We start from the raw sequence: 43665 nt of genomic DNA, 5'->3' as shown, positions 1-43665 counted from the left end.
TTTCCCAATCTACACCACTCCCAACTCTCAGGTATCTCAAACGGTATCTCCTCGTCGATACATTTCACAGTTCCGTCGGCGAACTTCTCGTAATATGATTTATCGGAACGGTAAATATATGATTCGTTCTTATCTCGCTTAATCTTTTTCTCCTTGATTAATCGCTCTTTTTCCGCACGGATTTTCTCGATAAGAACTGAAGCTGGCTCATCATTGGGATCTTGAGGAACTAGCTTGCCACGTATAGCTAAATCGAGGATTTTTTGACGTAATTTCTTCGTATCCATTATTCCTCAATTTTGCCGATTATTTCTTTTAGCGAAGCTACTGCCTTTGCTATGTTAGAGCTTTTCTCTTCAATTTGTGACATTAATTCAGCGAGCGACATATCAACGGTATCTTCTCCGGTTTTAATCCACGTAATATCGAGACTGGTTTTGTCCCGATTCAACAACTCGGTAGAATTATATTTTCGCCAACGACCGGACGGATTTTCTTCAGAATAAGTTTCTGTTCTATTGTGAAGATTGTCTGCATTGTAGCATTTTACAAAGTCGTTAAGGTGTTGACGGCGCATTGGGTTTGTTGCCAATGTGTGCTTTACATTGGTGCGGTAGTCATAATACCATGTTTCGTTGGTTTTACTTCCTTTCGAGAAAAACAAAACGTTCGCCTTAACTCCATTCGCATAAAAAATCCCAGTAGGTAAACGTAGGATCGTATGAAGATTAAATTCTGTGAGCAGTTTCTTACGAATAGTTTCACCCGCTCCACCTTCAAACAAAACGTTATCCGGCAAAACGACTGCGGCTCGCCCTCCATTTTTAAGCATCAACATGATATGTTGCATGAAATTCAACTGGTTATTGCTTGTAGAGACATAAAGATCTGTTCGCATGGAAGCAATATCCGTAGATCCAGCAGGACGATTTCCAAACGGAGGATTAGCAAGTACAACATCAACCAATGTATCCGGTTCTCTTTCCAATGAATCACAACATTCTATCGGACTACGTTCCGTTCCTATTCCATGCAAATATAAATTCATCGACGCCAACGTGACAACAAGAGGCGTATTATCATTTCCATGTAATGCTTTATCTCGTAAGAATGCGCGCTTATCCTTATCCTGCGATTGTTCTTTCATGTAATCGTAGGCAGCAAGAAGGAATCCTCCTGTTCCGCAAGCCGGATCGCAAACTGTTTCGCCAATTTGTGGTCGAGTAACCTCTACCATTGTATTAATCAGAGGGCGAGGCGTGAAATATTGACCCGCTCCACTTTTCTTGTCTTGCCCGTTTTTCTCAAGAATACTTTCATAGATAGCCCCTTTAACGTCACCATCCATCGAAAGCCAATTTTCTTCATCAATGAGCGTTATTACCTTTTTGAGATATACCGGTTTATCTATCTTATTTTGGGCTTTCGTATAGATTGTTCCGATCAGATTGTCTTCCTGACTTAATAGTTTGAGTGTTTTTTCGTACTGCTCAATTAAATCAAGTCCATCTAATTCCGTTAAATCATTCCATCGATAACCATCAGGTATCGCAGAGGATTCGCCAAAAATCTCAACATTTTCGTTATCCATTTTTAGAAATAACAGATAAGTTAGTTGTGTGATATAATCAGTAAAACCGACTCCCTGTGAAGAAAGTATCGTAGCTAAATTCCAGACTTTTTTGGTAAGTGATTGCTCGTTCGCAACTGTTTTTTTTGACATTATATAATTTTGTTTTAAGCAGATTTGAGAATAAATTGGGAAAGAGAAATAATAGCTGTATTAACAGCGTTAGCAGAACCAAACATTCTTACCATTTGAGCAACAAAAGGTTTGTCTTCCTCCTTTATATCGTTCATTGTGCAACTTCCGTTAGCTACAATATAATTTACAACATTGCGGATAATTTCCTTTTGAGTGTCGGTCAGCGGACGTTGATTTTGTCCGCACCAAAGCTCAAACCGGCTTGCTGCCATAGACGACAAAGAACGTAGTTCGGGGATTCGTTTGAATGCGAAACGCACCAATTGAATTATATTGGTTAGGGCATCCTTTTCATCCTTGGAGCGAAATGAAACAACATGAGCCGGATCAAGGATAGAATAAGTATTCCATAATAATATCGGATTAAACTTATTGCTGGCATGAACTAATTTTGTCCGCAAATCTTTAAGCATTCCGTATGTGATAGGCTCATTTGTATTATTGTAGATAATCCGTAGTGCTTCTATCTCATCTTTGTGAGAGTTCACATATTCTTCAAATGCTTGGGTTGTTTTTTGAGCCTCCTCTATAGAGAATCCCTTTTCAATCAAATTGTCTTCTCCCGGTTGTAGAATGGATATAAATCCGGCATTCAGTTCTAATAGATATTGCCTTGCTTTCGGGTTATGAGTAAGAGGACGAACAAGACCTTTTCGCGCAAGGTTGGACTGATTGGCATCAACGAATGGTTCCAATGCAGCACTTTCAAGAGCATCGAATATTTGAACAGCTAAATCCTTCATCTCTATTCCTGCCAATTCTGTGAATTTCTGACGCTGCTTGCTATCTGATTTTATATTGATTCGTGATAAGCGACTCGCCAACAACCTTAGGTTATCATCAGGCAAATCTCCATGTGTAATGCGTTCCAACAATATTCTTAATGACATATTGGGAGGTGGAGTATCTGTTCCGGGACGTGTTACCTGCATTTCATGCTCTGTTACCCCGACTGCATCAACTAAAAAGAAAATATCCTTGCTAATGGCATTGGGAGTTACATTCCGAAGTTGTTCATCTCCTATGGTTCTTACACCTCGCCCTTTCATCTGCGTATATAAGGCATCCGATTCAACATCTCGCATAAACATTACAACTTCCAACGGCTTAACATCCGTACCGGTTGCAACTAATGTAACCGTAACCGCAATTCGAAAATCTTTATCATTTCGAAAGCTTCTGATAAGTTGATTACTATCTCCTGCCGAATATGTGATTTTTTGGACAAAATTCTCGGATTGATTAGGGAATACTTCTTTCGCAATTCGAACTATATTTGTAGCATGTGCGTCATTAAGAGCGAAAATGAGCGTTTTAGGAATATATTCAAACTGAGAATCTCGTTCAGGATATAGCTCTGTGAAAATAGCATCATGATAAGTTTCTAAAATCAGTTTGATTTGAGCCGGATTAACAATGCTGCGATTCAGTTCGGTTGAGGTATATGTTTTCTCCTCTGAATTTTTCACATCTTCAGTCTTACCGGAGTACTTCGTTATATGTTTGATATCTTCGCCATCTTTGATTGCTCCGCCAATTTCTGTTACTTGGGTTTTGATACGATACACACGATAATCAACATTGATTCCATCAGCAATAGATTTTTCAAGCGTATAATTGACTATGCGATTATTATTGAAGAAAGCTAAAGTTTCCGGAGCGGGCGTTGCGGTAAGACCAATCATCTTTGCCGAACTAAAATACTCCAAGACTTGCCGCCAGTTGCCATAAATGGAGCGGTGGCACTCATCAATAATGATCAAATCGAAGAAATCAGGAGGCAGATTTAGATTTCCGCCCAACTGAATTTCCTCATCTTCTTCACTATATGATTCATCGTTGTCGTTGTCATTTAGCTCCAGCCCTGTAAGCAGAGCAAAAAGACGCTGAATAGTTGAAATAACAACATTTGCATCTTTGGGAATATTGGCAGACTTCAATCGCTCAGTTGTGAAAATCGTATTAAATGGCTCACCAGTTTCTGTAAGACGAAAAGTTCCAAATTCGCCTTCAGCCTGTCGCCCCAGATTGTTTCGATCAACAAGGAACAACACTCGTTTCATTGGTGTGTATGAAAGTAACCTATATGCAGCCATACAAGCTGTGAAAGTCTTTCCGGCTCCTGTTGCAAGCACCATTAATGCACGAGATTGGCCTAATCGGAAACTGGATTCTAATTCAGTAATTGCTTCATACTGGCAATCCCGCAATCCTTTTGCTTGTAAGGTCGGCAATCCGGCATAATCATCTTCTATACCAAGCATTTTTACAACCTCTTTCGGCGAGTGAATTCGAGAAACAGAAATATAATCCTCTTTGGGATTATGAATATTTTTGAACAGAATTTCTCTGCCATTTGATAGATAAACAATAGGTAGCGGTTGATACCAGTAAGAACACCAGCTCGGCAATCTGCGCACATACCTTTCTGCCTGCTCCATTACGACATTGGATAGCCCATACTCCTCCCTTTTCGCTTCAAGCACTCCTATCGCTTTCCCATTGAGAAACAGAAGATAGTCAGCTTCGAGATTTCCTCTCAATAGACCTTCCTCGATAGCCACAGCGGATATTCCGGGGGAGTAATCATCTCTTTTGACAATTTCCCATCCAGCTTCATTTAGCATCCGATTGATTATTTCCCTCGCCTTTTCTTCTGGTGTCATTTTCTAACTTCTACATAATTTATATTATCGGAAGTTGCTTGCAAAAATAATAAATATCATACGATATTCATTTATAACAACTTCAAACTGTTGCTTCCAAATTTAGCTTACAGAAACTCATAAATAGTTATCCGCCATTTCCGCCACGTATCCGCCATTTATCCGCCAAGCTATATTTCATAGTGAGCACTTTTTTTATCTCCAACTCGCTTCAAAACACCTTTGGCTACTAAATCCTCCAAATCTCTTGAAGAGGTTCTGTCAGATATTTCATTTAGCGTTTGATAATCGCTGTTAGTAATACGGCCTTTCTCTTTTACATACGATACTGCTTTTACTTGCCTTGCATTAAGACCAAGTTTCACCAATTGCTCTTCTGTAAGGTTGTTCTTAAATAAGGTTACCAAGAAACCGCCTTCGCGTTCTGTCAGTTCGGGTTCAGGAAGCCCTGCTTCTTTGCAAGACTCAATGATTCGAACAGTGCCACGGCCCCAAGAATCGATAAGTCCACCTTTGAAACAAACATCTGCGATAAGTGGATTGCGTGGGTGGGAGGAATGGATATGTTTGAGCATCTCCAAAGTAATGCCTTCGGGCAGCTTACCATCATTCCAGATAGTTATTCTATCATCATAAACCCTGATTTGAGTAAATGAACCCATGTATTGACGGTGAACCATCGCATTGAGAAGCATTTCACGCAGTGCTGGAATAGGATATTCACTGTGCTCCAGACGTAGCATGCCTTTAAACTCAATGGAGCGAGTAAGATATTTATGATCTAATCGCTCTAACACGCTTTTTAGCAAAACGATTAAATTTCCTTCCTCGACATCTTGAAAGCGCAAATCTGTATCTCCTTTGAAACGCCCAATCTTTACAAAGGCATTCGTAAAGAAATTCCTTGGGTCTTTACCGAAAAGAATTATTGCGGCACGTGTAAGTTCTCCATTTTTGGTCAGACGTAATTTGTTAAAAACATCTTCCATAGACAGCCCTTCTACATCAGGCAAACGGTCTTTCTCTTTCGCCATAACCAAAAAGGCTTTGAAAGCCTTTTCGTCAATATCATCGAAGGTGGCTCTCGACTCGGTTACTTCATCCCAAGCCAGTCCAAATCGTTTCAAAAGAAATTCATTCAGCGAAGTCCCTGTCAGCTCTTGTTTTACACTTCCGCTACGATAATAGTATCTGCCCCGCAAAGAAATGGGAACAGAATAAGGCTGAACGACAATTTCAATGTAATGCTTACCATCTTCTTGCAGAAGATTTACTTCAGCGGTTATCCCCATATTATTCTTGATTTTGTTGGGAATTTCGTCCATCAGCTTTTTATAATCTTCAACAGCAACGACATTTCCAACATCGTCTTTGCCGATATAAATCTGTCCACCCTGTGCGTTAGCAAAGCCGCATATCCATTTTAGATAGTCATCGTGCCAAGAGGACTTGTATTCTATGTTTTGTTGTTCGGGCATGATATGTTAATCTATTTATTACTAATTCACACTAAAAACATTGATCACTCTTGTCCATTTATTACTGCAATAGCCTGTAATCTTTTGATTATGGTCGTAACAGGGATTATTATGATTGTTGCACTTCCAATATGTACCAACTTTACCATTTAATTTTTCTTTTAATAATTGAAAAGAAGAAGTATGCTTATTTTCAAAATAACGCTTAAAAGATTCTAGTCTTTCTGTCTTTATAGTATCAATATAAGGACTAACGCAAACAAAATAATCTTTTTTTGATAGTGTTTTTTCTATTAAGTTGATTAAACGATTTAGTGAATAGTCGTCAATATCAAGAATATTTGAAAAAAGATGTATTGTGATATCGGATTGTGGTATATTGAAATCACTTTCGTCTAAATCATTTAATTTTTTACAGATTGTTTTTAATAAGATTTTAGAACAATATTTTTTGCAGTGTAATGCTGCTCTTTTAAGAGCAATTTCTGAAGGTTCAATAAGTGTAATTTGATTTATATTTTCATGTCCATATTTTTCAAGGAAAACCATACTTGCAAATCCTTGACCACACCCCCAGTCAATAATGTTGATTTTTGAAGATATACTAGGCAAAGCATTGAATGCGGATTGCAGCTTTGCTTTGTGCATATTTCCATAGCTTTTGAAATATCCATATAATTCAACTTCCGATTCAAGAATTTTCACACCACGACCTGTTATTTTTTGACTTCCGGCATGACGAACAGAAATAGAACGAATTGAATCAAAATTAGCTGCAACATCCTTTAGCATATTAGAGTATTCTGTATCAGTCTCTATTATTATTTTGCTAATGTCACTGACAGAATGAGTAATTATCGTCTTCTCTAAAAGAGTGTCTATTATTTTCTGTATGTCATCTACATTATTGTAATTTACACCTAATGACTGAATTATAGACTCGTGCTTAAGGAATTGATATATGTTATTATCAAGAGCCTTTTCAATTTTTAACTTTAATTCAGAAGCAAATTTAATATGTGGATATGTATCCCTAATAACACAATAATAATAATTCAAAAATGTAGTTATTGATTTTTTTTCATTATCATCTTCAAATTCAATTGCTAATTCAAGATTCTGACATATTTCATCAAATCTATTTATAAGTGTAGAATTACTATCAACATTATATAAAAATAATAATGCAGCTTGCAATCTACTTCCGACGCCCAAATTATTTCTATCAATAATTGGATATATTGAAATAATAGAAGATCGAAGGTTTAATCGTTCACAAAATTCTAATAATATTGAAATGAATGCTTTATTATATGTTTCTTCATAATTCAATCCATCTATTATGTTACATTTTAGTAAAATAAAAGTCTCTATAGATTGCTTGCAATTTACAATGTTATTGTAATCAGAATTGCAAAACTCTATTATATCCTGAATATTTTCATTGAGGAAATTATCTAATGAATCGGAAGAATCAGATATTTCAAACAGATTATCAAACAAATTGCTCATAAATTAGGGATATTAGAATCAGGAGTAGTCATTAATAATAATATAATTTCGTCTGTTTTTTTGCTTTTTACATTTATACCCTTTGCTTTTGCTTCATTTTCAAGCACCTTCTTCCCTTTTTCTTTATATGCTAAATATTTTTCTATGACTTTTTTAACATATTTTTCTGAAGTATAAAACATTTGAGGATCCTCGACTATTATTGTTTGAGCAGATAGCTCTTCTCGTTGTTTATATTCCTTCGTAGAAGTTGTTTTTTGAATTTCTAATAGCTTTTTTAGTTCTGCTTTTAGATTTTCTATTTCTTCCTGTTTTTGGATAATTTGATTTTCATAATCTTCTGCAATTTCATTTTTGGCATCTTTGTATATTATTTCTCGCATTTTTTCAAATAATCCTCTGAAAAGCGAAGCACTATCTTTTTGAAAAAATTGCAACAACAAGTTTTCCAAATATTCTGAAGAGAGAAGTCTTGCTTTTTTTTTACCTTTTACAACAACATCTAAAATCCTATAGTCGGGTGTTATTGTTTTAGACAATTTTTGTTTGGGACACCAACTTAGGTAAGGAAATTCTTCTGACTTAATCTGATTAAAAGCATATTGATATAAACTTTCGATCGTATAATAGTCGAGTTGACTGTTTAATTGAAATTTTACAATTTTATCCTTGTATTTGTTATTAAAAGCAGAATAACCTCTATTTAAGCCATAGCATAGTGCGATACCCTCACCTTTAGCAACTTCCCTGAAATTAGTTCGTATTAATTCATCTATTTTTTTCATTCCAGCTTCTTGCCCTACCTTATAAGTATATAATACTGCTGCAATATATGTCTTTGTATCTTTGTCCAATTTTGATAAGTCAATTAACCGAACACTATTTTTCAATATTGTTTGTCCATCCTCTTTAGCCAATATGTTTAAGTCTTCTTCTTCTATTCGTTTATTAATAATGGGCAATAATTTTTTAAATCCTTTTTCTCCTACAAACGCATCAAAATATTTATCAGTAATATTGATGTTGTTTTGTTGAAGCTCTTTTTGTATTACTTCATTAAAAAAAGATAATGTGGAAAAATAATTCTCGGAAAAATTCATATAATCTTCTCCTGCTAAACGCATTAAAGCAAATCCTCCCAAAAAGCTGTCAAATCGTTTAATATTGTTTCGCCAATCATTGTTGTTGTCAGGTGTGGTTATGTCTTCCAGAATTGATAAATCAATATCATCAAAATCCGACTCTTTTATTAACTCGTGAGGAATAAAAGCGGTACTCAATTCAATATTTGCGATAGTTTGTTTTCTCTGAATCTCATCTATAAAATAAATTGTTTTAACCCTCGAAATCGGTAATGGTTTTTTATACAAATAAAAACCATTATATACGTTATTCAATTCTTTTATTTCATCTTTCGATAAAACTAATTCGAGAGCGCAGTCAATTCCACTTCCTTTTATTTTTTTATCACTCAATAATAGATATGAATCAAATTTATTTTGAATATCAGTTGGTTTATTTCCAAAATATTTACTTGGCTTGATACAAGCACAACCGAAATAATCGGCCAAACTTATTGAGCTTATCGGGAAAAAATATCGTGTTTCCATTTTTATATTATTTGTTTATCTATTACTGAATTCAAAAGAGGATTATTAATCGTTATGTCATTGTTTGAGAACAAGAATAAATTGCTTTTTGCTCTTGTGACACCTACAAAGAAATCTCTCCATGATATAACTCTGAAGGATTGCAAAAAGGCATCAAAGCATGGAATGATAACAGTATCAAACTCCAAGCCTTTCGCTGACTTAAAAGGTGTGATATGAATATTTTTCATAGCGCGAAGGCCACCATTTGCATCGTGTAACGTATGATCATAAAAACTGCAATCGAAATTATGCAATAAATTGAAATAGTAACTTGCAGTCAAAGCATCACCTCCCGCCCATGGGACATTTGCTAAAGGTGTCAATATGCCTATATTATGTTCATCTACATTTAATTGCCTAACTATATCAATTATGGTTTGATTTTGTTTTTGCAAATTATTATTTGTAACATACAAAAGTGGTTTGTCTCCAATTTCTCGACATGAGTCTATTTCATTTTGAGAAATAGGTGCTTGAGGAAAAACCGTTTTTGCAAATAACAAAATACTTTGGGTATTTCTAAAATTTCTGTCCAATACAAACCTTCTATTATTAAATACTCTTTGCAATTCTCTCTCTGGTGCGCAGACATTTAGATTATAAGTACCATTCGTATTTATTGCTCCTGATTTTAGAATTTGTTTATCATCTGCCCCATATGATATTTGAGTAGAATATCTCTGCAACTGATTATTATCTTCATAAAAACTTAGGGGCATATCCTGAGCCTCGTCAACGATGATCTCAGTTCGATTTTGCGCATTGTTTAAACACCAATTTTTGGTTGAATCAACACAATTTGAGGCATTTGCATTTTGTGTGGCACTACTCGCTTTTAAATAATAAGCAAGAGAGGTTGTGAAGGTAAGTAATTGAGTATTTATATTTTGATTTTGTTTTGATATATGTCTCCACAAAGACACAAAACTTTTTCCTGTCCCTGGTCCGCCAGAGAGTGCAATTGGATTAGGTTCATTTAGTGCTGCTCGTTGAGGCAAAGTTAACGATGTTATTGGTGGAAAGTTAAAATAATAGTCTGCCATAATTATTCTCCTTTTATCATTGCATTATTTCTATCTTGTTTATGCAAATCCCAATTTTTTAAGGCAATTTGTTTAGACGCATTTGCATAGCAATATTCGCACAAATGCGGACAAGTATTATACTCTCCAACATCTTTACTTATAATACATCCACAATGCTGCCGTTGCCCTTTGTCTTTGTTGTTTCTTTTCTTTTCGATAGAACCTTCGGGATTAAACATGTCTGGCGGTATTATTTTAACACCTAAAAAGTCCATAAGAACCTTATCGTGCGAAAAAAGTTTTATTATTAAATCGTCATCAACGCACTTATTATGTTCAATGCCATATTTTTCCAACGGTATTTGTTCTGCACAAGTAGCAAGTTCAAAGTGCCAGTTTTCATTTAAATGTTGAAGACTCGCTGCAAATTCGGTCATTGTTCGCTCATTAAATTCTTGATAATAAATGGAATTACTTTTCAAATTATTTTGAACCTTCTTATAGGTTTTAATATCTGCAAAACTAAAAACCAGCTTATTTGTATGATTTTTCAGTTGATCGCCAATATTTTCAATTTTTCGCAACAATTCATCAACGCCAATTTTGTCGGTCAAAATCAAAGGGTCAAAACGCCAAATCACTTTTTCTTTTCCAATTTTTTCCGAAAGTTCAATAAATGTTTCAATTCTTGATTGAACATTGGGAACTTGAGGTTCTAATTTTTCAGCATCATAATCGTTAAGTGTAAACTGGAAATAATAATTGATATCCTTTTCATTCAAATAATCCAAATGCTTCATCATTGGTTTATGATTCTTCGACCAAAACACAATCAAGCGGGTATTTTGAAATGAGACATATAGTGGAACTCCATTAAATGGATTTTTCCATTTAACATATCCTTCTTTCAATCTTTGAAAAAACCAATCTGAATAAAACGCAGGAATATCTGTCGAGCGGCTCGCGGATACTATAACAGGAGCTTGTGCTTCTACAAATTCTCCGTTGTTTATCTGTATTTTTGTTTTATTCCAGTTCATATTACCGAATTTATGAGTTACAGTTCTTTTATGTTTCTTTTTACAATATCAATTGCCTTGTCAGCAATAACTTTTTCGTCAGCAATAGAAGCTGGAACTTGGTCAGCAAGCCATAAAGCGAGTAGATCATCCTTATCCGATTGTAATATATCAGCAATGACTATAACTTGTTCGCCTTTGGCTCTGCGTTCGCCCTTTTCAATTTTGCAATAAGTGGCAGTGTCGATTTCCAATGCTGCGGCTAATTGTCGTTGAGGCATTTGCAGTTCTTCGCGTAGTTGTTTTATGCGTTCTGTGAACTTCATATTTTTGATTTTATCGTCTTGACATTTTTGGCAAATATACTAAATGTTTGAGAAACAGACGCAATGCACTGCAGAAAAACTTATCAACAATAATTTAACCTACATATTTTTCCCCTTTTACATTTTGTAAACACCTCTTCTATGGAAATAATAAATTAGGCAACACTTTTGCGGGAAATACTACCCGAAGCAGAGCGGAGGTGTGGAGATTTCGCGTAAAACCGCTTGCGGCTTGGTGTTGACGTTTTATTCTTGAAATATACCTTTGTTTGCCAAATTAAAAAGGAGTTTATTAACCTATTCTTCTGTTTTTCTTCTTTTTCTTGAGTTTTCGCAATGGCAGTTCATCTTCCGGATTAGGCTTGTCAACATCTGCAGCGGTGGGGAGTATGGAAAATAAAGAAGAGAGAATATTTTCTCCGCTAGTGCTATCGCTTAATTGATTAATCGATTTCGCGGTTGGCTGACTGTTTGACTGGCCATACGTTTGAACGTTTGGCTGTATGTCCGTACCAACGTTGGTGCGTTCTTGCTTTTTACTATTCTCTACCTCAGGAACTAATGGTTTCTTGGCTACCTTCAATTCTTGCTCCTGCATCTGCAATTTCTCTTTTATACTGCCGTTTTCCATCGTATTGCAGTATGTAAATGTTTCTTGCAAATCTCGCTGGTAGCCAAAGAGTTTATCAAAGCCGGTTTCTGCTCGTTGAAACAAGTTCGTTCTATCAAAGCCACCTTTGATTGCTCCTTTCTTGGTATTCTTGTGGTTGGTAAGCGGCGATAGCTTCTTTTTATTTGACTGGTCTTTTCGGCTTACAATCAAATGGCAATGCATATTCAGCTTATTATCTGATCGGGAGCGATCGAAATGGATTTTTCCATAGAACTTTATATCTTCAGCGGATAATCCTTTATTGAAGTTCTTGGCGTATTCAGGGATAAAGACTTCTCGAATGTATCGTTTCATGGCTTCGGCTTGCTCCTGTTCAGTATTTCCCATCGTTTTCAGTTCTTTTTCTGAGGGACTAACGTGGATAGCATAGAACTTAGCATCCGTTTTTAGCAACTGTCCGATATTTGAATCAATATCCTCAATAATCTGGGCTTTATACAGATTGTCTTCCCTCAGGTTGAAGAATCTTTCCGTATAGATACCTTTTTCCATACGTTCTAAATCTTCATGCTCGAGGTAATTTGCCAACTGGCGGCAACCTCCGGCGTTGTTGTATGTTCCTTTGGACGGTGGCGGGAAGTCTATATTCATGGTTATTCGGGATTTGTCAGTTTGTGAATTTCGGCTTTCAGAACCTCCTTTCGCTTACTATCCATTACACCGCAAGTTGCAAGTTCTGCATATAAAGCGATTAGTTCCAAAAGCCTTTTATTATCCTCTTTTTGTATCTGAGTTAAAGAGGCTATTTGCTTTGTTTGGGTATTGACAATATTTGCATGTTTCCCAAATGTATCGCTTATTCGTTGCAGGATATCTGAATGCTTATTCCACATGAGGGTTATTTCCGATTTAATCAACTCTTCCAAAGTTTTGACTACTTCATCGAAGCGGACAGCTATCGAATGGCTTGCCCGAATCATCGGATTCAGTTCCTTTTCTTCAAAGTGGCGGATAAAACGGATTAGATCATCCTGCCGTTTGTTGATTTTCGCCAACTCCGTTTTAACGGATTCCGGTGGCTCGGACGGATTGATACAAGCCTTATCCATATACTCGAAAGCGAGCTTTACAATCTCTCCTTTTTTCAGATTGTATCGCTTGCAAAGTTTATCTATCTGGCGATTGGTGTTATGGTCAATTCCAATCGTCGTTAATGCTGTTTTATTCTTATTTTGTACCATATTATAACTTTTTTATAAGAATTCATTTTATTAATCGCTTAATCAATAGGATATTAGCGATTTTATTTATACGAGTCTTTATAAAACTCGCTTTTAATATCTTGCTGATTAACAGCAAGTAACCCCGTAGGGCAAGAGGATAGAACAGGACTTGTCCAGTTCCCTCTTGCTACATTGCTCGCGAATAGTGAGCCCATTGAAATGAAAGCTTAAACTCGACGGCTTTCACCATTCAAAGTGATAAAATTAAACATCACTTTTAGGCGATCGCCAATCATTCCACCATAGAACTCATCGGACGAAAGTGTAGCAAAAGTGAAGTTCGTGGTGCCATGTGTTACGACTCCGACATCGCTTCTCAAACTCAACAATTCGGATATGGGTCGGCTGACGTTTCCATAATCCTGAACCGTTTTGGATTCTCGCCCAAACTCATCAATGATTAACGGTCGTCGGGCAAAAACACTTGCCGACTGCTTTACAATTTGCTCCTGCAATTCCACAGACTTGATAAACGTAAACAGAGGCTGATTCAGAAAAAATCTTCGCGAAATTTGATTATGAAGCAATGAGTACGTTTCCAGCAGAATAGTTTTACCGCAACCATATTTCCCTTGCAGCATGATGCCCTTATTCAAATTTCCGGAGAATGCAGAATCGTTGATTATGTAGCAATAGAGTTGCTCTATCATAGGTTCGTTGTTTTTGTCAATAACAAAATCTTTAGCTTGATTGCGGTTGTGCAAACAAATTGTACCAAACTCGCAAAACAAACTCCGAAAGTCAGCATAAGCCAGCGGCAAAGGCAAACGTTGTCGCCGAATCTTTTCTTTTTCATGGGCGACCATCTCTTGAGCATCTTTCCGCAATGCCTGAAAGAATTGCTGATTAGTCGAAATCACTTCCCGTAAAGACTGAGCCTTTCTTTTTTCCATAAGAATTTATATTAGAGTTTTTGTCTTTAGTCTTTATATTATAAGGTGGGAGTTTAAGGTCGGACTTAGGTGCTAAAATCTGGTACTTAGTTTTAACCCTATGTCCGCCCCCAGAAGAATAATCTAACAGACCGGCTGCCTTTAGTCGGTCGCGTGAAGATTTCATAACATCCAAGGATATATTCGCATTGGCAGCTAATCGTTTGTTGGAACACTCTATCCATTCCGACCAATAGGAACGGTTAGCTAAATGAACCAAGAAGAAATACAATCGGGTATCGTTGCCGCTGAAGCTCTCCCGTTCGTCCACTCGCCAAAAATTGGCTAATAAGTCGAACAAGTTCATCTTTGTATGTTTTTACGCTTATTATATCCCGCCTCTGCTTCGGATTCTATCTCCTGCAAGGTTTTCTTCTTGCCTTTGGAAATCCACTCCAACAGTTCATCCTCGAAGAAATAGAGTTTCTTGCCGCTCTTATAGCAAGGAATCATTCGCTTGCGTACAAGAGCATACACGGTAGGTTTCGCTTTGCCGATAATCCGGCAAGCCTCTTCAATGTCAATCGGGATTCGTTTCTGAGGAACAATAGGCGTTTGCCCCTTCTCAACTAAAGATTTGATCTCAGCCAGCTCACTGACCAAATGCGCTACTGCCTTAGGCAGGTTTTCAAAAGAAATTTCATTTGCTTCCATATTTATCGTTTTTTATGAATATGGTGCAAATAAAAATAGTGTTTCTACGGTGTCTGGGCGACACTCGAGAAACACTTAGAAAACACTTAAAGTGCTGATATTATTTAGTTATTGTTATGGAAGTAAGACCGTTTGATTTCATTGGTCTTTTCCTTATTTAGAAAAATCAGGAGACCCATTTGTCTGAATTTTGTATTCGAAAGTTATTTCATCATTTTCATCTCCGCGAGTGTCATCTTTTATCCCAAGAATTTTGATTGCAGCGTAAAACCCATTTGTGTTTTGTAAAACTGCTATTTCATCTATTTTCGGTCTTCTTATTCTTGATGAGCCATCATAGACCCTTGCGTCATATATCTCGACAAGCTCTTTTACATTCTTTGCAATTGCGACTGTTCTGACACTTGCAGGATCATTTAAAAGTTGAATATTCCAATTACTTGACTTACTAAACTTCAATTCAAACATTAACTCATCTTGTCCAATGAAATATCTTCCATCATTGTTCGAATAGTCAAAAACCACATTCCCAGAAACTGCAGGAGAGGTGTATTTCTCGTTCGCTGGTAAAAATTTTTGCTGAGCAAATTCTTTTGCGACTTTAAAAGGGTTCTTCCCAATTGGAGGAATTGGAGAAACTGGTTCATCAAGCAAATCTCTCAATAACTCTTCATATTTGTTTTCATACAAGAGAGTGTCTTCGAAACTTATATATTTTCTTCCTCCTAAGAATCTGGGTAACTTGCTTTCACTTGTATTATTTACTATTAGTGGTATAACCCACTCTGTATTCTGATCTTTAATCAATTCAGCTGTCATGATTTGTTTTTCATACCCAGCACCACCTTTACCATCATTGGCTTTCCTTACATAGTTTTCGGAGCAAATGCAAATAATCCTTTGAGACTTGGAAAGACCCTTCTCCATGAATGAAGCAAGATCTTGACCTAACCTAAGATTCCAAATATCTAAAAGAACATCAACGCCATTCGACCTCAGCCTTGTAGCAAGCTGTAATACCCAATTTTTATGCTCATCATTATCATGTGAGTATGAAATGAAAACCTTTGGTTCAAACACTTCTTCCATTATTCCTTCTATTATAATTATTTAAGAGATTCTATTATCTTTATCACCCCTTTCAGTTCATCATCTTTCAAGTGTCGCTTGATACTTTTCACTTCTACCTCTTTGAAAACATCAGGGAAGACGATTTTCAGTAAGTTCGCAATATCCATCTGATTCCTCGGTTTGAAGTAGTTCCAGATATTCCATCCGAAGTGGCGAAGGTCGAGGGCTGATAGCTCTTTCACCTTAACTGGCTTCAATTTTGTTTCTTCTAACTTGTTCATATATGAACGGACATTCCGGCAAAGAACATCAAGATCTTCATCGGAAAGATAAAGGGCAAACGATTTTCGAGTATAGTCCAGAGCGACATTCAGAATCTCTTCCTGCTCCTTTGCTATATTTTGTTGCTGTTCGTTCCGAATATCTTCTAAAGAGACATCCAATTCCGGCATATCAATTTCAGTGTTACTTTCTTCTATTTCTGGCTCAACAGCAACAGGAAGAACTTGTCTTTGCTCAATTCTCTTTCGGAAGTATGGTATTTTGGACAGCCACTCACCAATCCAAGGTAACATCATATTTTGGAGTAGTACATGAATACTTAAATAGACTACTACCTGAACAGCCAACACTACAACAAAAACAATAAATGAGGTAAAGCTGTCGAAACCAACCGAAATGGTAAACATACGCGCTAGTGCAGCAATGGCCAGAGCAACACAAGCTACGATTACATATAATATAATGTACTGCAAAAGACTGTTCTGTTTCATTCTTCAGTATTATTAAGGGTGTTCAACTGAATCGCTTGTGCCGCCTTGCTTTTCTTCTCGTCCACAACCTTTGCATAAATTTGAGTGGTTTTTACATTGGTGTGTCCGAGCATCTTGCTGACAGTGTAAATATCTGTACCACTGGATAATTGAAGCGTCGCATACGTATGCCGAAAGCAATGAAATGTGATCCGTTTCGTGATACCGGCTGATTCTATCCAACGTTTCAATGGTTTGGAAATCCATGCTGGGTCGGGTAAATCTTCAAAAACGAGCTGTTCCGGTTCACGAGGTTCGCCACACAGATCAAGTGCCTGTTGCGAAATAGGCATATATTCCACACCTTTTGTTTTCTGCTGAGTGAAATGTAATTGGGCGTGGTCACCATTAACACTAATCTCTTTCCATTTCAATTTCTGAATATCACAATGTCGTAAGCCGGTAAGAGCCGAAAACAATGCTGCTCGTTTGAGAACATCTCGTTCGCATGGTGTGCCGGCGAGAGTATTAAGTTCTTCAACGGTCAGATACTCACGTCTTGATTCCTGCTCGGGTATACCTTTGATTTTTGCGGATAAATCAGTCGTCAAATATCCATCTATAAAAGCTTGTTTCAATGCAGCTTTGAAAATGGAAAAGTATGTTACTGCGGTATTGCGGGAAATAGTTCCGCTTTTATTGCCACCGCAAGGAGCGGACAAGAGATATAACTTAAAATCTTCGGCAAAGCGATTGTCGATTTTGGCAAAAGGCAATGTGTCTCCAGCGAAGAGCTTCATTAATTCGTAGGTTCGTTTCCAGTTTACGCGGATAGAATCAGAGCTTTGTGCGTGGCGTTTCTTGGCTGTGACATTAAAATACTCTATGAAATTCTGCTGCGCACGCTCCTTTTGTTCAACTTGTGCACTTTCTGTATCACTGTATAAATCGGCATTATCATATTCTCGTTGGCGGAGCTTACGAATCCCATCAGCATATAGCATAGTTTCTTGGTCTTTTTCGCTTCGGCAAACGATTATTCCATTATCATCACGTTTGGGTTTGTAGGTTTTCGTTCCGTCTGCATCGGTGCGAGCTGTGCGCTTCTTATCCCATTCAACTGTGGTGATACAACGATTCAAATATTCACGAAAACGCTGTGGAGTTTGCTTGCCGGGAACATAAACCGGGTAGCTTTCAATATAAACATACCACTCTTTACGGTCCTCCGCCTTGCGAAGCCGGACAGTTACTTTTGTATTGGAGAGTTGTTTCATGTGGTATATTGTTATTGATTATACAAATTATCTATTTCAGTTTTTGGAGCGTAAACATAGTTGCCAATCTGTCGAGTTGGAATGGAATATTTACGGATATGCTTATATACCGTACTATCCGATATGCCAAACTTTTTGGCAATCTCGCCGATTGTATAACAATCTTGTGGTTCAAGGCTATAAAGCTTTGTTGCTGGTTTCTCCTTTTTAAGAGGTGTTTGGCGAATAGGAAACATTTCCTCTATCGCTGCTCGGTCAATCCGAACAAGACGAGCCCCTAAGTTGATAGCAGGAATTCGCTTTTGCCGAATAAGACGATAGAGCGTACTCTTGGCAACACCGAAAAGCGCAATCGCTTCAGGAACGGAAATATAGAGACGGTCATCTGGTATTTTAGCTACGACCGCTTGCTTTTCTTCTTCTTTTCGCTTTTGCCGTTTCTTTTCACGATATGCTGCATTGCCGCACGTTTTAGAGCAATAAACAGAATCAACCGTCTTCGGAACGAAAGGCTGTCCACACACTGCACATTGTTTCTGAATCTTATTCATCGGTATCTTTATCGCCATTTAAGTACTCATTAGTAGTCATAAGTGCTCATAAGTTCCACTTCATCACTAATTAAGTTCCGGTACAATAATGGTACAAATGTATGATAAAAAACCATCAAAAACAATAGCTATCTACAAATTTACAAAAACAAAAATCCCCGTAAACTATTTGTTTACAGGGATTTTCTATTATTTATTGACTATTTCTAATCATCTATTACTTCACTTCTTCAAAATCCGCATCCTGAATATTATCACCTTCACTTGAAGAAGTGTCATTAGCCTGCCCTGCATTCATATCAGGTCCCGCCTGAGCACCGCCACTTTGTGCATACATTTCAGCGCTTGCAGCTTGGAATGCAGTATTCAACTCGGCCATTGCAGTATCGATTGTTGCCAAATCTTGTGCTTGGTGAGCATCTTTCAGTTTGCTCAAAGCAGCCTCGATTGGAGCTTTCTTGTCGGCAGAGAGTTTGTCGCCCAGCTCTTCCAGTTGTTTTTCTGTTTGGAAAATCATACTGTCAGCTTGGTTGAGTTTGTCAATTTTCTCACGTTCTTTCTTGTCAGCATCAGCGTTAGCTTCGGCTTCGGCTTTCATTTTTTCAATTTCCTCTTTGCTCAAACCGCTCGAAGCTTCGATACGGATAGCTTGCTCTTTGCCGGTTGCTTTATCCTTAGCAGACACCTTCAAGATACCATTGGCATCAATATCGAACGTAACTTCTACCTGAGGCACACCACGACGAGCAGGCGCAATACCTGTAAGGTTGAACTGACCAATTGATTTGTTCTGGTTTGCCATCGGACGCTCACCTTGCAACACATGGATTGTAACCTCTGTTTGGTTGTCGGCAGCTGTCGAGAATGTTTCGCTCTTCTTTACCGGAATAGTTGTGTTTGCATCAATCAATTTAGTCATAACACCACCTAGCGTTTCGATACCCATTGAAAGCGGAGTTACATCCAACAACACAACACCTTTAATTTCATCGGTCAATACAGCTCCTTGCACAGCAGCACCTACAGCTACTACTTCGTCGGGGTTTACGCCCTTAGAAGGTGCTTTTCCAAAGAAATCTTCTACCAACTTCTGCACGGCAGGAATACGTGATGAACCACCCACAAGAATTACTTCATCAATATCCGAGTTACCCAGACCGGCATCGCTCATTGCTTTTTTACAAGGTTCCAAACAAGCTTGAATCAAGCTGTGCGCCAACGATTCAAACTTAGCACGGGTCAATGTTTTCACCAAATGCTTTGGAACACCATCTACCGGCATGATATATGGCAAGTTTATCTCGGTAGTTGTAGACGATGAAAGTTCAATCTTCGCTTTTTCGGCAGCTTCTTTCAAACGTTGCAGCGCCATCGGGTCTTTAGTAAGGTCGGCACCTTCGTCTTTTTTAAACTCGTCTGCCAACCAGTTGATGATTACCTGGTCAAAGTCATCCCCACCCAAGTGCGTATCACCATTTGTAGAAAGCACTTCAAATACACCGCCGCCAAACTCAAGGATAGAGATATCGAAAGTACCACCACCTAAGTCGAACACGGCAATTTTCATATCTTTATGCGCCTTGTCGATACCATATGCCAAAGCAGCAGCAGTTGGTTCATTAACGATACGCTTCACATCAAGACCGGCAATTTGTCCGGCTTCTTTCGTTGCCTGGCGTTGCGAGTCTGAGAAATAAGCAGGCACGGTAATAACCGCTTCGGTAACTTCCTGACCCAAATAATCTTCGGCTGTTTTCTTCATTTTTTGAAGAACCATAGCCGAGATTTCTTGTGGGGTGTACAAACGTCCATCAATATCCACACGTGGCATATTGTTTTGTTCTACGACTTTATAAGGTATGCGCTGTACTTCTTTTTGTACTTGCGACCAGTTCTCTCCCATAAAACGCTTGATTGAGTAAACCGTGCGTTGTGGGTTTGTGATAGCTTGACGTTTAGCAGGGTCACCCACTTTACGTTCGCCACCATCTATAAATGCTACAATAGAAGGAGTGGTACGTTTACCTTCGCTGTTGGAAATTACAACAGGCTCATTTCCTTCGAATACAGAAACACACGAGTTCGTGGTTCCAAGGTCAATTCCAATAATTTTTCCCATGATAATGTTATATTTATTTGTTATTAATTCGTTTTAATAGACAACATCAATGAAACAAACCATGTGCCAAAAGGTTTTCGAGCAGTAAAGGGAAGAAAAAATAGCAGAAAACTGACAGTTTTTATGACAGAACGGCAGAGGGAAAAGAACAATTCTTGCAAAAACGACTTAAAAAACGACTGGATAATTCCCAAAAAGACGTACTTTTGGCATATCAATATAAACTAAAATAAAGCAATTGTTATGAAAAGTGATCCAAAAGAATGTTTGTACTGTCAGAATAATGACACACTACACAACCTGATGATTGAAGTAGCACCATTAAGCGTATCACGCGTTTTTATATTTAAGGAACAAACGTACCACGGACGTTGTTTGGTTTCTTACAACAAACACGTAAACGATATGTTTGAGCTTACTCCCGAAGAACTAAATGCGTTTATGGCTGATGTAACACGTGTTACCCGTGCCATGGACAAAGTTTTCAGTCCTGAAAAAATTAACTATGGTGCATACTCGGATAAGCTATCACACCTACACTTCCATTTAGTCCCTAAGTACATTGATGGACCCGATTATGGAGGAACTTTCCAAATGAATCCCGGAAAGGTGTATCTAACGGACGAAGAGTATCAAGAGATGGCGAAGAAAATTAAAGAGGCATTATAGAAAACCTTTTTAGTTTATGAAGACCCTGCAAAGCGGGGTCTTCATAAGTATCTTTTTACTCAGAAGTCAAATTCAAAATCATCCATCGCTTCGACATCGGTAAAATCATCTAGCTCTCTACGATCTTTCTTTGTTGGGCGCCCCATTCCTCTGGCACGATTCACAAAACCACTCACTTTGCTCATCTCCAGTAGTTCGTATTGGTCGGGAGTAGTTACATTTTCCATGACATCTACGACTAGCTTCGCTCCCACTCTATGTTCAATGGCCTGAAGCACCTTAAAAGAATAGGTAATAGGTGGTTTTTTTACTTGTATCACATCACCCGCTTTTATCATCCGCGCAGGTTTCACATTCGCCCCATTAATCATCACGCGTCCTTTTTTACAAGCCTCGGCAGCAATAGTCCGTGTCTTAAAAATACGTGCAGCCCATAGCCACTTGTCAATTCTAGCCTCCATGATTATTTCTTATTGAACTGATTCATCGTTATGTTAATACCCGCCAAGCAAAAACTCTTGACGATTTCACCGGCTGTTTCCAACCGTGCGGGCATTGTTTGCCAATCTTCTGCGTCAAACGGGCTTAACACATAATCCACTTGTCTGCCTCTCGAAAAATCACTACCAATACCAAACCGAAGCCGTGCATAGTTTTGTGTACCCAGCGTATCGGCAATGTGTTTTAATCCATTATGCCCGGCATCACTTCCTTTTGGTTTTAGTCGCAATGTTCCAAAGGGAAGGGCTAAATCATCCGCTATAATTAATACATTCTCCAAAGGGATTTTTTCTTTCTGCATGTAGTAGCGAACCGCGTTTCCACTCAGGTTCATAAAAGTAGAAGGTTTCAGCAATAGTAGCTGACGACCTTTGATAGACATTTCGCCTACAAAGCCGTAGCGTTTATCGCTAAAAACAACATTGGATGCCTTAGCCAAAGCATCCAATACCATAAAACCTACATTGTGACGGGTTTCATGGTAATCAGGACCAATATTCCCTAAGCCTACTATTAAGTATTTCATCATTCAGAGAGTTGAAATTATACTCCCAATATTAAAAAAAGGAGCAAGAATAAGAATGTATATTCTTACTTCTCACTCCTTTTCAATTATCTAGATATATCCTAAATTACTTATTTGCTGCTGCCGCTGCAAGACCTCTTGCCGCACGTGTCAATTTAACAACACAAACTACATTATTCTTCGGATCCAATAGTTCCAGATTTTCAAAAGCGAGTGCACCTACCTGAATTGTTTTACCAAGACCTAAAGAAGTAACGTCTACTGTTACTCTTTCAGGAACATTTTTGTATAGTGATCTTACTTTTAGCTTACGCATTTGCAGAGTCAATTTACCCCCTGCTTTCACACCTTCTGCCAAACCTTCTAATTTAACCGGCACTTCGATTACAATTGGTTTGTCTGCAAATACCTGAAGGAAGTCTACGTGAAGAATAGTATCTTTTACCGGATGAAATTGAATATCCTTCAAGATAGCAGTAATTGCCTTTCCATCAATATCCAAGTTCACTAAATAAATTTCGGGTGTATAAATCAAGTTACGAAGCATATCAGTTGTTACAGTGAAGTGAATATTTTCTTCTCCACCATAAAGTACGCAAGGTACACCACCTGCTTTACGCATAGATTTCAACGCTCTGGCTTGTTCCGAAGAACGTCCTGCAATTTCTCTTGCAGTTCCTTTAATTTCAATTGATTTCATTTTCTAAAAAATTTGTGTTACTCTAAATTAAGTTATGCTCAATTTACCATCACACGATGTGTTATTATCACACGATGTTCAAAAAGCGGTGCAAAAATACGCTTTCTTTTCTAATAATCAAATAGATGCCTAATCAAAGTTTATGTCTATATCGATTTTTTCAGCCGAAGCGTCTATAGGGAGCAGTTCTTTTTGATTGTCGTTAATAAAACAGATCGTTTCTTGTAATCCATTCATGAATTTTTCAAAATCCTCTTTATATAAGAATATCTTATGTTTTTCAAAGTTCACATGAGTGCTTTCTCCTTCGCCAGAAACGATTTTCTTGCTTTCAGTAATTGCCAGGAACAACTCTTCTTTACGGTTTTTCTTTACATCTAGATAGTAAATACGTTTGCCGGCTTTTACTGATTTAGAAAACACAATTTCTTTATCTGCCTCTCCACCATTCTTTTTCTTATAATCTTCCATATTGCATTTGTCTGTTTGAAAATTGAGGTCAAAATTGGAACTTTTTTTTCAACCATCAAAAGAAAACAACAAGAGAATAGCTGTTTCAATTAAAAAATGTGATTTAGGTTATGAAACTCATATAATTTTTCTACTTTTGCGGTTCAAATACAACAATTTTAACGAGGTTATGATTAACAGAGTTCTTATTCGTCTCAAGATTATACAAATAGTATATGCTTATTATCAAAACGGAAGTGGCAATTTAGACTCAGCGGAGAAAGAATTATTCTTCAGTCTTTCCAAAGCATACGACTTATACAACTATTTGTTAATGCTCATGGTGGCTGTAACAAACTACGCGCAGAAACGCATTGATTTAGCGAAATCAAAATTGGCACCGACAAAAGAAGAGTTAGCTCCCAATATGAAGTTTGTAGAAAACAAATTCGTTGCCCAACTGGAAGTAAACCACCAATTGGTAGATTTTGTAACTAACCAGAAAAAAACTTGGGATAACAATCAAGAATTTATCAAAGAATTATACGATAAAATAATCGCATCCAATATATATAAGGATTATATGGCTTTGCCAGATTCATCATACAGTGATGATAAGGAACTATGGAGAAAGCTATACAAGAACTTCATCTTAAATAACGAATCTTTAGAACAGTTATTGGAAGATCAAAGTCTCTATTGGAATGACGATAAAGAGATAGTAGATACATTTGTAATGAAAACCATCAAGAAGTTTGATGAAAAGTTGGGAGCTACTCAACCACTACTTCCTGAGTTCAAAGATGATGAAGACAAAGAATTTGCACGCAGATTATTCCGCCGTACTATCCTAAATTCGGATTATTACAGACACTTGATTGGTGAAAACACCAAAAACTGGGACTTGGACCGTATTGCTTTTATGGATGTAGTAATCATGCAATGCGCATTAGCAGAAATACTTAGTTTCCCCAACATTCCAATTAACGTATCTCTCAACGAATATGTGGAAATAGCTAAAATGTACAGTACCGTAAAAAGCGGAAGTTTCATTAATGGAACACTCGACGGAATTGTAAAACTATTAAAGGAAGAAGGAAAACTTACAAAATAAATCGTAGGTTACAAACTTATCGATTACATTTGCATACTATAAACAAACCCAAAAACGAGTTATTATGAACAATTTATTAGTAGTTTTCTTGCAAGAAGGAGCCCCAATGGCAGGTGGTGGAATGAATATGTGGATTCTGTTGATAGCCATGTTTGCTATCATGTACTTCTTCATGATTCGTCCACAAAACAAAAAGCAAAAAGAAATTGCTAACTTTCGCAAAGCACTTGAGGTAAACCAAAAGGTAGTTACAGCCGGAGGTGTTTACGGAAAGATTAAAGAGATTAACGATACATACGTTGTATTGGAGATAGCTGACAAAGTAAATATAAAAATAGATAAGAATTCTATTTTCGCCGACGCATCGGATACTACTACAAATACAAGCAAATAAATGAATAAGCCTATGCTTGACCGTAGGACATCAAAAATTGCTTTCAGTAAATTATCTAAAAAGATAAAGAACTTTCTGCTCAGTCCAAAAAGCAGAGAGTTCTTTATCTTTTTAATTTTCTTCTTCATTGCAAGCGGATTTTGGATGCTCCAAACGCTAAACAATGAATACGAGACGAATTTTTCACTTCCCGTTCGTCTGAAAAATGTACCCGACGACATCATTATGACATCCGAGATTGCACCTACCGTGCAGGTTACAGTCAAAGACAGGGGCACAGTACTTCTTAATTATATTCTTGGCAAAAGCTTCTTCCCTGTTAATATCGACTTTGCCAGCTACACAAACATGGGAAGTCACATAAAAATAGCCTCAGCAGATTTTGGTCGAAGAGTTCAAACACAGCTAAGCGCTTCTACCCGACTTATGTCTATCAAGCCCGACACATTGGAGTACATCTATACCACAGGCGATTCCAAAAAAGTGCCAGTAAAATTGCGTGGAAAAATATCGGCCGGAAGGCAATACTATGTTTCCGACACGCTCTTTATGCCCGACAGCGTCATGGCGTTTGCCCCAAAAGAAATATTAAAAACGCTCTCAGTTGCATTCACTGAAGAACAACTGGCCGAAGAAATTACAGATACGCTCAACATCGACGCAAAACTAACGACATTGAAAGGTGTAAAATTCGTACCCAATACCGTTAAACTATCTTCTCCTGTAGACAGGTATACCGAAAAGACAATAGAAGTGCCATTACATGGAATAAATTTCCCTCCAAATAGCATTTTGCGCACCTTCCCTTCTAAAGTACAAGTCACTTTTCAGGTAGGCATGAGCCGGTTCAAAGAAATAACAGAAGAGGATTTTGCTATCGAGATTTCTCATCAGGAGCTTAGAGAACTCACCTCGGAGAAATACACCGTCAAACTCAGTGTGCAGCCAAAGGGAATCAGCAACATACGTATCAACCCCTCGGAAGTAGACTTCCTGATTGAGCGCATCAGCACCAATGATTAAGATAGGAATTACAGGAGGAATTGGGAGCGGTAAAAGCGTGGTTTCGCAGCTACTGCAAACAATGGGGATACCGGTGTACATCTCTGACACAGCATCCAAGCAGCTCACAACTACTGATCCGTACATTCGCGAACAACTTACCCAATTACTTGGCGAAGAGATTTATCAAAAAGGCGAACTCAATAAGCCCTTACTCGCTTCTTACCTGTTTGAGAGTGAAGAACACATGCGAATAATCAATCAGATTATTCATCCGCGCGTAAAAGAAGACTTCCGAAAATGGACGACACAACAGTCAGCAAACAGTATCGTAGCTATGGAATCGGCTATTCTGATCGAAGCCGGTTTCAGAAATGAAGTAGATTGCATTGTGATGGTTTATTCGTCACTGGAAATACGCATTGAACGCGCCATGCAAAGGGATAACACCACACGCGAACTTATTGCACAACGCATTGAAAAACAAATGGATGATGAGCTAAAAAAGACGCACGCCGACTACATTATATACAACGACGAAACCCATCCACTTATTCCACAAGTAACATCATTTATTGAAAAGCTAAGAAACTGTTTAAGTTTTCCACAGAATGATTAATATAGGATGCTTTGGCTTCGCCGACCGCTGGTTCGTTTTTTCTTTAGCGCTCTTTTTGTCTGTTTCTTCTCTTTTTGCAGCTCAAATAGCCCGCTATTATCGCCTTAAAAAGAAAACAAACAGCCTAAAAATAGCACCAAATAAAAGAACGAGCAAAACTAAAACAGTTTCTAAGAAATAATCCATCCTTTTCGTTGCACGAATGAGCTATGAATATTACTTTTGCCATTCAAATTAATTAAAACAAATAGAATTTATGTTGAAGACCGTATTGTTTATTTCCGGTAAGCCCGGTTTATACAAACTTATATCACAAGGAAAAAACATGTTGATTGTAGAATCAATATCTGCCGATAAGAAACGTTTCCCCGCATACGCCCACGATAAAGTAACCTCTCTGGCAGATATCGCTATCTATACCGACGAGGAAGAAGTGGCACTTAAAACCGTTCTTACTTCTATCAAAGAAAAAGAAAACGGAGCCGAAGTTGCTTTAGATACCAAGAAAGCAACATCCGAGGAACTACGCGCATACCTGGCAGAAGTGTTACCAAACTTCGACCGTGACCGTGTTTACCCCAACGATATTAAAAAATTAATCAACTGGTATAACATCCTTATTGCAAACAACGTTGAGTTTGACAAGCAAGAGGAAGTTGCTGAAGAGGCAACAGAAGGTGACAAGGAATAAAAAGACAAACAAGTCGTACAAGTTTCCTGATAAAGTGAGGGACTTAAGCTATCGCATAGAGCTTAAGTCCCTTATTTTATTAAAAAATATTCGTGAAGACCCTGTGAAGGCAAAAAGAAGGGGTCTTCACACATAACTAACTTACTATCATTCGATTATAGCGTTTTGTGAAGGTGAAGACCTATTTCGTGAAATCACATTTGGAGGATATTCTGACTGTTTTCCGGTCAACATTCGACTGAGTTTCATTGTACTTCTGACTGAGTTTTGGTACTAAACTCACTGGTTTTTTAAGACACATCTTATAGTAAACAAAGCCATAAGCTCATGACTCGTGAGCCATAAGCAAACGCCCCGCAAGCCATAAGCAAATGACCCGTGAGCCATAAGCAAACAACCCGCGAGCCATAAGTAAACAACTCATGAACCATAAGTAAACAACTCATGAGCCATAAGTATTTTATAGAGTGTGGCTACGAATATAGGAAAAAGTAAAAATAAGAGTCAAGTTCATAATGGTTCACTTTGCAAGTTTACCCGAAAAATTGTTTTTCTTTATAACAAATTATCGCACTACACGCCCTGACGTTGCACAAATAAAAGATAACGTATAGCTTTGTTACAGTGATTTTAATTTATTAATCAACAAATACAAGATTTCAAATTCATGAAAAACAATCACCTCTCATTATTATTAACCGCAGTAGGAATACTACTTTCTTTCGCCGTACAAGCTCAAACATTAGCATTTCCCGGCGCAGAAGGATTCGGTCGGTACGCAACCGGTGCTCGTGCAGTAGCAACACCCAGTGTGTATCATGTTACAAATCTTAATGACTCGGGTAGCGGTTCGCTACGCGATGCCGTTAGTCAACCCGGCAGAATCGTTGTTTTCGACGTAGCAGGAGTTATCAACCTCAAAAGCCGTTTGAATTTCAAAGGCGACTCTTACATTGCGGGACAGACAGCTCCCGGTGATGGTATCGTTGTATATGGAGATGCGATTTCGTTTAGCAGCGCCGACAACCTGATTGTTCGCCACATTCGTTTCTACATGGGAAAAGATGGTACCTCGGGCAAAGATGCTGCTGGTGTTGCCAATGGTCAGAATATGATATTCGACCACCTTTCAGTATGCTGGGGATTGGACGAAAACTTCTCTATTAGCTGGGACAACAAAGGTGTTGAACCCGCTGATATTACCATCCAGAACAGTATCATCGGTCAAGGTCTGTTGAGTCACTCGTGCGGTGGTTTGATTCAAACCAACGGTGGTGTTTCGCTCATTGGTAACTTATATATTGACAATAGTACCCGTAATCCTAAAGTAAAAGGAGTAAACCAATTCATAAACAACGTGGTTTATAACTGGGGAGGCGGTGGTGCATACCTTATGGGAGGAGCCTCCGAAGGTAAGTCTTATGCTCACATCGAAGGTAACTATTTCATCAGCGGACCATCATCGGGCAGTCGCAAAGCATTCAGCGAAGGTAATGCAAATTTCAGCGTGTATCATGCCGGAAACAAGATAGACTACGACAGAGATGGAACAGCAAATGGAGCAGATGCTGCAGCAGCAGACTTCCCAAGTGCTACCATTGCTGCCAGCCTGGAAGCTCTTGGCAGCCCTAAAGCGCATCCTGCAATTTCTAGCATCCTCACAGCCGACAATGCATTGCAACAAATTATTGCAAGTGCAGGTGCTTCACTGTCTGGTCGCACAGCAGTAGATGAGTTCCTGGTAGATCAACTAATATCATACGGCACAAAAGGTGCTTTGATTGCAAACGAACGCCTTAATGGAATATATAATAATGTAGGTGTGGTAAATAGCGGTCCGCGCCCTGCCGACAGTGACAATGACGGTATCCCCGATTGGTATGTAGCCGAAAAGAATCTGGCTAGCGTAGAAGGCTTCTCTGCTACAAGCATCAATCCTGCAACCGGTTACCTATATATAGAAGATTACATTAACAGCATTAACGGTCCGGTAGCCGACTATATTCGTAGTGCTGTGAATCTTGCCGTTAGCGACCAGCAAATAGAAACGCTTACTTTCTCCTGGAAAAACAACAGAGCCGATTGCGATAACATTATTGTTCAAAAATCGACAGACGGTACTACGTTTACCGATCTTGCTACGTTGGCAGGTACAGCCACATCGTATCAAGATACTGGTTTGAGCGAAGAAACTACCTACTACTACCGCCTCATCAGCAAAAAAGCAGGTTTGGAAGACTCTACTCCTTCCGAGGTATTGACAGCAAGCACAAAAGGTACTCCTAAAGCTCCTTATGTATCAACTGACCCTGCACCGGCAATTGGTGCTACTTCTCGTTTTTACACAGAGATTCCTTTTACCTGGAAAAATGCAACAGGTCCTTGGGCAGGAGATGTTACCTATAATGTTTACTTTGGTTCATCTGCTGATGACCTGACGCAAATAGCCACAGGACTTACCGAAAAAGCATATACCCACACAAACCTTAACTTAACCATGTTGAGTACTTATTATTGGCGTGTGGATGCTGTTAACCCATTGGGCACTGCCACAGGAACCGTATGGAGCTTCGTTGCAGGAGAGCACTCGTTTGTATCTTCATTAGTAGATATAGGTATAGACTATGACGGTAGCAATAGAATAGCCGCCACTTCAGGAATAAACTTAAGTACAACAGCAACCTCTTACACCGTTGCTTCAGGAACCAATGATGAAATGACATACAAGGTTGTAGGTGGAAGCATGAACAATAGCAAGAACAATGTGTATGACACAAAAGGAAATATTGTTAATTTCTACATCAACAATGCCACCGCATATGTTGAAGGTTCTCTTACCAGCAATAGCAGCGAAAAAAACATAGCTTTCTTGAAATTGAACGGTACTACTGATAAGATTGATGAAGGAACAACAGCAGCTGTATTATTCTCCGACAAGATACCGTTTAGTACAAGCAACATTATCGGTTATGCAGATGCGACTTTTGTTCCTTGTCGTGCCGGAGATGCAGGTACTGCAATGACCACGCCGGTAGGGACCAAATCATTCCGTGTATATCGTGCTGCAACCTTAAAATCGGTAGATGACACTTACTATTCATTGGGAGGATCGGATGCAGAAGCTGGAGGTGGTGATAAATTCGTACGCTTAGCCTACGCAGGAGCTACATTGGAATTAGTATCTTACGATGGCGAGTCTGTAGGCATAGAAGAACAACAGGCAACAGCACTTACATACTTCAATGGTGTGGTGTACAATCCGGAAGAAGAAGATGTAACCATCTTCAACATGCAGGGAATAACTATGATGAAATCGAAAGAAAACAACATCAGCGTACAACAACTTCCGGGTGGTGTGTATGTAGCTCGCACCAAAAAAGAAGCAATCAAATTCATTAAATAAGTTGCAGGTATACATACAGTCGGGAGCAAATATTATAGCTCTCGACTGTATTGCTTCATGCAAATAACCAGAAAAATTGTTTTTTTACCCTACCAATTGTACAGCAACAGGGTACACGTATTGAACAAATAAAATATCCTACATAAATTTGTTGAGTTCAATACAATAAGCAAATTAAGAAACACGTGTAAACACGTTACTATAATTATTTTTATTTATAAACTAAAACATGAATTTTATGAAAAACAATTACTTTTCTTTACTGCTATTAGCAGTTTTATTAGTATGCTCGGGTTCTGTGCAAGCACAGAAAAAGAAAGTGGCTATTTACCACGACTCAAGCGTAACTAATTATGTGCCAGCTACAACAGATGCAAAAATTATATCTGCACTTGCAGACTACGATGTCACTTATGTTGATAAGCCAGGAACAACTCCTGATGATGTTGCTGTTTTTTTTGCTAACTATGACCTTATTTTAATTCATTCTTCTGTAGGTGGTACAGAAGCAACTTTGCTTAAAATGAGAGAATTAGTAGGTGTTAAGCCAATCCTGAGTCTAAAAGTTTTTTGTTATGCCAATAAAAGATGGAGTTGGTCTTCAGCTGCAGCTCAAAATGCAGGTGCTGGAGTTATCTCATCCGAAGTACCAACCGACCTTCAAAACCATAACATTTTCAAGAATGTTACATTTAGCGGGACAACATTAACATTTTATTCAGAAGCTACTACAACAAGAGAAGGCATTCAGTTTGCAGTAGATTTAGACGGAACAAATTTAGCAGAACACGCAAGCAAAAGTCACACCATTGCTACAGCTACCAACTTGGATGGAAGTTATACAGGTACACACATTCATGAAGTAAACCTGAACAATGCAGCTAAATACATTATGTTGGGTTTAAGCCTTGAAGGAACCCCAAGCTGCTACACTTTATTTAATGATAATGCAATCAATATTATTAAAAACTCTGTAGCCTATCTTTTGGACCCTAACGCTGCTTACGACTATACAACTAAGCAACCTACTGGCATCAAAGACCAAAAAGTTTCAACCATCAAACGCATTGGCGATGTTGTTTACAACCCAGAATTGAAAGAAGTGACTATCTACGACATTACAGGTGTTGCTGTAATGAAGTCAACTGATAGCCAAATTGCAGTAAACCAACTTCCTGCCGGTCTTTACATTGCTAAAGGCGACAAAGAAACTATTAAGTTTGTAAAATAATCAATCTATATTGATTCAACAATACAGAAAAGAGGATGCGTTGCGTATCCTCTTTTTTATTACTACATTTGCTTTTCACAAACCTTTAATTACTGATTATCATGAAACACAAGCTTTTTCGCACCACATTACTACTACTCCTTGCGGTAGGTTACACACTCTCCGCCTTTGCCCAACTACCCCAACGTACTCCCGAGAATGTAGAAAAATACAAGAAAATATGTCGCGAATACATCTATAAAGATATGAAAGGCATGTATCGCGAACCGGGACAGGCTCTAAAATACCCATTTCTGGCACCGGGTAGCAACCAGTATTTAGACATGCTGTGGGATTGGGATTCGTGGCTGAGTAATATAGCCCTACGGCAAATACTTTTAGAAAATGGTAGCGAAAAAGACAAGCAACAAGCCCTGAAATATGAACAAGGTTGCGTACTTAACTCTTTGAATTATGGAGGTATGGATGGTTGGATTCCTATCTGGATAGAGCGCAACGCTCCCTCACGCGAAGAGATGCTTAAAACCCGCAATCCTTGGAAAGACAACATGCACAAGCCTTGCCTCGCACAACATGCCGCCTTCATCGTAAAGAACATGAACGGTGACGCGGAGTGGCTGCGCGATAACTTCTATGTATTGCAAGCTTTCGTTAGCAAATACCTCAACTTTCACCAGCACAAGCCCACCGGCCTGATGTATTGGCAAAACGACCATGCCATTGGTGTAGACAATGACCCCAGCACCTTTTACCGCCCACACGGAAGCTCGGGTTCTATCTTCCTCAACAGTTTGATGTACAGAGAATTGCTTGCAATGGCATACCTAGCCGAATGTCTGAACCAACCCGACATCAGCAAAACATTTAACGACGAAGCAAGCAAGTTGGCAGCTTCCGTTCGCGAACATTGTTGGGACGAACGCGATGGCTTCTATTATAGTGTAGACCTCAACCTATTACCAGTAGAAAGACCTGATATAGAGGCACTACTACCCGGCGAACTCTATTTCCATGTGGGACAACCACGCACGTACGATTGTCTCATTCAGCGACTTAGCGTTTGGAGTGGTTTCATGGCAATGTGGGCAAACATCGCTACCCCCGAACAAGCCAAAACTATTGTAGAGCGTCAGTTCTATGACCCACGCTTATTCAATTGCGCATCGGGAATACGCACACTCTCCCCTCTGGAAAAAATGTATAATACCCGTGCCAGCGGAAACCCGTCTTCATGGCAAGGACCTATCTGGATCAATGTTAATTACTTGGTATTTCGTGGCATGATTAACTACGGCTTTGAGAAAGAAGCACGCGAAATTGCCGAAAAGACAGTATTGCTACTTGGCAGAGATTATGAACGATATGGCGCGCTACACGAATACTACTTGCCCGATAATGGCGAGCCTGTACTCAATAAAGGATTCCAAAACTGGAACCTGCTGGTATTAAACATGGCAGCATGGCTAGACGGTAAGGAAATGGTAACGGAGTTCTAAAATACATTGATTAAACGCTGAGTTGCGCAGAGTTACGCGGAGTAATAATAAAGTAATAATTAAAAACTCCGCGTTAATCCGCGCAACTCAGCGTTTAGATTAATTTTTAAACCACAATTTATCTTCCTCTATAGCATCCACTATAATGGGTTTGGTTCGGTCTATTTCCTGAGCCAATAGCTTTTTCGACAAATCGTTAAGTAGATAGCGCTGTATGGCACGCTTCACTGGACGAGCTCCAAACTCGGGGTCATAGCCCACTTGCGTTAAGAATTCAACAGCAGCATCGGTTAGCTGTAGCGTTACACCATTTTCGGCAAGCATGCTTTCCACTCCACGTATTTGAAGTATCACAATCTGCCTGATCTCTTCTTCGGTAAGTGGCAAGAACATGATAGTCTCGTCTATACGGTTCAAGAACTCCGGACGAATGGTTTTCTTCAACATATTCATCACTTCCTGCTTGGTTTCTTCAATGAGCTGTTCGCGATTGGCACCTTTCATCTTCTCCATCTGGCTCTGTATATAAGAGCTGCCCATATTGGATGTCATGATGATAATGGTGTTTTTGAAGTTTACCACGCGACCTTTATTGTCGGTCAGCCTACCATCGTCCAACACTTGCAATAAGATGTTGAATACATCGGGGTGTGCTTTTTCTATTTCATCAAACAGTACCACAGAGTAGGGTTTACGACGAATGGCTTCGGTGAGTTGTCCGCCTTCATCATATCCCACATATCCGGGAGGCGCTCCTACAAGGCGCGAAACAGTATGTTTCTCTTGATACTCGCTCATGTCAATACGCGTCATCATACCTTCATCATCAAAGAGAAACTCAGCGAGTGCTTTTGCCAATTCCGTTTTACCCACTCCGGTAGTTCCAAGGAAAATGAATGACCCAATGGGGCGGCGTGGATCTTGCAAACCCGCGCGACTTCTGCGCACTGCATCCGAAACAGCTTCGATTGCTTCGTCTTGCCCAATCACACGCTTGTGCAATTCCTCTTCCAAGTGTAGCAATTTATCTTTTTCAGTTTGCAACATTTTGTTCACAGGAATACCCGTCCAGCGAGATACCACATCGGCAATATCTTCCGCTTCTACTTCTTCCTTAATCATGGCATCATTCTCTTGCATTTGCGCCAACTCTTGCTGTGTGTCTTCTATCTCTTTGTTTAACGCTTGCAACTTACCATAGCGAATCTCGGCTACCTTGCCATAATTACCTTCCCGTTCAGCTTTTTCGGCTTCGAACTTCAAGCTTTCTATTTCGCTCTTATGTTGCTGAATTTTATTCACGAGCGTCTTTTCATTTTGCCATTTGGCTTTCATTGAGTTCTCTTGCTCCTTCAGCTCCGCTATCTCTTTGTTGAGCTGTTGCAACTTAGCCTCATCTTTTTCGCGTTTAATGGCCTCGCGTTCTATCTCCAGCTGCGTCACCCTACGGCTTATTTCGTCCAGTCCCTCGGGCACGGAATCTACTTCCATGCGGAGCTTGGCAGCAGCCTCGTCCATCAGGTCAATAGCTTTATCGGGCAAGAAACGGTCGGTAATGTAACGGTTACTCAGTTCTACGGCAGCAATAATGGCATCGTCCTTGATACGCACTTTATGGTGTGTTTCGTAACGCTCCTTCAAGCCACGTAGTATAGAGATGGTACTCATTGTGTCGGGTTCATTAACCAGTACAGACTGGAAACGACGCTCCAAAGCTTTATCCTTTTCAAAATATTTCTGATACTCATCGAGTGTGGTTGCACCAATAGCGCGAAGTTCGCCTCTAGCCAACGCCGGCTTCAATATATTGGCGGCATCCATAGCCCCTTCGCCCTTACCGGCACCTACCAACGTGTGAATTTCATCAATAAACAAAATGATGGATCCTTCGGAGTTTTGCACCTCGCTTATAACCGATTTAAGGCGTTCCTCAAACTCGCCCTTATATTTTGCTCCTGCTACTAACGCACCCATATCCAGGGAGTAAATTTGTTTATCCTTGAGGTTCTCAGGCACATCGCCTCGAAGAATACGGTGCGCCAGCCCCTCTACAATAGCTGTTTTACCCGTACCCGGCTCACCTATCAATATAGGGTTGTTTTTGGTACGGCGGCTCAATATCTGCAACACCCGACGAATCTCTTCATCTCTACCTATAACCGGGTCGAGCTTACCACTTCGGGCAGCTTCGTTGAGGTTGATAGCATATTTTTCGAGACTCTGATAAGTATCCTCGCTAGATTGTGAGGTTACCCGTTCGCCTTTGCGCAGTTCGGTAATCGCGGCACGTAACTCCTTTTCATTCATGCCCGCGTCTTTCAGAATAGTAGCAGCGGTACTTTTTACCGTAAGTAAAGCCAATAATAGATGCTCTAACGAAACATATTCGTCGTTCATCTCCTTGGCATAATTGTTTGCTTTGGTGAATGTTTCGTTCGCTTCGCGACTTAGATATGGATTTCCCTCACCCGACACTTTGGGCAAAGAATCTATTTGTTTGTCAACAACAGTTGCTATCTGAGCACTATTCATGCCTAGTTTTCGGAAGAGAAAGGAAACTACATCCTCTCCTACCTTCATGGTTGCTCCAAGCAGATGCACAGCTTCAATAGCTTGCTGCCCTCTACTCTGTGCAAGATTGATAGCCTCTTGCACCGCTTCTTGTGATTTAATTGTAAAATTGTTAAAGTTCATATTAGGTTCTCCTTTCTTATTCGTTTAGTAATAACAACCGATAAGGCACAAAAGATTTGCCAAAGACAATTTTGTGTCATTTTGACAGAAAATGTATCTTTGCACACTAGAACAAAACAACTCATTATGAACGAACAGCTGAAGCTTCCTCAAACGGTCATTCTCATTGATGCCACCTATCTCAACTTCGTAATCACCGATTTGAAGCGCAATTTTGAGCGTATGCTCGGACGACCATTACAACCTATGGATATGGCTGGTTTCGTTACATATTTGTCACTCGACTTCGGTCTGCCAGAAACGCAGTCCGAGATACAAACCATTTTCGTTTATGAGCAAAAAGAGACTACCCTCATACATAGCACTCCCTCCAACCTCACCACTGAGTTAAACGGCACCGCCTTTCGCAACGGAGAGACAGAATACACCTTCGCCAGCCTCTCGCCCGAAGATGTTTCTACCCGCCAGGAACTATTACTAGAGCTTGCCTCGCTCATCACAGACTCCAAAGAAACAAAAAACATCTTACTTGTTCTGAACATGAACGAGTGCGGAGAAGAACTGGCTACGATTCTTGCCGAAAGCAAACAAAAGAAAATAGCCGTATTCAGCATGGACAATTCCATAAACCGCCCTACAGGATATCGCAACGAGGTATTGGCATACCCCATGATGCAAGCACTGGGAATCAAAGCAGAAGAGTTATAGAAATAAAGAAGCTGAGGGTGTATCAAAAACGACTTCGTTATAGGGAGCGTATCAAACGTCGAAGCGCTGACAGCGCGACATACTTAGCCCAGGGTCAGGGAGCGAAGCGAGTGCAGCCCTGGGCTTTGGAATCGCCCACGTGAATTCAAGCTCTGTAAGAGCGGCACCCTATTGGCTTTTAGTGCCGTTCTTTCAGAACTTTTTGCTTGTTGTAATCACTGTCCTGGGGTTTTACCCCAGGCAAAATATGTCAGGCTTTCAGCCTTCTGCTTGCAGGTGTAATTATAAAAAAAGAAAGAGGGTGTGTCAATCTCTTCGTTTTGACACACCCTCATATATCAAAGCGTTACGATAATATCATTCAAAAAAAATCGCGAACAACCTTACCTGGCTGCTCGCGATTATATTTTTATTATATAGTAATGACTTACGCCTTATTCCCCAACGCCTCAAAGATCTGTGCTTCCAGTTCTTCTGCCAATTCGGGATTATCGGCAATTACTTGTTTCGTAGCGTCACGTCCTTGCGCCAGCTTCGTATCTTGATAGCTGTACCATGAGCCGCTCTTCTTGATAACACCCAAGTCGGCACCCAAGTCTACAATCTCGCCGGTGCGCGAAATACCTTCGCCAAACATGATGTCAAATTCTGCTCTGCGGAAAGGAGGGGCAACTTTGTTCTTCACCACCTTCACCTTGGTTTGTTTACCAATCACTTCATCGCCATCTTTTATTTGTTGTCCGCCACGAATATCCACACGCACAGAAGCGTAGAACTTCAACGCGTTACCACCGGTGGTTGTTTCGGGATTACCAAACATAACACCGATCTTTTCGCGCAACTGGTTGATAAAGATACAGGTAGTGCGTGTTTTGCTTACCGCCGAGGTCAATTTACGTAGTGCCTGCGACATCAAACGTGCCTGCAATCCTACTTTGTTTTCGCCCATATCGCCTTCAATCTCCGCTTTCGGAGTCAAAGCGGCAACAGAGTCAATCACAATGATATCAATAGCCGATGAACGAATCAGTTGCTCCGCTATTTCGAGTGCTTGCTCACCATTGTCCGGTTGAGAAATCAGCAACTCTTCGACATTCACACCCAGTTTTTCGGCATAAAAGCGGTCGAACGCATGTTCTGCATCTATAAAAGCTGCTACCCCACCCGCTTTCTGCGCTTCGGCAATGGCGTGAATAGCCAACGTAGTTTTACCCGAAGACTCAGGTCCGTATATCTCTACTATTCTACCACGCGGATAACCACCTACACCAAGCGCATAATTCAGTGAAACAGAGCCCGTTGGGATTACTTCAATTTCTTCTACAGCACTGTCGCCCATCTTCATGATAGCTCCCTTGCCGAAGTTCTTTTCTATTTTATCCATCGCTGCCTGAAGCGCTTTCAGCTTCTCGCTGCCCGATGCTTTTGAATCAATGCCCAATTCGTCTTTTTTAGCCATATTATTTCTTTATGTATTAAAATGAATACTTTTTCGTTTTTTACAGTTCCAGGTCGCCACCATGAACTTCATGCCAGGGAAGTCCCTGTTTATTGAGTTGTTCCATGAATGGGTCGGGATTAAACTCTTCTACGTTCAACACACCTGTGGTGTTCCATTCGCCTTTGAGGAACATCATAGCTCCAATCATGGCAGGCACCCCGGTAGTGTAGCTCACAGCTTGCATACCTGTTTCTTTGTAAGCAGCTTCGTGACTACAGTTGTTGTATATATAATAGGTCGTTTCTTTGCCATCTTTAATACCGCGTATTCTACAACCAATGGAAGTCTCACCGGTGTAGTTTTCGCCTAAATCCTGTGGGTTTGGCAACACAGCTTTAAGGAATTGAAGCGGTACAATTTTTTGTCCGTTGTACTCCACCTCGTCTATACGAGCCATACCTATGTTTTGAATCACACGCAAATGTGTCAGGTACTCCTGCCCAAAGGTCATCCAGAAACGTGCGCGTTTAATAGTTGGATAATTCTTTACCAACGACTCCAGCTCTTCGTGAAACAACAGGTACGAATCTTTTGGACCAATATTAGGATAGGTTATATCTTGATGAATTTCCAATGGTTTGGTTTCTATCCATTCTCCGTCTTGGTAGTAGCGTCCGTTCTGAGTTATCTCGCGAATGTTGATTTCGGGATTGAAGTTGGTAGCGAAAGCTTTGTGATGGTCGCCCGCGTTACAATCTACAATATCGAGGTAATGTATTTCGTCGAAGTAATGCTTCGCGGCATAAGCTGTAAAGATGCCACTCACACCCGGGTCGAAGCCACAACCCAAGATAGCCGTCAGTCCGGCTTCTTTGAAACGTTCATGATATGCCCACTGCCAGCTATATTCAAAATGTGCAACATCTTTAGGCTCATAGTTGGCTGTATCCAGGTAGTTTACGCCAGCCTGCAGACAAGCTTCCATAATTGTTAAGTCTTGATACGGAAGTGCCACATTGATAACGATATCTGGTTTGAACTCGTTGAACAACACGACCATTTCCTCTACATTGTCCGCATCAATTTTTGCTGTTTTGATATTCGGGTTGCCAATTGCCTTTACTATATCATCGCATTTGGACTTGGTGCGACTGGCTATCATGATGTCGGTAAATACATCCGCATTTTGTGCAACTTTATGTGCCACAACGGTTCCTACACCGCCTGCACCAATAATTAGAACTCTTCCCATTAAAGTGAATTTAAGTATTTAAGTATTGATATATAACTTAGCAAAGATATGCAAATTACTTCAGTACACAATTCTGCTACTATTTTTTTTAGCCTTAATTATTCATACTCCTTTATTTTGTTTTCATTTTATCCTTTCCTCTAAGAGAATAAAAATTGGGAATCTATCATCTACCTAACTTCCCCCACTTGGCAATGCCAAAACAGCCCCTAAAAGGTAGACAAAAGGGTGGACAATTGCATTTCCGGCATTTACTTCACTAGTATATACTGTACTTTTAAGCAGTGAATTAAAAAATAAAGAAAATAATCTATTTATTTAAAAAGAATATGACATACAAAATGAACAAAGAAAAGTATCTGTCGCCCGCAATTGAGGTGATAGAGGTAGAGAATGAAGGAGTAATAGCAGGAAGTCCCGGTGGTGGAAATGTTGACGACTTTGGAAGTGGAGGTGATTGGAACTATTCTTCTTCCTCCACCCGTAGTAGAAAAAGCATCCATCAAAGCGCAAGCGCTTCGCAGGAGTGGGAAGATTTAATTAATGACATTTTAACGTAAACAAGTAATAGCCATGAAAAGCTACAGAAAACTAATATACTTAGCAGCAATATCATTCATCTTTGCTGCCTGTAACAATGAAATAGAAACACCGGAGCAACCACAAACCGAACCCGAGGTTCGCGAAACCATAACCGTTACTGCCAAGCATGGTAATGAGCCGGAAACAAGGTTGGGACATACGTATAATACAGATGGTAATACCATCAGTGTAGTATGGACTGAGAATGATGCCTTTGCTTTTTACAAAGGAGGTACCCGTGAGGTGCTCGCACTTTTATCGGGTGCGGAGGCAACAAGCGCAACCTTTATCGGCGCAGAACCAATAGGAGAGGCTACTAACTACACCGCCGTATACCCCGCCCACCGGGCTGCGGTTAATTTAGCCGATGTAGACCTCACCTTGTTAGGACAGCGACAGGAAGGTAATAACAATATGGGTCATATAGGTGAATTTAATTATATGGTGGCTAAGGAGATTACTGATATAACACAGAACATTGCATTTGAACACATTGTATCGGTTCTCAGGATTAACTTTCCAATAGAGGCGGGCTTTATCCCCAAAACACTAACCGTTAGTAATGAAGATAACAGCGAACTTGCGGTAGGCTATAAACTTAGCAGTGATGAGCCATACACCTATGCTAAAAGCCTTACTATAACGCTTGATGAAGTTATTAGTGAACCAACCGGAATAGCTTATCTGGTAGTATTCCCCACCACAATAACCCAAACACTGAATGTGAATGTATCGGGTACTATTAGCGATGAGCCAAAAGCGTATAAAGGTACTATAGCTGTTGGTGCAAGTGGGCAGAGTATTGTAGCAAGCAAGGTGTATAATGTGGTTACAAGCAGTTTGACAGAGGTAGGTGGTACGAGTGATGCTGCGAGTGTATTTGATGATGCTGTTGCCGGTGGTACTGGCGAATCATGGGTTACAGGTACTGGCGTAGGAGATAGTGAAGAAAACCCTTTTCTGATAACAAATGCCGCACAACTAAAATACTTAGTAAAGGAAATAAATACAACCCCCGATGCCTATGAAGGCAAATACTTTAAACTTACCACCGATATACATGTAACTGCTGCTACTTGGACGCCGATAGGATTAGGAACAGGATATCAAGGCGTCCCTTTATTTAAAGGTCATTTTGATGGCGGTGGGCATACTATTAGTGGAAAATTAATAATGCCGGATTCAAAGTACTTAGGCTTTTTTGGTAGAAACAATGGTGGCAGCATTAGCAATCTTCATGTAGCTGCTGATATAAGTGTAAAGAGAGAAAGTGGTAGTGGTAATTTATTTGCTGGTGCTATCATTGGATACACTAATAATTCTGCACTGATTAGTTGCACTGCTACAGGGAAAATGGAATGCAATGCTGTAGCTAATGGAATTGCTGAGGGGTTTTATGTAGGTAAAATCGTAGGCAGCATTAGAGAAGCCACAAAAATAAATAATTGTCAAGCTACAGGTAGCTTAACTGGTGGGGTAGACAGTAATGAAAAAGAGTATATTAGATTGGTTTTGGGTGGAATTGTAGGAGATGCTTTATCTACAAGCGATGCTACTGCTGCAATTACGCAATGTACAAATAGTGGATCGGTTGTTTGTAGTACTGAAACCAGCCCCGATGTTACCAGTTATATAGGAGGAATTGTTGGTTGGAATAACTCTAATTGTAATATGAATTCCTGTTATAATATGGGCGCGGTTTCTGGAGGAAAACATACGGGCGGTATTGCAGGTCAAAATTCTAATGGGGCTACTATTCATACCAGTCACAATTTAAGTAAATCTATTAGTGGTGATGCTGATGGTGAAGTTGGATTGCTTGTAGGGAGGAATTATTACAACAGTTTCTCGGGTTATGTTTACAACTGCTGCACCAGCGTAGCGGTAGGTAAATTGAAATTAATTGGCGCCCCATCTTCTTCTGATTCAGCAACAGATGACTTAACTACTTGCAGTAGCGGTCATTAAAAATAAAGCCAGATAACACACGTCATTGCGAGGGTTTATCCCGAAGCAATCCAGTGGTATTCATAAGTAAATGTTTTTCTGGATTGCTTCGAACAAGTTCTCGCAATGACGTGTGTGTTTAATCCCTCCCCTCAATAAGCCCACGAATAAACTCATCCATATCCGTTCCTTCTTCAATATTCATTTTCAGCCGTAGGCGGTAGCGTATTTTGGTTACGCTCTTTTGGTTGATTCCCAACAGTCGGGCAATCTCGTTGGTAGTGAGGTTTAATTGCACAAAGCTGCAATACAGCTCTTCGTTACGGGTAATGCCGGGTATGCCCTGGCGCAGGCTGTAGATGCCGGTTGGGTATAGCTTACCGAAGTTGCGACGGTAATCATCCTCACTGGCTTGTGTAAGCAGGGGTTCGGTGAGTAGGGGTTGAATTACTTTTTTCAGGCTGGCAGTGTTCTTACTCTTTGGTGCCGGGGGGGCAACAACCTCGTGCCGGGCGCGGTTTATCCACGCTAAGTGCCAGGTGAGGGTTATTACATACGATATGGCGTAGAGGTTATTAACAATGCGTCCCCCAACGGGAAAGCATATAGCGGTGAGAAAGAAAGTCAGCGCAAAGCCTGCCGGGGCAAAGGTTGATAGAAGAAGGGTTTTACGTTGTGGGGTGTTCCACCTGAGGGCGCGCATACCAAGCGCCACCAACGCTATGGCATAAAACAATGTGAAGAGAAGCAACAGGAGGCGGAACCATACATTGGGTTCATTGATGTATTTCATTACATCGCCAAATCCATCAAGTGTCCGAAACGTGATGCCCGAAGCCTGAGCTATTAACAACAACGTGATTTGTATTGCCAAAGGAATCAGGAAGGATAAATAACATCGGGGGTGCAACCCGGGATAGGCTAAAAACAGTGCATAATAGAAGAGTAGCATACCCACAATAGTGCCGCCAACAATATACACAGGACTTAATGCATCACTATTATAAGAAACGAGGTCATAGCCGGAAAGCAGGAGAGCCAAAGCCGAGAGTCCGCTAACGACAAGAACGCCTATGAGCATCTGCGTAGAGCGGGTTCGCCTATCGGTTATAAATAGGATAGCACCACAAAGAACGAATATTAAAAAGGAATAATGAAGTATACTGTACAAAAGCTTGGCTATCATTTTGTTTATGTATCGTTTACGGTTACGGCTGGCAAATGTATATAAAAAAATGATTCGATGGGCTTTGTTGGTACGGTAATTACAGCAAGGTATTAAATGGTACTATTTGTGATATAATCTGTTTTAACTATTTTGATAGTTATTTGGCGAATATACCAGCCCAGAGCCCACTTCTGCAAAGTATTTCGGGGTGGATTTTGAGCTATTTACAATTGCGTAAATAACACTGCAATGTTGCCTTTTTACCAATGCAATGTTGTATCTATTGTCTTATACGGGATTTGGTTGTCACCTTTTTGCTGCATAATATTTTCTTATTTATGCATAAAACCGTACAACATCGCTACAGTGAAACTTTTAAGTT

The 43665-nt window shown here is 39.6% G+C and carries 38 protein-coding genes and 1 pseudogene; 12 read left to right on the top strand and 27 right to left on the bottom strand.

Annotated features, from left to right (window positions below):
• The 19 genes and pseudogenes from D0T50_RS13055 to dnaK all read right to left on the bottom strand — a co-directional run.
• Positions 1-287, bottom strand: a pseudogene (locus tag D0T50_RS13055) (restriction endonuclease subunit S); the annotation flags it as partial.
• A complete protein-coding gene (locus D0T50_RS13050; RefSeq protein WP_163223972.1) occupies positions 287-1723 on the bottom strand; it encodes a class I SAM-dependent DNA methyltransferase in 1437 nt (478 codons plus the stop codon). The pseudogene D0T50_RS13055 and the gene D0T50_RS13050, both read right to left, overlap by 1 nt.
• 14 nt (positions 1724-1737) lie before the next feature.
• On the bottom strand, positions 1738-4431 hold the full coding sequence (locus D0T50_RS13045; RefSeq protein ID WP_163223971.1) for a DEAD/DEAH box helicase family protein: 2694 nt from the start codon (positions 4429-4431) through the stop codon (positions 1738-1740).
• Between the two features lie 170 nt (positions 4432-4601).
• Entirely contained in the window at positions 4602-5909 is a 1308-nt protein-coding gene (locus tag D0T50_RS13040; RefSeq protein ID WP_163223970.1) for an ATP-binding protein, read from the bottom strand.
• Positions 5910-5930: 21 nt separating this feature from the next.
• The gene (locus D0T50_RS13035; protein ID WP_163223969.1) at positions 5931-7421 is read right to left on the bottom strand and encodes a class I SAM-dependent methyltransferase; all 1491 of its coding nucleotides are present in this window, start codon (positions 7419-7421) and stop codon (positions 5931-5933) included.
• Entirely contained in the window at positions 7418-9031 is a 1614-nt protein-coding gene (locus D0T50_RS13030) for a hypothetical protein (protein WP_163223968.1), read from the bottom strand. The genes D0T50_RS13035 and D0T50_RS13030 overlap by 4 nt, the downstream gene beginning before the upstream one ends.
• A gap of 2 nt (positions 9032-9033) precedes the next feature.
• Entirely contained in the window at positions 9034-10116 is a 1083-nt protein-coding gene (locus D0T50_RS13025; RefSeq protein WP_163223967.1) for a 3'-5' exonuclease, read from the bottom strand.
• Between the two features lie 2 nt (positions 10117-10118).
• On the bottom strand, positions 10119-11138 hold the full coding sequence (locus D0T50_RS13020) for a DUF1848 domain-containing protein (RefSeq protein WP_163223966.1): 1020 nt from the start codon (positions 11136-11138) through the stop codon (positions 10119-10121).
• 17 nt (positions 11139-11155) lie between these two features.
• Positions 11156-11443 (bottom strand): helix-turn-helix domain-containing protein, encoded by a 288-nt coding sequence (locus tag D0T50_RS13015; protein ID WP_163223965.1) that lies wholly within the window; start codon positions 11441-11443, stop codon positions 11156-11158.
• 292 nt (positions 11444-11735) lie between these two features.
• Positions 11736-12707 carry a DUF5712 family protein gene (locus D0T50_RS13010; protein ID WP_163223964.1) on the bottom strand — a complete coding sequence of 324 codons (972 nt, stop codon included), beginning with the start codon at positions 12705-12707 and terminating at the stop codon, positions 11736-11738.
• A gap of 2 nt (positions 12708-12709) precedes the next feature.
• Positions 12710-13297 (bottom strand): BfmA/BtgA family mobilization protein, encoded by a 588-nt coding sequence (locus tag D0T50_RS13005; RefSeq protein ID WP_163223963.1) that lies wholly within the window; start codon positions 13295-13297, stop codon positions 12710-12712.
• A gap of 209 nt (positions 13298-13506) precedes the next feature.
• Positions 13507-14232: a hypothetical protein gene (locus D0T50_RS13000; protein WP_163223962.1), complete on the bottom strand. Its 726-nt coding sequence runs from the start codon at positions 14230-14232 to the stop codon at positions 13507-13509.
• Positions 14186-14578, bottom strand: coding sequence for a hypothetical protein (locus D0T50_RS12995; protein WP_163223961.1), 393 nt, complete (start codon positions 14576-14578; stop codon positions 14186-14188). The genes D0T50_RS13000 and D0T50_RS12995 overlap by 47 nt, the downstream gene beginning before the upstream one ends.
• Complete coding sequence (locus D0T50_RS12990; protein WP_163223960.1) at positions 14575-14925, bottom strand: helix-turn-helix domain-containing protein; 351 nt, start codon at positions 14923-14925, stop codon at positions 14575-14577. The genes D0T50_RS12995 and D0T50_RS12990 overlap by 4 nt, the downstream gene beginning before the upstream one ends.
• A 153-nt stretch (positions 14926-15078) precedes the next feature.
• Entirely contained in the window at positions 15079-16014 is a 936-nt protein-coding gene (locus tag D0T50_RS12985) for a toll/interleukin-1 receptor domain-containing protein (protein WP_163223959.1), read from the bottom strand.
• A 17-nt stretch (positions 16015-16031) separates the two neighbouring features.
• On the bottom strand, positions 16032-16769 hold the full coding sequence (locus D0T50_RS12980) for a hypothetical protein (protein WP_163223958.1): 738 nt from the start codon (positions 16767-16769) through the stop codon (positions 16032-16034).
• Positions 16766-18025 carry a site-specific integrase gene (locus tag D0T50_RS12975; RefSeq protein WP_163223957.1) on the bottom strand — a complete coding sequence of 420 codons (1260 nt, stop codon included), beginning with the start codon at positions 18023-18025 and terminating at the stop codon, positions 16766-16768. Before D0T50_RS12975 ends, D0T50_RS12980 begins: the two co-directional genes overlap by 4 nt.
• 11 nt (positions 18026-18036) lie before the next feature.
• The gene (locus D0T50_RS12970) at positions 18037-18594 is read right to left on the bottom strand and encodes a helix-turn-helix domain-containing protein (RefSeq protein ID WP_203558247.1); all 558 of its coding nucleotides are present in this window, start codon (positions 18592-18594) and stop codon (positions 18037-18039) included.
• Between the two features lie 199 nt (positions 18595-18793).
• Entirely contained in the window at positions 18794-20695 is a 1902-nt protein-coding gene (dnaK, locus tag D0T50_RS12965; RefSeq protein ID WP_163223956.1) for a molecular chaperone DnaK, read from the bottom strand.
• Positions 20696-20938: 243 nt separating this feature from the next.
• On the opposite strand from dnaK, the gene D0T50_RS12960 reads away from it, so the two are divergent.
• A complete protein-coding gene (locus tag D0T50_RS12960) occupies positions 20939-21364 on the top strand; it encodes an HIT family protein (RefSeq protein WP_163223955.1) in 426 nt (141 codons plus the stop codon).
• A 59-nt stretch (positions 21365-21423) separates the two neighbouring features.
• Here the strand turns inward: D0T50_RS12960 and D0T50_RS12955 are convergent, their stop codons facing one another.
• From D0T50_RS12955 to D0T50_RS12940, 4 genes are all read right to left on the bottom strand, one after another.
• Positions 21424-21828, bottom strand: coding sequence for an RNA-binding S4 domain-containing protein (locus tag D0T50_RS12955; RefSeq protein ID WP_163223975.1), 405 nt, complete (start codon positions 21826-21828; stop codon positions 21424-21426).
• On the bottom strand, positions 21828-22391 hold the full coding sequence (gene pth, locus D0T50_RS12950) for an aminoacyl-tRNA hydrolase (RefSeq protein ID WP_163223974.1): 564 nt from the start codon (positions 22389-22391) through the stop codon (positions 21828-21830). Before pth ends, D0T50_RS12955 begins: the two co-directional genes overlap by 1 nt.
• 106 nt (positions 22392-22497) lie before the next feature.
• On the bottom strand, positions 22498-23091 hold the full coding sequence (locus D0T50_RS12945) for a 50S ribosomal protein L25/general stress protein Ctc (protein WP_163223954.1): 594 nt from the start codon (positions 23089-23091) through the stop codon (positions 22498-22500).
• 129 nt (positions 23092-23220) lie between these two features.
• Positions 23221-23562: a DUF3276 family protein gene (locus D0T50_RS12940; protein WP_163223953.1), complete on the bottom strand. Its 342-nt coding sequence runs from the start codon at positions 23560-23562 to the stop codon at positions 23221-23223.
• A 169-nt stretch (positions 23563-23731) separates the two neighbouring features.
• On the opposite strand from D0T50_RS12940, the gene nusB reads away from it, so the two are divergent.
• The 8 genes from nusB to D0T50_RS12900 all read left to right on the top strand — a co-directional run bounded on the left by nusB (position 23732) and on the right by D0T50_RS12900 (position 33491).
• Positions 23732-24655, top strand: coding sequence for a transcription antitermination factor NusB (nusB, locus tag D0T50_RS12935; RefSeq protein ID WP_163223952.1), 924 nt, complete (start codon positions 23732-23734; stop codon positions 24653-24655).
• 64 nt (positions 24656-24719) lie between these two features.
• Complete coding sequence (gene yajC, locus D0T50_RS12930; protein ID WP_163223951.1) at positions 24720-25049, top strand: preprotein translocase subunit YajC; 330 nt, start codon at positions 24720-24722, stop codon at positions 25047-25049.
• A gap of 12 nt (positions 25050-25061) precedes the next feature.
• Positions 25062-26072, top strand: a complete 1011-nt coding sequence (locus D0T50_RS12925) for a YbbR-like domain-containing protein (RefSeq protein ID WP_163223973.1) — start codon at positions 25062-25064, stop codon at positions 26070-26072.
• A complete protein-coding gene (gene coaE / locus D0T50_RS12920) occupies positions 26065-26670 on the top strand; it encodes a dephospho-CoA kinase (protein ID WP_163223950.1) in 606 nt (201 codons plus the stop codon). The genes D0T50_RS12925 and coaE overlap by 8 nt, the downstream gene beginning before the upstream one ends.
• A gap of 256 nt (positions 26671-26926) precedes the next feature.
• Positions 26927-27361: a DUF5606 domain-containing protein gene (locus tag D0T50_RS12915; RefSeq protein ID WP_163223949.1), complete on the top strand. Its 435-nt coding sequence runs from the start codon at positions 26927-26929 to the stop codon at positions 27359-27361.
• Positions 27362-28028: 667 nt separating this feature from the next.
• Positions 28029-30764: a fibronectin type III domain-containing protein gene (locus D0T50_RS12910; RefSeq protein ID WP_163223948.1), complete on the top strand. Its 2736-nt coding sequence runs from the start codon at positions 28029-28031 to the stop codon at positions 30762-30764.
• 238 nt (positions 30765-31002) lie between these two features.
• Complete coding sequence (locus D0T50_RS12905; protein ID WP_163223947.1) at positions 31003-31995, top strand: T9SS type A sorting domain-containing protein; 993 nt, start codon at positions 31003-31005, stop codon at positions 31993-31995.
• A gap of 245 nt (positions 31996-32240) precedes the next feature.
• Positions 32241-33491 carry a trehalase family glycosidase gene (locus D0T50_RS12900; protein WP_370520915.1) on the top strand — a complete coding sequence of 417 codons (1251 nt, stop codon included), beginning with the start codon at positions 32241-32243 and terminating at the stop codon, positions 33489-33491.
• A 99-nt stretch (positions 33492-33590) separates the two neighbouring features.
• On the opposite strand, the gene clpB is transcribed toward D0T50_RS12900, so the two are convergent.
• Complete coding sequence (gene clpB, locus D0T50_RS12895; protein WP_163223945.1) at positions 33591-36185, bottom strand: ATP-dependent chaperone ClpB; 2595 nt, start codon at positions 36183-36185, stop codon at positions 33591-33593.
• A 126-nt stretch (positions 36186-36311) separates the two neighbouring features.
• Here clpB and D0T50_RS12890 point away from each other — a divergent pair, with 126 nt between their 5' ends.
• The gene (locus D0T50_RS12890; RefSeq protein WP_163223944.1) at positions 36312-36893 is read left to right on the top strand and encodes a DUF6621 family protein; all 582 of its coding nucleotides are present in this window, start codon (positions 36312-36314) and stop codon (positions 36891-36893) included.
• Between the two features lie 427 nt (positions 36894-37320).
• Here D0T50_RS12890 and recA read toward each other — a convergent pair whose 3' ends face one another.
• The gene (recA, locus tag D0T50_RS12885; RefSeq protein WP_163223943.1) at positions 37321-38352 is read right to left on the bottom strand and encodes a recombinase RecA; all 1032 of its coding nucleotides are present in this window, start codon (positions 38350-38352) and stop codon (positions 37321-37323) included.
• A gap of 40 nt (positions 38353-38392) precedes the next feature.
• Complete coding sequence (locus tag D0T50_RS12880) at positions 38393-39586, bottom strand: saccharopine dehydrogenase family protein (protein ID WP_163223942.1); 1194 nt, start codon at positions 39584-39586, stop codon at positions 38393-38395.
• A 329-nt stretch (positions 39587-39915) separates the two neighbouring features.
• Here D0T50_RS12880 and D0T50_RS12875 point away from each other — a divergent pair, with 329 nt between their 5' ends.
• Positions 39916-40146 carry a hypothetical protein gene (locus tag D0T50_RS12875; RefSeq protein ID WP_163223941.1) on the top strand — a complete coding sequence of 77 codons (231 nt, stop codon included), beginning with the start codon at positions 39916-39918 and terminating at the stop codon, positions 40144-40146.
• A gap of 13 nt (positions 40147-40159) precedes the next feature.
• Positions 40160-42136: a hypothetical protein gene (locus D0T50_RS12870; RefSeq protein WP_163223940.1), complete on the top strand. Its 1977-nt coding sequence runs from the start codon at positions 40160-40162 to the stop codon at positions 42134-42136.
• 118 nt (positions 42137-42254) lie between these two features.
• Here the strand turns inward: D0T50_RS12870 and D0T50_RS12865 are convergent, their stop codons facing one another.
• Positions 42255-43301, bottom strand: a complete 1047-nt coding sequence (locus D0T50_RS12865) for a hypothetical protein (RefSeq protein ID WP_163223939.1) — start codon at positions 43299-43301, stop codon at positions 42255-42257.
• Positions 43302-43665 lie beyond the last annotated feature (364 nt).

The organism is Bacteroides sp. 214 (genome assembly GCF_010501015.1).
GTDB lineage: Bacteria > Bacteroidota > Bacteroidia > Bacteroidales > Bacteroidaceae > Bacteroides.
This window is presented reverse-complemented; position numbering and strand designations above follow the sequence as displayed.

Coding starts and splice junctions, on each gene's coding strand:
- D0T50_RS13000 (WP_163223962.1), bottom strand. CDS start 14,232: ATGGAAAAAAGAAAGGCTCAGTCTTTACGGGAAGTGATTTCGACTAAT.
- D0T50_RS12960 (WP_163223955.1), top strand. CDS start 20,939: ATGAAAAGTGATCCAAAAGAATGTTTGTACTGTCAGAATAATGACACA.
- D0T50_RS13045 (WP_163223971.1), bottom strand. CDS start 4,431: ATGACACCAGAAGAAAAGGCGAGGGAAATAATCAATCGGATGCTAAAT.
- D0T50_RS12990 (WP_163223960.1), bottom strand. CDS start 14,925: ATGGAAGCAAATGAAATTTCTTTTGAAAACCTGCCTAAGGCAGTAGCG.
- D0T50_RS12945 (WP_163223954.1), bottom strand. CDS start 23,091: ATGAAATCAATTGAAATTAAAGGAACTGCAAGAGAAATTGCAGGACGT.
- D0T50_RS12940 (WP_163223953.1), bottom strand. CDS start 23,562: ATGGAAGATTATAAGAAAAAGAATGGTGGAGAGGCAGATAAAGAAATT.
- D0T50_RS13030 (WP_163223968.1), bottom strand. CDS start 9,031: ATGGAAACACGATATTTTTTCCCGATAAGCTCAATAAGTTTGGCCGAT.
- pth (WP_163223974.1), bottom strand. CDS start 22,391: ATGAAATACTTAATAGTAGGCTTAGGGAATATTGGTCCTGATTACCAT.
- D0T50_RS12975 (WP_163223957.1), bottom strand. CDS start 18,025: ATGAAACAACTCTCCAATACAAAAGTAACTGTCCGGCTTCGCAAGGCG.
- clpB (WP_163223945.1), bottom strand. CDS start 36,185: ATGAACTTTAACAATTTTACAATTAAATCACAAGAAGCGGTGCAAGAG.
- D0T50_RS12980 (WP_163223958.1), bottom strand. CDS start 16,769: ATGAAACAGAACAGTCTTTTGCAGTACATTATATTATATGTAATCGTA.
- D0T50_RS13040 (WP_163223970.1), bottom strand. CDS start 5,909: ATGCCCGAACAACAAAACATAGAATACAAGTCCTCTTGGCACGATGAC.
- D0T50_RS13005 (WP_163223963.1), bottom strand. CDS start 13,297: ATGGTACAAAATAAGAATAAAACAGCATTAACGACGATTGGAATTGAC.
- D0T50_RS12925 (WP_163223973.1), top strand. CDS start 25,062: ATGCTTGACCGTAGGACATCAAAAATTGCTTTCAGTAAATTATCTAAA.
- nusB (WP_163223952.1), top strand. CDS start 23,732: ATGATTAACAGAGTTCTTATTCGTCTCAAGATTATACAAATAGTATAT.
- D0T50_RS12970 (WP_203558247.1), bottom strand. CDS start 18,594: ATGGCGATAAAGATACCGATGAATAAGATTCAGAAACAATGTGCAGTG.
- D0T50_RS12985 (WP_163223959.1), bottom strand. CDS start 16,014: ATGGAAGAAGTGTTTGAACCAAAGGTTTTCATTTCATACTCACATGAT.
- D0T50_RS12880 (WP_163223942.1), bottom strand. CDS start 39,586: ATGGGAAGAGTTCTAATTATTGGTGCAGGCGGTGTAGGAACCGTTGTG.
- D0T50_RS12870 (WP_163223940.1), top strand. CDS start 40,160: ATGAAAAGCTACAGAAAACTAATATACTTAGCAGCAATATCATTCATC.
- D0T50_RS12875 (WP_163223941.1), top strand. CDS start 39,916: ATGACATACAAAATGAACAAAGAAAAGTATCTGTCGCCCGCAATTGAG.
- dnaK (WP_163223956.1), bottom strand. CDS start 20,695: ATGGGAAAAATTATTGGAATTGACCTTGGAACCACGAACTCGTGTGTT.
- D0T50_RS12995 (WP_163223961.1), bottom strand. CDS start 14,578: ATGAACTTGTTCGACTTATTAGCCAATTTTTGGCGAGTGGACGAACGG.
- D0T50_RS13015 (WP_163223965.1), bottom strand. CDS start 11,443: ATGAAGTTCACAGAACGCATAAAACAACTACGCGAAGAACTGCAAATG.
- D0T50_RS12865 (WP_163223939.1), bottom strand. CDS start 43,301: ATGATAGCCAAGCTTTTGTACAGTATACTTCATTATTCCTTTTTAATA.
- D0T50_RS13025 (WP_163223967.1), bottom strand. CDS start 10,116: ATGGCAGACTATTATTTTAACTTTCCACCAATAACATCGTTAACTTTG.
- D0T50_RS12890 (WP_163223944.1), top strand. CDS start 36,312: ATGAACGAACAGCTGAAGCTTCCTCAAACGGTCATTCTCATTGATGCC.
- D0T50_RS13050 (WP_163223972.1), bottom strand. CDS start 1,723: ATGTCAAAAAAAACAGTTGCGAACGAGCAATCACTTACCAAAAAAGTC.
- recA (WP_163223943.1), bottom strand. CDS start 38,352: ATGGCTAAAAAAGACGAATTGGGCATTGATTCAAAAGCATCGGGCAGC.
- coaE (WP_163223950.1), top strand. CDS start 26,065: ATGATTAAGATAGGAATTACAGGAGGAATTGGGAGCGGTAAAAGCGTG.
- D0T50_RS12915 (WP_163223949.1), top strand. CDS start 26,927: ATGTTGAAGACCGTATTGTTTATTTCCGGTAAGCCCGGTTTATACAAA.
- D0T50_RS12910 (WP_163223948.1), top strand. CDS start 28,029: ATGAAAAACAATCACCTCTCATTATTATTAACCGCAGTAGGAATACTA.
- D0T50_RS13020 (WP_163223966.1), bottom strand. CDS start 11,138: ATGAACTGGAATAAAACAAAAATACAGATAAACAACGGAGAATTTGTA.
- D0T50_RS13010 (WP_163223964.1), bottom strand. CDS start 12,707: ATGAATATAGACTTCCCGCCACCGTCCAAAGGAACATACAACAACGCC.
- yajC (WP_163223951.1), top strand. CDS start 24,720: ATGAACAATTTATTAGTAGTTTTCTTGCAAGAAGGAGCCCCAATGGCA.
- D0T50_RS12905 (WP_163223947.1), top strand. CDS start 31,003: ATGAAAAACAATTACTTTTCTTTACTGCTATTAGCAGTTTTATTAGTA.
- D0T50_RS12900 (WP_370520915.1), top strand. CDS start 32,241: ATGAAAGGCATGTATCGCGAACCGGGACAGGCTCTAAAATACCCATTT.
- D0T50_RS13035 (WP_163223969.1), bottom strand. CDS start 7,421: ATGAGCAATTTGTTTGATAATCTGTTTGAAATATCTGATTCTTCCGAT.